This is a genomic window from Pseudomonas sp. H1_D04 (genome assembly GCF_054683855.1).
Map to the genome: position 1 here is coordinate 4561942 of NZ_CP162826.1, position 57151 is coordinate 4619092.

The window sequence follows — 57151 nt, forward strand, 5'->3', positions numbered from 1 at the left end:
CTATGACGTTTCGATTAAACTTTCAAAATTTACATACCATCAGGTCGGCGTCGGCGGTCTCGCCAGTACCAATAAGATTTATATCTTTAAACCGTCTGCCAATACGCCGCTGGCCATCACCTCGATTCCCCATGAAATCGGTCATGCGTTGTTCAGGTTGGCGGATGAATATGCGTCCTATGACGCTGGCGAGACGTGCTTCGATGTCGAGCCTGCGGCGCCGAATATCACCCGTCAGACTGACAGGGAAAAAATCAAGTGGGGCGATCTGATCAGTCCGCAAACGCCTTTGCCAACCGAAGAAAATGCGGTTGAAGCTGGCACGTTAGGCCTTTACACCATCCACAAAGACTGTACGTACGGCCCCGCACCCCAAGGGATCATGGGCGGTGGACGTTATGGTGTGAAGGGGCACGAGGCTGGTTGGGGGGCGGTCAACGAGCGGCAGATTCGCGGATTGCTGCATGCGTACCTGGGTAACGACGTGCCGCTTGTTTTTGCCCCGTCAGTTGTCATGAAGATAAAAACCGGGGAGAAACGTGAGCCCATAGCGTCTTCTTACCGCAACAGTCGCGCTCCCCTGATGGTGGAGGCGGGATCGACGAGTGTGCCCAATGCAGGCGCAGCGCCGTTTACGTATCGTTGGAAGATCCCTGTTGAACTCAATCCGCAGGTCAACGGGCGTTACGCGATGATTGAGGCCCCATCGGCGCCGCAATTCATGGAGTACCCGGTCGAGGTGCAGATTACTGACGGCAAGATGGCGAACACCCGGAGTGAGACGCTGAAAGTCCTTCCCTCCGTGCGGATCAAAGGGGAAATCATTGGCGCCTCTTCCGCTAACGGAGGGACCTGGGTGGAATTGACGGCCGACATCTCCCACGAAGGCGCAGAGAATCCCGAATTTCAATATCGCTGGGCCGTGCCGGACGGATGGACCCAGCCCATCGGCGTGACGCAGAAGAGTTTGCGCATCGTTGCCCCCACGCCCTCTGTCAGTACGCCCTTTACGTTCAGTGTCAGTGTCACGCCGCTGATGAAGTTACCGGGCACCGAGAACGATCCTTATCCTGAAAAAATCAGCCTTCCGGCCGATACCGTGACACTGGAAACCTCCGTTGTCGTCAGGCGCAGGCAACCCGTAGACACTGACCCCTATGCCAAAATCCAGGGGCCTTCGTCGATAAAAAGCGCTCAAACCTTTCAGTTGGATGGGTCCAGTTCAGAGATCCCTCATTCGTCGGCCAAGATGACATATCGGTGGAATGCCGCTGATTTTGAGCCGTCCAGTTCATCCGCAGTGGCACCTGATTTCAAAGCGCCTGAGAAAGCGGGCAGTTTCCCGGTATCGCTGACGGTGACCAACAGCGAGAACCGCAGTAATACCGTCACGCGCAGCATTCAGGTCGAGTCCGATGAGCCCACGCCCGAACCCGACAGGGTAGAGGGGCCGCAGACGCTGATGTCCGGTGAGGTGGCTGTCTTTACCGCCGTCGTCAGTGATCTGCGGGATGTTCGCGGCTATAGCTGGGCGTTTTCGCCGGCGTTTGCTTACCAGAATGTGAGCGCCCCGAATATCGTGGCGAAGGCGCCCGAGGTCACTCAAAGTACGACCGGCAGGGTTACGGTGCTGGTTTACCGCACCGGTTCCCCCAATCCGACTTCGCTGTCCAAGGACGTCCTGATAGAGCCCAAGCCAGTGGACAGCCCTGCACCGCAGGCGATAATCAGCGGTCCGATTTCCGTGGAGGCAGGCAAGACGCTGACTCTGTCGGGCGCGGGGTCGAGCGGCGGCAACCTGCGTTATGCATGGATGGCAAATGAGTTTTCGCCGGCGTCTTCCTCCGGGATCGGTCCGATCCTTACCGCGCCTGCCACGGCTGGCCCACGCACCATCAACCTCATGGTGACCGATGCCGACAATCGCAGCGCCAGTGCAAGTCATACGGTTAACGTCACAGCCCCACAAGCCGGTAACTGCGCGCCGGTCTGGGTGGCGAGCAAGGCCTACGCGACGCCCAACGAGAAGGTGTCCTATGACGGTTACAACTACGAGGTCGCCCACTGGACGCAGAATAATCGGCCTGACCTGAACTTTGTATTGAGCGGTTCAGCCAAGCCGTGGCGGCGCTTGAGTCCTTGCACGCCCTGAGGCGGGCGGACCTTCAATCACTGTTGGAGCGAAGTTTGCTCGCGAAAACCTGAGTGCGCCACGATTCAGCATGAAGTGCTGCGTTATCGTTGACGAGCTTCGCGAGCTAGCGCTGATAAAGTGCCGGAGCTACGGTGTTTTATCGGCGCGGCGGCTGCTGACTTCGGCCGGCACGTCATCACCGGCCATGCGCTTGCGAAACAGTGCCGTACGGGCCAGCAGCAACGTGGTCACCGGCACGGTGATCGACAGCAAAATCGGAATCAACCACCCGTGCAGCACCGGCCCGGACTTGAGTACCGAAAAATACACGATCGACGCCAACGCTACACACCAGGCTCCCAACGTCGAGGCCAGGGCAGGCGGGTGCATGCGCTGGAAGAAGTCCTTCATGCGCAGCAAACCGATCGCGCCGATCAGCGCAAACACGCTGCTCAACACCAGCAGCACCGCGACCACGATTTCCATCCAGAACGGCATCATTCAATCACCTCCCCGCGCAGCAGGAATTTCGCCAGGGCAAACGAGCCCACAAAGCCAAACAACGCAATCAACAGCGCCGCTTCAAAGTAGGTGTCACTGGCATAACGAATACCGAGCACCAGCATCATCAGCATCGCCAGGATGTACAGATAGTCCAGCGCCAGTACCCGGTCTTGAGCTGAAGGGCCTTTGAACAGGCGGATCAGCGTCAGCACCATGGCCAGGGAGAACAGGAACAGGCTGAACAGGATTGCATTGGAGAGCAGGGCGCTCATTCGAAGATCTCCATCAATGGCCGCTCGTACGCGCTTTTGAAATGTTCGATGAAGGCCACTTCGTCCTCCAGATCGAAGACGTGCAGCAGCAGGATGCTGCGATCCAGCGCCAGTTCCGACCAGATGGTGCCGGGCACCACGGTGGTGATCATCGACAGGGCGGCAAGGCCGTTGGCGTCACGCAAGTCCAGGGGGATCTTGATGAAGCGCGAACGCGGTGGGCGCGAGCCGCATGTCAGCACAGCCCAGGCCACTTGCAGGTTGGAGACGATCACATCGCGGCCCACCAGGAAGAATAGGCGGATGATTACGCCAGGTCGGCGGATACGGATCGGCAGCGGGCGCAACGGCGCCATCAGCAGTGGGGCGAGCACCCCCAGCGCAGCACCCAGCAGCAGATGGCCAGGGCTGACGGAGAGGTTCAGCACCAGCCACAGCACCCACAATGCCAGGGACAACCACGGGGCAGGGAGCAAGCGCTTCATGGTTGCACCTCCAGAGCGGCCGTCTTGGCTTCAGGGCTGAGCACTGGTCGCGTGGCCATGACCGCCATCACGTAGCTTTCCGGGTTGTTCAGGCTCTGGGCGGTGGCTTGGGTGTAGCGCATCAGCGGCTCGGCCTTGAAGGTCAGCAGGATGCTCAGGCCCAGCAGGAAGAAAATCGGCACGCATTCGTAGCGGCGCAGCAAGGGCGATGGACGCTCCTCCGGGGTCCAGAAACGCTGGACACCCAGACGGGCGAAGGCGATCAGCGAGGCCAGTCCGGACAGGATCAGCAATGCCATCAGGCCCCAGGCCGCAGGGCGAATCGGGCCTTCCTGGCCGCTGCCCAGGCCCAGTGGATTGACCAGCGCACTCAGCAAGCTGAGCTTGCCGATAAACCCGGACAGCGGCGGCATGCCGATGATCAGCAGTGCGCAGGCGACAAAACTCAAGCCCAGGAACGCCATGGTCCAGGGGATTACCTGGCCGACTACGGCTTTCTGCTCGTCATCCAGGTTGACCCCTGGACGCGGGTGCAACGACTCCATGGCCTTGGGCAATGCATCGATTTCTTCATCCAACGGCAGGTCATTGGCCGAGCGCGAACGCTCGATCAATTCGGCCAGCAGGAACAGCGCACTCAACGCCAGGGTCGAGCTGACCAGATAGAACAGCGCCCCAGCGGTCAGGCTCGGCTGGGCGAAACCCACCGACGACAGCAGGATGCCGGCCGACACCAGGATGCTCAGGCTCGCCATGCGTTCCAGACGTTGCGCCGCCACCATTGCTAGCCCAGCGAAGACGATGGTTGCCATGCCGCCGTACACCAGCCAGTCGCCACCAAACAACGCCGAAGCGCCGGCCTGGCCGGAGAACAGCAGCGTCCACAGGCGCAGCACGGTGTACACGCCGACTTTGGTCATGATCGCGAACATCGCCGCCACCGGCGCGCTGGCCGAGGAGTAAGCGGGCGCGAGCCAGAAGTTCAGCGGCCACATGCCGGCCTTGGCCAAAAACGCGGTGGCGAGGATCGCCGCACCGGCATGCAACAGGCCGCGATCGGCCTCCGGTACCAGCGGGATTTTCAGTGCCAGATCAGCAAAATTCAGCGTACCGGTAACGCCGTAGATCATCGCCGCGCCAATCAGGAACAGCGACGACGCCAGCAGGTTGATCGCAATGTAATGCAGGCCCGACGACACCCGCGCGCGGCCCGAGCCGTGCAGCATCAAGCCGTAGGACGCGGCCAGCAGCACCTCGAAGAACACGAACAGGTTGAACAGGTCCGCCGTGAGGAACGCGCCGTAAAGGCCCATCATCTGGATCTGGAACAGCGCATGGAAGCTGGTACCGGCACGGTCCCAGCGGGCCATGGCGAACAACAGCGCGCTCACGCCGATAATCCCAGTAAGCACCAGCATCAATGCCGAGAGTTGATCCACCACCAGCACGATGCCGAATGGCACCTGCCAGTTGCCCGGCAGGTAGACGCCAATCGAGCCGGGCCCACCTTTTTGCGTCCAGTACAACAGCAGGATTGCGATGCCGAGGCCGATGACGCTGGAGAACAGATTGATCTTGGCTTTGAGCGGGCGGCGTTTTTCGCCGAGCATCAGCATCAGCGCTGCGGTGAGCAACGGCAGCAGGATGGGGGCGACGATCAGTTGGTTGACCCAGTTCATTCCTTGGGCTCCCGGCCGTCTACATGGTCCGTGCCGGTCAGGCCCCGTGACGCCAGCAGCACCACCAGGAACAGTGCGGTCATGGCGAAGCTGATCACGATGGCCGTCAGCACCAGTGCCTGGGGCAGGGGATCGGTGTAGTTGAGCAGGTCTTGCGGCACGCCGTCCTTGATGATCGGCTCTTTACCGATAAACAGGCTGCCCATGCTGAAAATGAACAGGTTGACCCCGTACGACAACAAGCACAGGCCCATCACCACCTGAAACGTCCGTGGCCGCAGGATCAACCAGACGCCGGAGGCCGCCAGGACCCCAATGGCAATTGCGATGACTTCTTCCATCAGGCGGCTCCTTCTGTTGCGGCGACTACTTTGGCCTGGTTGCTCGGTTTGTGCGCGCGCACTGACTGGTGACCGAGGGCGGTGAGCATCAGCAAGGTCGAGCCGACGACCATGGCGTATACGCCGACGTCGAAGAACAGCGCGCTGGCGACATGAATATCGCCCAGCAGCGGCAGGCTGAAATGCCAGGTGTGGGTGGTGAGGAACGGGTAGCCGACAAACAACGCGCCGATCCCGGTCAGCGTTGCCGAGAACAGGCCGAAGCCCATCCAGCGCATTGGCCGCAGGCTCATTTGTGCCTCGACCCACTGCGTACCGGCCACCATGTATTGCAGGATAAACGCCACCGACATCACCAAGCCGGCGACAAAACCGCCGCCCGGTTGATTGTGGCCGCGCATAAACAGGTAGAACGACACTACGAGGGCAATCGGCAGCAGCAGGCGTACCAGCACTGCCGGCACCATCATAAAGCCCAGGGCGGTATCGCTGGCCTGGCGCGGGTTGACCAGGTCGGTCGCCACGTCCGGCGCCAGTTGGCGCTGTTGTGCAGGCAGTTGCATGCTTTCCTTGGACGGGCGGAAGCGCCGCAGCAGGGCGTACACCGTCAGCGCCACGGCGCCTAGCACGGTGATTTCGCCGAGGGTGTCGAAGCCACGGAAGTCCACCAACATCACGTTTACCACGTTGCTGCCGCCGCCTTCGGGAAGGGCGCGGCTCAGGTAGAACGAGGAAATATCGTTGGGCGTCTGGCGCGTCAGCATCGCGTAGGACAGCAGCGCCATGCCGCCACCGACAACGGTAGACAGCAGGAAGTCACGCAGGCGGCGAATGCGCGCCTTGCGTAGCGAGCTGGGCAGTGGCGAGACTTCTTCGATCCGCCGTGGCAGCCAGCGCAGGCCGAGCAGGATCAGCACGGTGGTGACCACTTCGACCACCAGTTGAGTCAATGCCAGGTCGGGCGCGGAGAACCATACGAAGGTGATGCACGTCATCAGGCCGCACACGCTGACCATGGTCAGTGCCGCCAGCCGGTGGTATTTGGCTTGCCAGGCGGCGCCCAGGGCGCAGGCAATTGCCAGCAGCCACAGGGTCACGAACACGATGGAGCCGGGGATCTTCGGCCGGTCGCCCCAACTGAGGCCGCTGTTGAACATCGGGATCATGGCGCCGATCACCGCGACGATCACCAGCAGGAACAACTGGGTCTGCAGGCGCTTGGTGCTGATGCGTTTTTCGATTTTGCGCACGCCGCGCATCATCACCACCAGGCTGCGCTCAAAGCCGCGCTTGCCGTTGAAGTAGCTGATGACCGGCGGGTACTTGAAACGGCCGAGCTTGAGCTGCTTGCGCAGCATCAGGTAGAGCACCACGCCACCGGTCATGGCCACCAGGCTCATGATCATCGGCGCGTTCCAGCCGTGCCAAATGGCGAGGCTGTACTCCGGCAGTACACCACCGACCACCGGCAGTGCCGCAGTGGCGAGGATCGAGCCGACCACCTGGGCCGGGAAAATGCCCACCAGCAGGCAGGTGAATACCAGCAACTCGACGGGGGCACGCATCCAGCGTGGTGGCTCGTGGGGTGTGTGGGGCAGGTCTTTGGCAGGCGGACCGAAGAACACATCGACCGTAAAACGCAGCGCATAGGCCACGCTGAAGGTGCCGGCGATGGTTGCGATCATCGGCAGGGCGATTTCCACCCACTGAGTGGCCGAGATAAACACGGTTTCGGCGAAGAACATCTCTTTGGACAGGAATCCATTGAGCAATGGCACGCCGGCCATGGATGCGCTCGCCACCATCGCCAGGGTCGCGGTGAACGGGATCAGGCGTACCAGGCCGCTGAGCTTGCGGATGTCGCGGGTGCCGCTTTCGTGGTCGATGATGCCCGCCGCCATGAACAGCGAGGCTTTGAAGGTGGCGTGGTTGAGGATGTGGAACACCGCCGCGACGGCCGCCAGCGGGCTGTTGAGGCCCAGCAATAAGGTGATCAGCCCGAGGTGGCTGATGGTGGAGTAGGCCAGCAGGCCTTTGAGATCATTCTGGAACATGGCGCAGTAAGCGCCGAGGAGGAGGGTGAGGGCGCCGGCACCGCCGACGATCCAGAACCATTCTTCGCTGCCCGACAGCGAGGGCCACAGGCGGGCCAGCAGGAACACGCCGGCCTTCACCATCGTCGCCGAGTGCAGATAGGCAGACACCGGGGTCGGTGCCGCCATGGCGTGGGGCAGCCAGAAGTGGAACGGGAACTGCGCGCTTTTGCTCAAGGCGCCGATCAGCACCAGGGCCAGCATGACCGGGTACAGCGCGTGCGCGCGAATCTGATCGCCCGCCGCCAGCACCAGGTCCAGGTCATAGCTGCCGACGATATGCCCCAGCAACATCACGCCTGCCAACAGGCACAGGCCGCCTGCACCGGTGACCATCAACGCCATGTAGGCGCCGCGTCGCGCATCGGCGCGATGGTGCCAATAACCGATCAACAGGAACGAGAACAGACTGGTCAGTTCCCAGAAAAACACGATTTGAATCAAGTTGCCGGAGATCACCAGCCCGAGCATCGCGCCCATAAAAGCCAGGAAAAATGCGAAGAAACGTGGCACCGGATCGTCCGGCGACATGTAGTAGCGCGCATACAGCGCCACCAGCGCGCCGATGCCGAGCACCAGCATCGAGAACAGCCAGGCAAACCCATCCATGCGCAACACGAAGTTCAGCCCAAGGCTGGGTAACCACATGAATTCTTCGCGGATCACGCCACCGTGGGCGATCTGGGGGTAGAGCAGGGCGACTTGAATGGTGCCGACCAGGGCCACAAGGCCGGCCAACAGGGATTCGGTGTTACGTGCATTGTGCGGCAGCAAGGCCGCTAGACAGCTGCCAATGAATGGCAGAAGCAGTAGAACTATCAGGGACATAGGCTTCTAATCTGCGGGAGTTTGGGATGCATCATACGTGCCGCTTTGATGATCACCAAACGGCAAGATGTGGCAGGATCCTACAAGGTAGGCTGAAACTTCCCATTTGGCATTGTTTCATTAGGCTGGAATTACCCCTGTGGCGAGGGCGTATGCTCTTGCCGGGCTGCGAGGCAACTCCAAAACACGAACCTCAATTCTGACGCTCTTGCTCCAGCTCTTCAGCCAACGCGAGCGCTTTCTGCCCCTTCGTCTTTAATTCGCTGACAATCACTGCCACCACGATCAACACCGCCCCCAGCATCGCAATCGGCGGGAACCGCTCGCCGGCAATCCGCCCCACCACACCGGCCCACACCGGCTCGCCGGCGTAGATCAACGTGGCTCGTGTCGGTGAAACGCTCTGTTGCGCCCAGTTCATCGCGACTTGGATTACCGCGCTGGTCAAGCCCAAGCCCACGGCGCTGAACAGCAGCAACCACGAAAACCCCGGCAGCGCCTCGCCCATCGGCACCACCATCAAAAACGATAGGAGTGAGGCTGTGGCCAATTGCACCACCGTCACCCGGCGCACATCCACCTGACCGGCAAATGCGCTGATCAAGATGATTTCCGCCGCAATCGCAATGGCACCGATCAAGGTCGCGATTTCACCTGGGCTGAAATTCAGCGAAGCCCCCGCAGGCCCGGTCAACAGCATCAACCCGGCAAACGCGAGCATGATGCCGATGCTCGGCATTAACCCAGGGCGACGGCCGAGTACCAGCCATTGCAACAACGGCACGAACGGCACGTAGAGCGCGGTGATAAACGCCGACTGGCTGCTCAGGATCGTCTGTAGGCCGATGGTCTGCAAGCCGTAGCCAAACATGATCGCCACACCGATAAACACCCCGGCCTTCAATTCAAACAAGGTCAGGTCGCGCAGCGTGCGCAACGAGAAGAAACCCACCACGATGGCCGCAGCCGCAAAGCGCAGACCCACGAAAAACATCGGACCGCTCACCGTCATAGCGTGCTGCACCAATAAAAAGGTGCCGCCCCAGATCATGGTGATAAACACCAGAATGCATTCGGCTTTGCTGAAGCGGTTGAAACGCGAAGGGGTTTTGGTGGTGGTCATGGCGGCTCGGTCTTGCACAGGGAAAGGTACGGACCGCACAATGCGCCGCACGCTGGGCAGTATACTGCGCACACCCACCTATTGAGCAATATAGTGCACAAAGAAAATCCACAACGGGCTTCGGTCCTGCAGCACGTCAGCCAAAACGTTCGTCGCCTGCGCCACGCCGCCGACCTGAGCCAGACCGCGCTCTCGGAAAAGTCCGGGGTCAGCCGGCGCATGCTGGTGGCCATTGAAGCAGGCGAGAAAAACGTCAGTTTGTCCACTTTGGACCGCGTGGCCGAAGCATTGGACGTAGCCTTCAGCGACCTAATCCAGGCTCCGGACGTACGCGATCACAGCCGCATCAACGAACTGGCCTGGGCCGGTGAAATTGCCGGGAGCAAGGCGGTATTGCTGGCCAAGGCCACCGCGCGGCGCGAGGTTGAATTGTGGGAGTGGCGCCTCGAACCCGGTGACCGCTATTGCCCGGACCCCGACCTGGAAGGCTGGAGCGAGCAGCTGTTTGTGTTCGATGGCAGCTTGACGCTGGTCGTGGGCGATCAGGAAAACACCATCGGCGCCGGCGAATTCTTCATGTTCGCCAGCCACCAGCCCCACGCCTATCGCAACGATGGCGAGGTCGCCGTGCGCTTTGTGCGCAACGTGGTGATTTAGCGGCCTTGTCTACAAGGATGCTGATGAGCACCTGTCAAGTTTCACAGCTTGTTTGTCTCATGTGCCGGGCATAGGTTTATGGCATCACTGCCCGGAAGTGGTTGGTTGGCCGTGATTTAATCAATCACTGGAGGATGGACCATGAAAGACGAACAAACCCCCGTGCTGGTGAACCCTGCACCATCCCTGGAGCCATCACAGGGCGGTGTCGTCCAATATGCTGATGTGGAGGCTGAAGAGCTCAAATTGGTTATCCAACCGTTCGTTGGCATGAAAATAGGTCAAACAATCATTGGGAAGATTGAGGGGAATGGCACCAGTTACTTCAGGGTTGAAGTTAAATCGGTAGAAACCTTGGAAATTCCCGTGTGGACTGCAAAACCGGTTTTTTTCACGCCCCTCGTTTATGTCAGTTTTAACGTGGAAGGGCTTTCGCCGCCTTATAAATCGGACCTTGATAAGTACATTGTCGAAGGGGCTCCTCGCACCCCTGCATAGAGCGTGTTCCATACGTTACTGTTTGCAGGTGAACAGTGACTAGACAGTTTGCTGTATGACAGCGCTCCCGTTCTTTGCGAGCTTTTAATTTAACTCATTGTTTTTAAAGTTATTTTTCATGTGGCACGACTCCTGCTGTAGCTCCTGCATATCCCTGGAGCCTGGAGTCGGCCCATGTCAGCCCATCCTCAACACCCTGCCCATATCATCCGCTCGGACGCGGAGGCCATCGAGGTCGCCACGCGCCTGGCCGAACGCTTCGCCGTCGATGCCAGCGTGCGCGACCGCGACCGTCGCTTACCGGTAGACGAACTCGACGAGTTCTCCGCCAGCGGCCTGTGGGGCATCACTGTTCCCAAGGCCTACGGTGGCGCCGGTGTGTCTTATGTCACCGTGGCCGAAGTGATCAAATTGATCTCCGCCGCAGACCCGTCCTTGGGGCAAATCCCACAGAACCATCTGGGTGTCGTCGACATCCTCCTGCAAACCGCCACCGAGGAGCAGAAGCGCTATTACTTCGGCAAGGTGTTGGCGGGCTACCGCTTCGGCAATGCTTTCTCCGAGGCCAAGAGCAAAAACGCCGGCACCTTTGACACCCAAATCCGGTTTCACGGTGATACCGCGCAAATCAACGGTGAAAAGTTCTACTGCACTGGCGCACTGTTCGCCCATATCGTGCCCACGGTGGGCAATAACGAAAAGGGCCAGGCGTTCATTGGTTTTGTCGAGCGCAACGCGCCAGGCCTGACCGTGATCGACAACTGGGACGGCTTCGGCCAGCGCACCACCGCCAGCGGCGGCGTGACCCTCGACGGCGTGACTGTGCCCTTGAGCGCGGTGATTCCCGCCCACCTGGCGTTTGACCAACCAACGGCCGATGGGCCGATTTCGCAAATCATCCAGGCAGCGGTGGATACCGGCATTGCCCTCGGCGCCCTTGAACAGGCAAAAATTTTCGCGCGCCAGGCCCGTCCCTGGATCGACAGCCAGCAGGATCATGGCTGGCAGGACCCGTTCACCATCGCCGCCATCGGCGATCTGGAATGGCGCGTGCACGGCACCGAAGCGATCCTCGCCAAGGCCGGCATCGCGGTTGACCAAGCCTTGGCGCAACCGAACGAAGACACCGTGGCCAACGCCTCGCTGATCGTCGCACAAGCCAAGGTGCTGTCCGCTGAAACCGCCTTGCTCGCCAGCAGCAAACTCTTCGAACTGGCCGGCACCCGTTCGGTCACGGCCAAGCACAACCTCGACCGCTTCTGGCGCAACGCGCGCACCCACACCCTGCACGACCCGGCCCGCTGGAAATACCACCTGATCGGCAACTTCGTGCTCAACGGCGTGAAACCTGCGCGCCACGCCTGGAACTGAGGAACCTGACCCATGACTGCCTTGAATCTCGCGCGCCAACTGCTGGACAGCACCCGCCGCCATGTCGAAAAAAGCGCTGACCCCTATGTGATCAGCCGCTTCGGCGACTTGCAGATCCGTGTGGATGTGGCCGCTGCCTTGCTCGAACGCGCCGAAACCCACCCGAGCCCGGTGGCCGCCACCGAGGCGCAGATCGCCGCCGCCGAAGCCCTCATCGCCGCCAGTAACGCGGAATTTGAACTGACCGGGCAACGCACCGCGCTGCCGTCGACCCTGGATGATCCGTTGCGCAACAAATACCAGATTGTCGGCAACTACCACCTCAACGGAGTGCTGTGATGTCCCGTGAAATCCGCTTGAACGCTTTCGACATGAACTGCGTCGGCCATCAATCTCCCGGCCTGTGGGCGCACCCCCGTGACCGTTCGTGGCAGTACAAGGACCTGGAATACTGGACCGATCTGGCGAAAATTCTGGAGCGTGGCAAGTTCGACGGTCTGTTTATAGCCGACGTGCTGGGCATCTACGATGTGTACAACGGCAACGGTGATGCGGCGATTCGCCAGGCCACCCAAGTGCCGGTCAACGACCCGTTGTCGCTGATCGCGCCGATGGCGTTGGTCACCGAGCACCTGGGCTTTGGTCTCACCGCTTCGTTGTCGTTTGAGCATCCGTATCCATTCGCGCGTCGGCTGTCGACCCTGGACCATCTGACCAAGGGCCGTATCGGCTGGAATATCGTCACTTCCTACCTGGAAAGCGGCGCCAAGAACCTCGGCCAGAAAGCCCAGACCGAACACGACGCACGCTACGACTACGCCGAGGAATATCTGGAGGTTTGCTACAAGCTTTGGGAAGGCAGTTGGGAGGAGGGCGCGGTACTGCGCGACCGCGAGCGGCGGATTTTCAGTGATCCGAGCAAAATCCACGAGATCCGACACGTCGGCAAACACTTCCAGGTGCCCGGCATTCACCTGTGCGAGCCGTCGCCGCAGCGCACGCCTGTGCTGTACCAGGCCGGCGCGTCCAGCCGTGGCAAGCAGTTTGCCGCCGAGCAGGCCGAATGCGTGTTCGTCGCCGCGCCGTCCAAGGTGCTGCTGAAAAAAACCGTTGCCGACATCCGCCGTCGTGCGGCCGAGGCCGGGCGTGATCCGAAGAAAATCCTGATCTTCAATTTGCAGACGGTGATCGTCGACGAAACGGACGCCAAGGCTAAAGCCAAGTTTGACGACTACAAATCCTATGTGAGCTACGAAGGCGCGATGGCGCTGATCTCCGGCTGGACCGGCATCGACTTCAGCCAGTTCAAACCGGATGAGCCGCTCAAGCATGTGCACACCAACGCCATTCAATCGGCGGTGGAAGCCTTCTCCACGGCCGATCCGAATAAAGTCTGGACGCCGAATGAACTGGCGGACTGGGTCGGCATCGGTGGCTTCGGTCCGCTGTTTGTCGGCGGTCCGGAGACGGTGGCAGACCTGTTGCAGGAATGGGTCGAAGAGACCGACGTCGACGGCTTCAACCTGGCCTATGCGCTGACCCACGAAACCTTTATCGACGCTGTGGAATGGCTGGTGCCGGAGTTGCAGAAGCGTGGGGTGTACAAGACCGAATACGCCGAAGGCACGTTGCGCGAGAAGTTGTTTGGCGACGGTGCGCGACTGGGAGCCAACCACCCGGGCGCCAGCTATCGCGATCTTTCCAATGCACATAAATCCAATGTGGGAGGGGGCTTGCCGCGGATAGCGGTGGCTCAGTCAAAAGTGGTCTAACTGACCCACCGCCATCGGGAGCAAGTCGAATCGTCGCACCGCCCCTCCCACAGTTGTCCCGTGTCGATCCAAATAATCAAGCCAGCGGACCACCGCACGCACACCCTCCACTAGGAGCAAACACCTATGAGCGTGCTCGAACCCAAGGCCCTCCTGGAACACCTGCAACACTGGGCACAACTCACGCCGTTGCACATCGCCCTGCGCCACAAGCGCCAGGGCCAGTGGTATGCCTGGCGCTGGATTGACACCCTGCGCGACGTCGAGCGCCTGGCCGATGGTTTGCGCCAGCAAGGTTTAAGTGAACAGTCTCGCTTGGTGCTCAGCGGCGCCTTTGAGCCGAACCTGCTGTTGCTGGCGTTGGCGGCCCATTCCGTCGGCGCGCAAGTGCTGACGCTGGCCGATGACCTTGAGCCGCAGGCCCTGGAGCAACACCTGTGGCGTATGCATCCCAGCCACGCCTACGCTCAAGGTCGTCAGCGCGATTGGACGTTCACCCAGCGGTTGGATTTCGCCCAATTGCTCGGCCCGGTCGAGCCTGCGCAGCATTTGCAGCGCTGGTGGCAACCCTCCGGCGAAACCGCACTGTGGAGCGAGGAGGGCACCCATTGGCAAGGCGGTCTGGCGGTGCTGCTGGAGCAATGGCTGAGCAGCGGCCACGGCCTGGCCTTCCCGGAAAGCCTGGCCTCGGCGCAGCGCGATCGCAGTGAAGTGGCGCCCACCGGCTTGCTGCTGTCGCCGGAGCGTTTGCGGCACTTGGCCGATGAAATCGAAAGCCGCCTTGCACCCCGCGGCACCTGGCGCCGACGCCTGTGCGACTGGGCCATCGCCCATCCTCAAAGCGGACTGCGCCGTTTACTGAAGAACCGTGTACGCAAACTGCTGGGTTTTCAGCGCCTGGCCTCTATCTGGCAGCCTCTCAAATCCACTGCCGAGCCCGTGTGGCTGGCTGAACTCAAACGGGATATCGCATGAGCGACGCTATTCTTCAGGTGCGCGATATCTCGCTGTCATTCAAAGGGGTCAAGGCCATCAATGCCTTGTCTTTTGACGTGCAGCGCGGCGAGATCTGCGCGTTGATCGGCCCTAACGGCGCCGGTAAAAGTTCGTTGCTCAATGTGCTCAATGGCGTGTATCGCTTTGACGCCGGCGAGATCGTCTTCGAACAGCAACATTTCCACCGCATCGACCCCTTGGTCGCCGCGCGCCGAGGCATTGGCCGCACCTTCCAGAACAACGCGCTGTTCAAAAAAATGAGCGTGCTCGACAACCTTCTCACCGGCCTGTCGCGGCACATGCGCAGCAGCTTTATCGAGCAGGCCCTCGGCTTGCCACGCGCGCGCCGCGAGGCCGCTGCCTTTCGCCAGCGGGGCCAAGGCATTCTTGAGTTCCTTGAGCTGCAAGCACACCGCGATGTGCTGGTGGGCAACCTGTCCTACGGCCTGCAAAAGCGTGTGGAGTTGGGCCGTGCACTGATCGCCGGACCTAGCCTGTTGCTGCTCGACGAACCCATGGCCGGGATGAACGCAGAAGAGAAACAGGACATGGCGCGCTTCGTCGCTGACGTGAACCGCGACCTCGGCACCACCGTGGTGTTGATCGAACACGACATGGGCGTGGTGATGGGACTGTCCGACCACGTGGTGGTGCTTGACTACGGGCGCAAGGTCGGCGACGGCACGCCGGCGCAAGTACAGGCGAATCCCGAGGTGATCGCCGCCTACTTGGGAGCCGTACACTGATGACCTTCTTCTTCGAAACCCTGCTTGGCGGCCTGCTCGCCGGCACGATGTATTCACTCGTCGCCATCGGCTTCGTGCTGATTTACAAAGCCAGCGGTGTGTTCAATTTTGCTCAGGGCGCGATGCTGCTGTTTGCGGCGTTGACCTTTGTCAGCCTGCATGACCAGGGTGTGCCGTTTGCCCTCGCGTTGCTGCTGACGGTGATCGTGATGATCGTCGGCGCGTTGCTCATCGAGCGCCTGGTGCTGCGCCCGCTGGTGAACCGCTCTCAGATCACCCTGTTCATGGCCACCCTCGGCTTGTCATTCATTATCGAAGGCCTCGCCCAGGGCTTGATGGGCGCGCAAGTGCGCGCCCTGGACTTGGGCATCGACGACGTGCCGCTGTTTGTCGGTCCGCTGATGCTCAGCCAGTTCGACCTGATCGCCGCAGCGGCTGCCGTGGTGCTGGTGACGGTGCTCGCGCTGCTGTTCAACAAGACCCGCATCGGTGTGTCGTTGCGCGCAGTGGCGGATGACACCACAGCGGCGCTGTCCATCGGCATCAACCTCAACCGCATCTGGCAGATTGTCTGGGCGGTGGCCGGCATTGTCGGGCTGGTGGCCGGGCTGTTATGGGGCGCGCGCCAGGGGGTGCAGTTTTCGCTGTCGCTGGTGGTGCTCAAGGCGTTGCCGGTGTTGATCATCGGCGGCTTTACCTCGATTGGCGGCGCGATTGTCGGCGGGTTGATTGTCGGCGCGGCGGAAAACCTGGCTGAGGTGTATATCGGCCCGCTGATCGGCGGCGGCATCACGCCGTGGTTCGCCTACGTCTTGGCCCTGGCCTTCCTGTATATCCGTCCCGCCGGCCTGTTCGGCGAGCGCGCTATTGAGCGAGTCTGAAACCATGTCGATCCCTGTTGCTCAAGAAACCGCGCCGTTGTTGCTGGTCCCGCGACGTGTGCCCTGGGGCCTGCTCGGCCTGCTGGCGTTGGCGTTGGCGTTTATCGTGGTGCCGCTGTGGGGCAATGACTATTGGCTCAATGCGATCCTGATCCCGTTTCTGGTGCTGTCGCTGGCCGGGTTGGGCTTGAACCTGCTGACCGGCTACACCGGGCAAACCTCGGTGGGCGCGGCCGGCTTCATGGCGGTCGGCGCCTTCGCGACCTACGGATTTCTGCTGCGCTTGCCGGAGCTGGGATTGCCGCTGGCATTGCTGGGCGGCGGGATTATCAGCGCCTTGGTCGGCCTGTTGTTCGGGTTGCCCAGCTCGCGGATCAAAGGCTTCTACCTGATGGTCACCACATTGGCCGCGCAGTTTTTCCTGGAATGGCTGTTCGTCAAATTCCCGTGGTTCTACAACTACGGATCGTCCGGGACTATCTCGGCGCCGAAACTTGCACTGTTCGGCCATGACCTCAATACGCCGCTGGGCCGCTACTGGCTGACGCTGGTCACGGTGCTGCTGTTGACCTGGACCGCCGTCAACCTGGTGCGCAGCCAAGTGGGGCGCAACTGGATGGCGATCCGCGACATGGACACCGCCGCCGCCGTGGTCGGCATCCCGGTGGTGCGCTACAAGCGCCTGGCGTTTGCGGTCAGCTCGTTTTACCTCGGCATCGCCGGCGCGCTGTGGGCGTTTGCCTACCTGGGCACGGCCAGCGCCAGCAGCTTCGATATCAATCGCTCCTTCCAGATCCTGTTCATCATCATTATCGGTGGCATGGGCAGCATCGCCGGCAACTTCGTGGGGGCTGCGTTTATCAGCTTGCTGCCGATCTTTCTCAGCCACGCGGGGCAAGCGCTGTTCGGCGGCGCGGTGGACGCGGGGCAGTTGCAAAATCTGCAGAAAATCATTTTTGGCGTGTTGATCATCGTGTTCCTGATCAAGGAACCCGAGGGCTTGATTCGCCTGTTGCACAACCTTCGCGATCGGCTGCGTCAGTGGCCCCTACGTTTCTGACCTATAGAAGAGAGTTTCCATGCGTGCATCCTTAAAACGATCCCTGGTCAGTGCGGCCTTTGCGTTGGCGGCGTTGTCCGCTGCCGTACCCCAGGCGATGGCCTCGGCCGACCAGCAGTTCTTTCCTCTGGCGACTTACCGGGTGGGCGCCTACGCGTCCAGCGGCGTGCAGGTGTGGGCCGGGATGATCGACTACCTGCGCTATATCAACGAGGTCGAAGGCGGCATTAATGGCGTGAAACTGGTGTGGCAGGAATGCGAGACCGAGTGGACGGCAGAGAAGGGCATTGAGTGCTACGAGCGCTTCAAGAATGGCCTGGATGGCGCGCCGGTCGCGTTGTATCAGCCCAACGGCGCGCCGGCGGCGTATGCCTTGAGCGAGCGGGCCGAGGTGGACAAGATCCCGCTGATCACCCTCGGGTACGGTCGCACCGAAGCCACCGACGGCACGGTGTTCCCTTACAACTTCCCGGTGATGCTGACCTTCTACAGCGAAGCCTCGACCCTGGTGAACTACATTGCCGAGCGCGAAGGCGGCTTCGACAAACTCAAGGGCAAGAAGATCGCCACGGTCTACCACGACTCGGCCTATGGGCGCGAAACCCTCGGCCCGCTGAAATTGCTGGCCGAGAAATACGGCTTTGAAAATATCCAGATTCCGGTGGCGGACCCCGGCAATGAACAGTCCGCGCAATGGCGTCAGGTACGCCAGGCCAACCCGGACTGGGTGTTCCTGCGCACCTGGGGCGTGTCGACGCCGGTGGCGGTGAAGACCGCCGCGCGCTTCGGCTTCCCGGTTGACCATATCATCGGCGACATCTGGGCCAGTTCCAGCGAAGACGTATTGCCCGCTGGCGCTGCCGCCAAGGGCTACCTGGCGCTGACGCCATACCCGGCCGGCGCCGATTTTGAGATCCACAAACGCCTCAAGCAATACATCCTCGACAAGGGCCACAGCGACCTCAAGGACCTGAAAAACTTCGGCAGCGTGTACTACAACTCCGGCCTGGTGAACGCGGCCGTGGCCGTAGAGGCGATCCGCACCGGTCAGGCCAAGTTCGGCAAGCGTCCACTCAATGGTGAAGAAGGCCGCTGGGGCCTGGAACACCTGAATATCGACGACGCACGCCTCAAGGCCATGGGTTACCTGGGCCTGATGCAGAACCTCAAGCTGTCATGCCGCGACCATGAAGGCGGCGGTTCTGCGCGCGTGCAGCAATGGGACGGCGCCAACTGGACGCTGGTCAGCGAATGGATCGCTGCCGACCGTGCGCTGCTGCGCCCGTTGATCGATGAAAAGTCCGCCGCGTTCGCCAAGGAAAAAGGCCTCACGCCACGCACCTGCACCGGGGATAAATAAGCCATGAGTCAGCCAGCCACTGAAGCCGAAAGCGTATCACTGCTGACGGTCAATGACATTGAAGTGATCTACGACGGCGCAATCCTGGCGGTGGCCGGGGTCTCGCTGAGCGTGCCCAAGGGCGCCATTGTCGCTTTGCTCGGTGCCAATGGTGCCGGCAAGAGCACCACCCTCAAGGCCATCTCTGGTCTGGTGCGGGCCGAGCGCGCCGAGGTCAGCCGAGGTGTTATCGAGTACGCAGGCAAGGACCTGGCGGATGTCGACCCCAGCCAGCGCGTGCGCCAGGGCATGGTGCATGTGCTGGAGGGGCGCCATGTGTTCGGCCAACTGACGGTGGAAGACAACCTGCGCAGCGGCGGTTTTGTGCGACGCCTGAGCCGCAAGGAAATGGAGCACGACCTGGAGCGCATCTACGCCTGGTTCCCCCGGCTCAAGACCAAGCGCCACACCCGCGCCGGGCTCACCTCGGGCGGCGAGCAGCAGATGGTCGCCATCGGCCGTGCGTTGATGACTCGTCCTACTTTGGTACTGCTCGACGAGCCATCCATGGGTTTGGCGCCTATGATCGTGCAGGAGATTTTCGAGATCATCGCGCAGCTCAACCGCGAGCAGCAGGTGAGCTTCCTGATCGCCGAGCAGAACATCAACGTCGCGCTGACCTATGCGTCCCAGGGTTACGTGCTGGATACTGGGCGCGTGGCCTTGAGCGGCAGCGCCGCTGAATTGCTGGCGCGGGGTGACTTGCATGATATTTACCTGGGTAAACAGTAAGGGCGAACCTGCATGAGTGAATCCATCCGCAACGCTGATGTACTGATCGTCGGCGGCGGCCTGAGTGGGACGATGCTGGCCGTGCAACTGCTGCGTCTAGGTGGTCAGCGTCGGATCCTGGTGATCGAGCCGCGCGCCGAGCTTGGGCGTGGCGAGGCCTACAGCGCTGTGGAGTTGGGCCACACCCTGAACGGCAACGCGGCACGCATGAGTGTCGATCCGGACAATGCCGATGACCTGACTCAATGGCTCACTGACTACATCGGCGCTGGCGGCTGGCCGGAGTCGGACCAGCAGCACGTGCCCATCAGCGAACTGTTCCCGCCGCGCGGGATTTTTGGCCTGTATGCGCAGCAACGGTTGGCTGAGGCCAAGGTGTTGTCGGCTTCCACGGTGGAGCATGTCAGGGCGCAAGTGGTCGACCTGCAAGTGGACGCGGATTCAACCCTGCTGACCCTCGACAACGGCCAGCAACTGCGCGGTGCGTTTGCCGTACTGGCCACCGGCATGTTCCCGGCGGCACGCACGCCACAAACCGAATCCAGCGGCTTGAACGCCGCGGCGGTGGACCCGTGGGATGTGCAGGCCATGACCCAACTCGACCCGCAGTCTAGGGTGCTGATCATCGGTTCCGGGCTGACCATGGTCGACGCGGTGGTGTCCCTGGAACAGGCCGGGCATCGCGGACCTATCGAGGTTTTCTCACGCCACGGTTTGTTGCCCCATGTGCGCCGGCAACCGCCGGCTTGGGAGGATTTTGTTGCCGCTGACCACGGCCTTCGCAGCCCTCGGCAGTTGCTGCGCGAAGTGCGTCGGCAATGCCGGATCGCGCTGGAGCAGAGCATCGATTGGCAGTCGCCGCTGGACACCGTGCGCGCCCATATCGGCCGGTTGTGGAGCCAGGCCAGCGAGCGGGAGAAACGTCAGTTCGTGCGGCATGTGCGGCCCTGGTGGGAAAGCCATCACCACCGCTCGCCGCCATTGAGCGCAGAGTTGGTAGCGCGGCTGCATGAGGAAGGGCGCTTGCGGATTCAAGCGGCGTCTTTCAAAGGGCTGGAGCCTTCGGGCGAGGGCGTAACCATTCGCTTGCGTTATCGAGGCGAACAGGCGATCACCCAAGTGTCGGGGGCAGCGCTGATCAACTCCAGCGGCATCGAATACGATTGGCGCCGCGTGGCCCGGCCGTTGCCGCAGCAGTTGCTCAAACGCGGGTTGATCAGGCCTGGACCGTTGGCGTTGGGGATTGCGGCGGATGTGTCCGGCGCAGTGCTGGATGCCCAGGGGCAGGTCAGTGAACGCCTGTTTGCCATGGGCCCTCCATTGCGCGGGATGTGGTGGGAAAGCACGGCGGTGACGGATGTGGCGCTTCAGGCCAAGGCGCTGGCTTCGAGATTGGTGAAGGCCTGAATGGGGTAGGGCTTGCTTCAGATCTGCGGTTTTTTGGGGTACATATCCGTTATTTGAGTAACGGCGGCTAGTGGTTCCGTTCTTACAACGGGTCACTTTTGTAAAGGCCGGAATGCCGGCCATCGTGGTTGACGGGGTGATTTCAGATCAAAAGCAAGAGCGTGGCGGCCTGAGAGCCGACCGGGTTCTCAGGTCCAACTCCGCCCAAATGTGGGAGGGGGGGCTTGCTCCCGATGGCGGTGTGTCAGTCACAGCTGCATAAACTGACACACCGCCATCGGGAGCAAGCCCCCTCCCACAGTTTGATCTCCATAGATCAGATAGGCCTCACCTTGTCTTGGATCTGTTTTTGATTTGGCTCTTACATCCTTTTCGCAGACGAATTCAGCGGTCTTTTGATCTGCGCTTTTGATTGTGATCTTAGGCGCCCCGTCAAACACGCTGGCCGAACGCAGGCTTGAATCCGTGGGCACACCGAGCCTAGGCGGCTAGTGGTTCCGCTCTTACAACGGGTCACTTTTGTAAAGGCCGGAATGCCGACCATCGTGGTTGACGGGGCGATTTCAGATCAAAAGCAAGAGCGTGGCGGCCTGAGAACCGACCGGGTTCTCAGGTCAAACTCCGCCCAAATGTGGGAGGGGGCTTGCTCCCGATGGCGGTGTGTCAGTTTATGCAGCTGTGACTGACCCACCGCCATCGGGAGCGAGCCCCCTCCCACAGTTTGATCTCCATAGATCAGATAGGCCTCACCTTGTCTTGGATCTGCTTTTGATTTGGCTCTTACATCCTTTTCGCTGACGAATTCAGCGGTCTTTTGATCCGCGCTTTTTGATTGTGATCTTAGGCGCCCCGTCAAAAACGCTGGCCGCAAACCGAGCCTAGGCGAGGTGCCGAGTGTTGGGGCAAGAGCCTTTTGGTGACTTTTGGTTGAGCCGGCGTTCCGGCTCTTTTCCAAAGTGACCCGCCGTAAGGGCGGAACCAATACTCGCCATTACCGCAGAAACGGATATATACCCGGTCCAATCCAAAGAAATGGTCGGCCCAGAGGCCGCCATCGGGAGCAAGTCGAACCGTCGCACCGCCATCCCACAGGGGATCTCCATTTATCTTGAGGTCTTCACAAAGCCAGGCTTGAGGCCAAACACCTCAACCCCCTGCGCCGTCGATTGCCCGGTGGTCACTTTCACTCGCTCCACCGGCTTATCCATCGCTTCTCGATACTCCACCGTCATATCCGCCTGGATCGCCTCGCTCGGAATCACAATCGCCTGCGCATTGTTGTAGGTGATGATGGTCAACCGCGCACTCATCCCCAACCGCACCCGCTGCAACTGCTGGGGCGTCAGCTTGGGGATCGATAGCGTCACCGGAAACTGCGCACTGCCCTGGCTGTCACTGGCCATTGCCAACCCGCTGACCACACTGACTGAGCCAGTCAGCCGCTCGCCATCAAACCCATCGCCCATGACCTCCACCGCTTGGCCCTGATGCAATTGGTTGATGTCCAACTCCGAGACCTTGGCGACGATTTTCAGCCGTTCTATGTTCGCCAACCCGAACAACACCTGGCCTTGGCTGATCTTGCTCCCAACTTGGATGGGGGCGTTGGTAATGCCGCCGCCTTGAGGTGTGTTATTGCCAGGCGCGGGTACCACGATGCCGGAAAACGGCGCCTTGACCTCCTGGCCTTCGAGCAACGTGCGCAGGGCCTCGTATTTCACCTTAGCGTTGGTCAGTTCCATGTCGGCAATCTGGCGGTATTCGCCTTTGCCCTGATCGAGCGCCTGTTGCAGTTCGCTGCGTGCGGAGGCGAGGTCAAGCTGTTGCTGCTGGGCTTGCTGCTTGAGTTCGTCCAGTTCGTTGCGCGGGATGATGCCGCGCTTGAACAGGTTGTCGCTTTCGGTGAGTTTGCGCTGGGTGTTGCCGGCATTCATCTCGGTGGTGCGCAGGCTGCGGCGGGCACGGCTGACTGTCGGGCTGCTCTCCCAGTCTTGCATCTCCTGCACGGTACGCCGGGCCTTGAGCTGGGCGGAAAGTGCGTCGCGCAGTTGCACTTGGAGGGTGGCCGGGTCCATGCGCAGCAGCACCTGACCGGCCTCGACCCGTTGGCCTTGCTCCACCAGGTTGGCCTGCACGTTGCCGTCGAACGGGGCGGTGAGGATGAGGGTGGTGTCGGGCTCGATCTTGCCCACCAGACCTATCTGGTGCACCAGCGGGTCGGGTTTTATGGCCTGCCATTGCTCGGCGGTACTGGCGGGACTGGAAGCAGGACTGCGCAACGCCAGCCCCGCTCCGACCAGCAGCAGGATCACTACAGCGCCCAGCAGGCGTTTTCGATTAGTAGTCATTGAGGGTGATTTCCCAACTTTCCAGCGTCATGCCCAGGGTCAAGTCGAGCTGGGTCTGGGCGTTCAAATAAGCGATCAGTGCATTGAGCTGCGCGTTTTCGGCGTTGCGCAGGTCGGTCTCGAAACTCAGCACCTGGAAGTTGGTGGAACGTCCGGCACTGAGCTTTTCCCGCTCGATCTCGATCTTGCGCCGTGACAGCTCCACCGCACGCTGGGAGATTTCATATTGGCGCCAACGGGTGCCGAGGTCGCGCACCACATCGTTGACGCTGCGCTCCAGTTCCTGACGGGCGTCGGTGATGCGGATTTCCTGATCCTCCACATTCACCCGCGCACGCACTTCGGCCTGGCGTGTGCTGATGTCACCGATGGGGATCTGCACCTGCACCCCGGCGTAGCTGTCCCAGGTGCGGTTATTGCTGCTGCCGGCGTCGTTATTGTAGTTGTCGCGAATCTGGTTCGCGCCGGCCACCAAATCCACCTGCCAGCGCCCGGAGTCTTTGGCGATCACCAGGTCGAGGTCGGCCTGCTGGCTGCCGAGCAGGGCGGCGAGGTACTCCGGTTGCTGGGTTTGCGCCAGGGTGAAGGCCTGGCGCTTGTCGATCTGCATGGGCTTGGCCTCCAGGGCTTCGGTGGCGCGAATCGGCGTGGACAGGTCCAGGGCCAGCAGACGCAGGAGCGCCATGCGATTGGTATCGAGTTGGTTTTGCGCTTCTTCCACGCCCAACTGCTGGGTGGCGATATCGGCTTCGGTCTGCACGATTTCGAACTCGGCCATGCGCCCGGCGCTGATCAGCGCCTTGTTCACGTTCAGCAAGGTGTCGGAGCGTTTGAGGGCTTCCTGCACGATCAGCAGTTGTTCCTGGGCGCGCAGCAGTTCGCGGTAGGTGGCGATGATCTGGCTGATGGTCTGCGCCACGGTGGCCTTGAGGTTCAGGCGATTGGCCTGTTCCGACAGGCGCGACAGGCGCAGCGGCGCGGTGGTGGCGTCCCAGCCGGCACCGCGCAGCAGCGGTTGGATGATCGCCAGGTCCAGGCCGTCGCTGCGGTAACGGCCGGCGCGGTCGGCGTTGTTCAGTTGCTGGGTCCAGCCCATGCTCAGTCGGGTGCCGTACTCACTGAGCAAACTGGTGGCCGGCGCCACGTTGGTGTTGCGTGCGCTGTCCTGGGAACCGCGGGTGGCGCGGTAATAGCTGTTGAGGGTGAGCTTGGGGTTGAACACGTCTTCAGCGACCCGCAGGTCGAACTTCTGCGCCACCCGTTGCAGGTAGGCGCTGCGGATTGCCGGGTTGTTGCGCAGGCCCAGGTACACCGCGTCGCCAAGGGTCAGCGCGGTGACCTGGGCGTTCAACGACACGCTGCGGGGGCTGCTGGGGGCCGAGGGACGGATGACCACATCGGCCGCCACGCCGGGCAGGCTGATCAGCGCGAGCAACCAGAGCCATTTACTCATCACGCAGGGCCTCCACCGGTTGCAATCGCGAGGCCGAAACTGCCGGGTAGAGGCCGAAGAACAAACCCACCAGCAATGTACTGCCCACGCCGAGGGGCAGGGCAGCAGCCGCCAGCGCGAACTCCCAGCCCGACAGCCAGGCGTAGAGCCAGGCAGCGCTCATGCCCAGCACCGCGCCGCACAGCGCGCCGACGGCGGTGAGGGTCACGGCTTCGAGCAGGAACAGGTTGCGGATATCCCGCTGGCGAGCGCCCAAGGCCATGCGAATGCCGATCTCGCGGCGGCGCTCCGAGACGTTCATCAGCATCACGTTCATCACCCCCACGCCACCGCCCACCAGGGAAATCGCGCCGAGGGCCAGTAGCAGGTAGGCGAAGGTGCGGCTTTGCCGGGTCATGCCGTCGATCATTTGCTGGGGCACCTGAATGTCGACAGTGTGTTCGGTGAGCTGGGTCTGCAACGCGTCGGCGGCTGCCCGGGCGATGTGCTCCATGTCCTGGCCGGGCGCGGCGCGGATGATCACATTGCTGATCTGCGGCGTGGCGTAGATACGGCGCATGCCTTCGGCGGGGATGAACAATGACTCGTTGGCCTGCACCGGCATCAGCATCGCCCGCGGTTGGTTGTGCAGAATGCCGACGATCAGGAACAGGTAGTCGTTGATGCGCACCCGGTCGCCCAGTTGCACGGGATCGCCCGGCGCCCCGAGTGCCTGGGCGACCTGGTCGCCAATCACGCCATAGGTTTCGTTGGCGTCGTAGCTCGACAGAAAACGCCCTTGTCGCAGTTCCAGGCGCATCGTTTGGGGAATCTCCGCTGTGCCGCCGACGAAGTTGGCGTTGGCTGTGCGGCCATGGAACACGATGGGCCCGCTGAACAGGCTGAGTGCGCCGATGTGCGCGATGCCTGGCACGGCCTCGCGCACCGCTTGCAGGTTGAGTGGGGTACGCATCGGCACGTTGTTGTTGCCTTTGGGCGGGAACTGCACCACCAGGGTGTCGGTGCCCATGTCCTTGAAAATCATCGCGGCATCCACTGCCGCGTTATGGCCGATATTGATCAGTGCTACCACCGACGAACTGCCAATGACGATGCCCAAGAGGGCCAGAACCGAGCGCTTGCCAAGGGTGCGCAGGCTGATGAAGGCTTCATGCAGCAATTGGCTGAGGCTCTGTTCGACCCGCAGGCTCATAGGCGACCGACCTCGTGCACCACGCCGTTGCGCACCAGAATCTTGCGTTCCAGTCGCTCGGCGATAGTCGCGTCGTGGGTGACGATGATCAGCGTGACCTGTTGCTCGCGGTTCAGCGCCAGCAGCAGGTCCATGATGTCCTGAGCGGTGCTGCTGTCGAGGTTGCCGGTGGGTTCGTCGGCCAGGATCACCGAAGGTTTGCCCACCAGCGCGCGGGCGATAGCAACGCGTTGGCGCTGACCGCCGGAAAGGTCGGCGGGGCGATGGTGAGCGCGGTCGGCCAAACCCACTTGTTCGAGCATGCGCAGGGCCTGCTCCACCGATTCGTGGCGCGACACACCGCGATAGCTCAGCGGCAAGGCGACGTTGTCCAAGGCGCTGAGGCGCGGCAGCAGGTTGAAGCTCTGGAACACAAAACCGATCTGCTGGTTGCGGATCGCCGCCAGTTCATCCGGGGTGGCGCTGAAAATATCGTGGCCCGCAAAGTGGTACTGGCCGCAGTTGGGCAAGTCCAACAGGCCAAGAATATTGAGTAGGGTGCTTTTACCGGAGCCGGACGCGCCGAGAATGCCGCAGCTGTCACCGCGGGTGATGGACAGGCACACGTCATTGAGAATGGACAGCTCTTGCCCGGCCAACTGATAGCGTTTGCCGATGCCTTGCAGGGAGATCAAGCCTGGGTGCGCGGGGGTATTTGTCATCATGACTACGCCTGCAGTCTCGACGCTGCCGTCATGTCCCCCGGTAAATCCTTGTAACAAGTTCGGGAGTTGTCAGGTACGCGTCACGGACTGGTTTTATTTCTTGTTTTTAAAATATTGTTTGAATACTAACCGTGTTCCCAGCGCTTCGCCAGCCATGGATGTAGAGCGGTTTTACCCTTTGAAACGATTACATAACGCGGTGTGAGGGGCCGTCAAAATTGCCCGAATCACCCTCAAAATGCCCGCTGGCCAAGGCTTTGAATCGTATGGCGGTGCATCCCCACTTGCTTTCGACCGGCCGCCCCGGTATAAAAAATCAAATTATTTTTTAAAACAATATTTCCGCCGTGGAACCCTTTATGGTCGCGAAGAAACTCAGCGCTCCAAACATTACCAAGACTCGATTGCTGGATGCGACAGAGGCGCTCTTTATTAAGTACGGTTATGACGCAGTGTTGTTACGGCAGATTACCGAGCGAGCCCAAGTGAACCTGGCCGCTGTGAACTACCACTTCGGGGACAAGGATTCCCTGATGAAAACCCTACTGATGCAGCGCCTTGAGCCGCTCAATGAGCAGCGCCTGGAACTGCTGGCGCGTTGTGAAGCCGAGTCTGATGGCCCACTCGATTGCGATACCCTCCTAGGCGTGCTGTTCGCCCCGGCCATGGGCCTGGAGCGCAGCGATCCGGCCAGTGCGAGTGGGGAAGGGCGTTCGTTCATCCGTTTCCTGGGTCGTGTGTACAGCGACACCTCACCGTTCATCCAGGAATACCTCAAGGTGCATTACCAGCCGGTGTTCCAGCGCTTCTTCGAAGCGTTCGCCCTGGCCTTGCCGGATCTGCCGCGCAATGAGCTGGGCGTGCGCCTGCAATTTGCCCTCAAGGCGATTTCCGGGGTGATGGCCGGCACCGAACTGCGCCTGCTGATGAATTCCATGAGCCTGGGCCGCCCGGCGACGGATGCCGAAGTGATGGCCAAATTGATCACCTTGGTCTCGGCGGCGATTCGTGTGCCGCAGCAAAGCCCGGAAGCGGAAACCGCGTTGGCGAAGGTGCTGGATACCCAGCGTGCCATTCGTGAACAAGCGGCCGCGCCCGCTGCCAAGGCCTCGCGCTAAGTCAAATCCCAGGCAAAAAAAAGCCCGCTGGGGCGGCGGGCTTGATGTGCAACGTTTGTAACGGATGAGGCTTCACCCTACGTCCCGGGATGTGAATAAAACGTGAAAAATATGTAGGAGAAAGTGTGAATGTGTAGATGCTGGGTACACGTCAACGGACCAGCTTTCTAGATCTTCCAGCGCCCGGCGCTCTTAGCCAGCCGCTGGCGCATCCCATCCACATTCGCCGCCAATTGCACCGTCAGCAACCGATAACCGTCCAACGCGCTGTAGACCGGCGTATCCAGCGCCGGCTCGCTCACGCCGGCATGGCTTGGCCGCTCCAACCGCTCTGTCACCCCCGACTTCAGCGCCCGCGCCATCCCCACCAACTGCACACGAATCTGCCGGTGCTCGGCCTTCAACATCATCTGCATGCGCGCAGTGGCCTGTTCATCACGCGGGTCCGGCCGCGTGTTGCCGAGAATTTCCAGGGTGCTGATGCACATGCGCAGGTGCCGCTGGATCGCGTCCAGTTCGGTCATGGAGATGCGCACTTCCTTGGACACCGACGGCATCAGCGAGCGCAGTTGCACCATCGCGGCATTCAAGCGGTTCAACAATTTGAGGTGTTCATCATCGGTCACCGATTGGCCGTTGATGATCCTGCTGTAAATCGCCGCACAGTCGCGCAAAGCACTGGCCAGGTTGTAGCGCCACGAGTACACGGCATACAGCGGTAGGGCGAAGGAAAACGCCAGGGCCAGCACGATGCCAATCAGGATATCGACCGTGCGCCACAAACCATCCGAGATCGGATTGTCTCCGTGGCCGGCGACGATAAACACCGTGATCGCCGACAGCAGGGCGATGTATCCGCCCTTGCCGATGGCGTGATAGGAAAAGAACCCGCACACCACCGACATCAGCAAATAGGTCAACAGCGGCAGACCGAAGTAGGCCTGTTGCACCACCAGCAGCAAGCCGACGCTGGCGCCGATCAAAGTACCGTAGGCGCGCTCCACGGCTTTCTTGCCGATATTGCCGTGGTGCTGCAAACCGCCGATCACGATCAGCATGGTCACCGACGCCCACTCACCGTGGGGCAGGTTGATGCCGGTGGTCAGCAGGATCGTCGCCAGCAAGCCAATGGACACGCGCACGGCGTGGATCAGCTTGGCATGGCGATAGCGACGGTACGGGTCGAGCAACGGGCGCAGCAGGCGCCGGGCAAACATAGGCAAATGCAGGTTAATCAACTGCTCGCGTTCCTCTAGAAAATGTAATCGGTGGTCAGGAAGCTCGAATCGCGGTTGCGCAGGATGTCGCTGACCAGCGCCTTGTTGCTCTCCTGGAACTTGGTGGCCACCAGGGTGCGGATCGAGAACACCCGCAAGGCGTCATGTACCGACAACGTGCCTTCGGCCGAGTTCTTGCGCCCGTTGAATGGGAACGTGTCCGGCCCGCGTTGGCATTGGGCGTTGATATTGATCCGGCCAACCTGATTGGCAAAGGTGTCCACCAGACGCCCAACTGCCACGGCGTTGGTGCCGAAGATGCTCAATTGCTGCCCGAAGTCCGAGTCTAGTACGTACTCGATCACCGTCTCCAGATCGCGGTAAGGCACGACCGGCACCACCGGGCCGAACTGTTCTTCGTGGTACACGCGCATCTGCGGGTTCACCGGGTACAGCACGGCCGGGTAGAAAAACGAACCACGGCTGGTGCCACCGTTGGCATTCACCACCTGGGCACCGTGTTGTTGAGCATCGGCCACCAGATCATTGAGGTAATCCACCTTGCCCACTTCCGGCAGCGGCGTCAGCGACACGCCGTCTTCCCATGGCATGCCGGGCTTGAGTGTCGCCAGCTTGGCGTTGAATTTCTCGATAAAGCTGTCGACCACATCCTCATGCACAAACAGGATTTTCAACGCGGTGCAGCGCTGGCCGTTGAACGACAACGAACCGGTGACGGCCTCGCTGACGGCATTGTCCAGGTCCACCTCGGGCAACACGATGCCGGGGTTTTTCGCGTCCAGGCCCAGTGCAGCACGCAAGCGGTGCGGCTTGGGGTGCAGTTTTTTAAGGTCGCTGGCGGCCTTGTTGGTGCCGATAAACGCAAAGATATCGATCTTGCCGCTGGCCATCAGCGCGCTGACGGTTTCACGGCCACTGCCGTAGATCACGTTGATCACTCCGGCCGGGAAGCTGTCGCGGAACGCCTCCAGCAGCGGGCGGATCAGCAGCACGCCGAGCTTGGCCGGTTTGAACACGACGGTGTTGCCCATGATCAACGCCGGGATCAGCGTGGTGAAGGTCTCATTGAGCGGGTAGTTGTAGGGGCCCATGCACAGCGCTACACCCAGCGGTACGCGGCGGATTTGCCCGAGGGTGTCCTGTTCCAGTTCGAAGCGGCTGCTGCGACGGTCCAGTTCCTTGAGGGCATTGATGGTGTCGGTGATGTAGTCGCAGGTGCGGTCGAACTCTTTTTGCGAGTCCTTGAGGTTCTTGCCGATTTCCCACATCAGCAGCGTGACCACGGCATCGCGCTGTTCGCGCATACGGCGCAAAAACGCTTCGACATGCTGGATACGGTCCGCCACACGCATGGTTGGCCATTCGCCCTGGCCCCGGTCGTAGGCGCGCACGGCGGCATCGAGGGCGGTGAGGGCGGTGTCGGCGTCCAGCAGCGGCGTGCTGCCGATTACCACACGGCTGTCGCCCAACTGCACCGGGCTCTGCACCTGGGCCAGCGGGCCGTTCCACACCTGCAACTGGCCATCGACCAGGTAATCACGCTGTTCAATGGGCGCTTCAAGCCGGAATTGCTCGGGAATATCGGCCACGGACGTTGGAAACAGCTGGGCGAGCAGGTTGCTGGTGGTCATGTCGCTACCCCTGGAATAGTTTCAAAACATGACTAGAGAGTCACCCAACAGAGGGCTCTATGGCAAGGCTTGCGCGCTTTCTCCTACGCACGATGACGTACGGCGGGTAAACTGCGCGCCTTTCTTGAAGGAGTTCACATGAGTCACTACCAGCCGGGCATTCTTGCCGCACCGGTGCCTTTGCAGGCACGCCATCTGTTTTTTGCCGTGCAAACCCTTGAAGCCGTACCGGCCGCGTTGGACGCGCTGGTGCAACTGGTGGATTCGGCGGCAGTGGTCGGTTTTGGTGAACCGCTGGTAAATGCACTGGGCACGCACATCGATGGTCTGCGCCCATTCCCGGCGGTCAGCGGCCCGGGTGCGAATAATCCCTCCACCCAGCAGGCACTGTGGGTGTGGCTGCACGGTGTGGATCGCGGTGAACTGCTGTTGCGCAGCCGTGCCTATGAAAAGGCCCTGGCCCCGGCGTTTGGCCTGGTGCAGTCAACCGAAGGCTTTCGCTACAAGACCGGGTTTGACCTCACCGATTATGAAGACGGCACCGAAAACCCCCACGACGACGCCGCCGTTGACGCCGCGCTGACCGACAGCGGCGCCAGCTTCGCTGCGATCCAGCAATGGCAGCACGATCTCGACGGCTTCGCCGCCTTGCCCGCCCAGGAGCGCGACCACATCATCGGCCGCCGCCATGGCGACAACGAAGAGCTGGACGACGCCCCCGAATCCGCCCACACCAAACGCACCGCTCAGGAAAGCTTTACCCCGGAAGCCTTCGTGGTACGCCGCTCGATGCCGTGGGCCGAGAACGGTCAGGCGGGTTTGATGTTCCTCGCGTTCGGCCACTCGTTCGATGCTTTTGAAGCACAACTGCGCCGCATGAGCGGGTTGGAAGACGGGATTGTCGACGGGTTGTACCGCATCAGCACGCCGTTGACCGGTGGTTACTACTGGTGCCCGCCGGTTATAGGCGGGCATTTGGACCTGAGCGCGCTGGCGAACATGAAATTGTCGACAGGCAACTGATCCGCGGCTGAAAAAAATCAGCGCTGCCCTTAATCTGGCAGCCTTATCACCCGCGTGGATCGTTCATGTCTTCTGCCGCCGATGGCCTGCCTCTCAACAAACGCCTGCCTGCCGTGATCGCGATCTCCCTGGGGATCGGCATGGCGACGTTGGACACGGCCATCGTGAACACCGCACTGCCGACACTGGCCGAAGGGATTGGTACCGATTCCGCCTCGGTGATCTGGGTGGTCAACGCCTACCAGTTGGCGATTATTGCCACGGTGCTGCCGTTTGCGTCGCTGAGTGACGTGCTGGGGCATCGCCGTGTGTACCTTGGCGGGTTGCTGCTGTTTATCGTCTCGTCGCTGTTTTGCGGGTTGGCAGGTTCGCTGGAGACCCTGACGGCTGCGCGGGTGGTGCAGGGGCTGGGCGCGGCGGCGATCATGAGTGTGAACACGGCGTTGCTGCGGCATATCTACCCGTCAAAAATGCTTGGGCGCGGCCTTGGTTATAACTCGTTGGTGGTGGGGTTGGCCTTTACCTTGGGGCCGACCGCCGCGTCGGCGATCCTGTCAGTGGCGACCTGGCACTGGCTGTACCTGATCAATGTGCCGCTGGGGCTGTTGGCCCTGGCACTCGGCGTGCGTTCACTGCCCATCCTCCCCATCACCGGGCACGCGTTTGACCGGCTGGCGGCATTGTTATGTGCCGGTTTGTTCGCCTTGTTGGTCTTGGGCCTTGGCACCGCGGTGCACGGCGCTCAAGGCGCACTGACCCTGGGCTTGATTGCCGTGGCGCTGCTGTGCGGCACCTTGTTGCTGCGTCGCCAGGCCGGTCATCCGGCGCCGATGCTCGCCTTGGACCTGTTCAAGCGGCCGGTGTTTGCCTTGTCTTCTCTCACTGCGATCTGCGCCTTCAGTGCCCAGGGCCTGGCCTTCGTGTCGCTGCCATTTCTGCTGCAAGCAGTGCTCGGCCATAGCCAGGTGGAAACCGGCTTCCTGATGACGCCGTGGCCTGCCGTGGTGGCGGTGATGGCACTGGTCGCCGGGCGCCTGGCCGACCGTGTGTCCCTGGGCCTGCTGTGCGGCATCGGCCTGCTGATGTTGAGCCTGGGCATGGCCGCATTGGCGACCTTGGACACCGGCGCGTCGGCCTTCGATATCGGTTGGCGCATGGCCTTGTGCGGCGCCGGTTTTGGTTTTTTCCAGTCGCCCAATCTCAAGGCGTTGATGACCAGTGCACCGCTGGCGCGCAGCGGCGGGGCCAGTGGCATCGTGGCGATTTCGCGCTTGTTGGGGCAGACGCTGGGCGCCTCGCTGGTGGCGTTGTGTTTCCACCTGTTCATGGCCAGCGGCCCGCACTCTGCGTTGTGGCTGGGCTGTGCGTTTGCGCTGGTGGGCAGCGTGGCCAGCGGTTTGCGTTTGCTGCCCTATGGGAAAAAGACGTGACGGGGCGTTGTAAAGCGCGGTTCGCTAAGGCTACCGTGGCGACCTGAATATTTCGGGATGTTTCAGATTTATGTCCAGTCAGGCCCAACGCACTGCCGACACCACCTCCCGCCGCGCCGCGCTGACCCTGGCGTTGTGCCTGCCCAGCGACGTGCTGCTCTACCTGCTGCTGCCCATGGAATCCCAGGCCTTTGGCATTACCCTGGCCCAGGCCGGTGTGTTGCTGGCGGCCAACCGCCTGGTGCGGATTTTCGGTTACCGGCATGTGTTGAATTTCTATGCGCGCAACGGCGATCGTCTGACCTGCATGATCGCCGCCGGTGCCGCTGCGCTGTGTGCCCTGGGCAATTCGGTGCTGTCCGGCTTCGCCGCGTTGCTCGGGTTGCGGCTGGTGTGGGGCCTGTGTTTCGCCGCGTTGAACCTGTCGACCCAGGTATTGGCCACCGCTGAGCCAGAGGGCGCCGCGCGCCGGGCCGGGCGTTCGCGGGCCTTGATCGCCTGGGGACCGATGCTGGCGTTGCCGTTCGGTGGTTGGCTGACGCTGTGGGCCGGGCCGCGTCCGATCTTTGTGATTCTCGCCGGTTGCTGCCTGATAGGCCTTTGGATGGCGCGCGGCTTGCCCAGCGCCGGACATGATTTGCACAGCACACCAGGGCGTCGCTTCAAGTGGCCGGACAGCGTTGCACTGTGGTCGTTTATCGAAGGCGTGGCGCTGGACGGGCTGTTTATCTTTGGGCTGTCGATCCAGGCCCAGAAAATTCTCGGCGGCGATGCGGTGCTGATTGCTGGTGGCTTAATGGCCCTGCGCTACGTCTCGGAAATGCTTCTGAGCCCCCTGGGCGGTCGCGCGGCGCAGCGATTTGGCGCCACCGCCATGCTGCTGCTGTTTTCGTTCTTGAGTGCCCTGGCCTTGAGCGCATTCGGCAGCTATTGGGTGATCGTCGGCGCGGCGGCGGTGCTGGTGCTGCGCGCATTGCAACTGCCGCTGGTGACTACCTTGGTCGCCGAGCGCAACCCCGGTTCGATGCGAGTGTCGGCGCTGGCGTCCAATGCCGTCTGGCGCGACATCGGCGCTGGCCTGGGGCCGCTACTGGCGGGTCTGCTGCTGCCGGTGGCGTCGGCGCCGCTGGTGTTTGGCGTGGCGGGGGCGGCGATTGCGGTGAGTGCGTTGTTCTGCTGGCGAGGCAGATGATTTAAACGCTTTTCAAACCGTCCAGCCACGCGGGGTCGAAACGGGTCTGTTCGGTGTCGATTCCCAGCGTCTGCATCCTGGCTTTATGCGCGTCCATTTCGCCGACCAGTTGCGCCTGGGCGCTGGAGTTGGCGTCCAGTGCATGCATCTGCGTCAGCCCCAGGTGATAGAAACGCAGCACTTTCATGGCCGCCGGATCATTGGCCTGCACACGTTCGGTGACGGTGTGCATCACATTGGTCACGCGCATCAGCGTGCGCTTGAGCTGCCAGCCGTACACCGCAGCGGCCAGCCACGACTTGGACCAGAACGGGCCGCGCACCAGGGCGACGGTAATCAGCACCCCCGCGAACACACCGCCGACATTGAAGCGAAAGTTATCACCGCCGGGTTCGCCGAACAGCATCACCGCCAGGGTCGACAGCAGCATGGCCAAGGCCATGAACAGCACGGCCACGATCAACGTGCTGCGGCGGGTCTGTTGGCGGTAGGTGACGGGGTCGCAGGGTTTGAGCTCGAACATCCGGTCCAGGTCTCCAGGGCGGGTAGGGGGTGGCATCTTCTCATGGTCAGCGGTCAGCGGTGGGGCAATCAAGTTGAACCATGATCTGTGGCAGTTTCTCTAAACGAATGTAGTCCCTTTGAGGTGAACCACCATGCCCGAATACAAGCAACCACCGCCCGGTACACCCGACCCTGATCGCACACCCGGTGAAGAAGAGCGCGACAACGATGCCTTGCGCCCCAATGACCCGAAAGAGCGTGACGACCATGATGATGTGGAGCGCGTCGAAGAAGACTTGGAAAACCTCCACGACAAAGCTCGCCCGCTCTAACAGGAGACCATGATGAACAAGCGCTCGGATGGGCCCCCCTCTAACGAACACGCCAGCGGCAAGGATGAGCTGGGATTTGACCCCGACTCGCCGGATGTGGCTGATCCGCAGGTTGATCCGGTAGGTCCGGCGATTGCCCCGCTGGATAAAAAGGACAAGGACGAGGCGAAAAAAAAGCCGCCCTACGATCCGTTGGGCGACTTAAAGAAATAACAGCGTAATAGGTAATCAGGCCCCGCCATTGAGCGGGGCCTTCGTTTATTTGGGCGGCGTCCAGGAAACGTCGGTAATCCCGAACTTCTCCGCCCAGGGCCGGGTGGTTTTTTTCACTTGCTCGTGGCCGACGCGGCCGATACGGCTGACATGAGCAATGTCGGCATCGACCGCTGCCCAGTGCCAGGCCTCGGCGTTATTCATCACTTCGGCACGCACCACAAAGGACTTCGGTTGACCGTGCAGTTGGTAGTGGATGGTGTAGATTTTTGCGGTACTCATGTTGCCTCCCTGTCTTGTTATAGATGGAGGCTGAAGCGTTCAAAAAGGTTCATTCAAAATGACAGTTTGCATGTGAACGCGGCATAGTGACGCACTCTTCCTGCGCCCAAGGACCGTGCCATGACCCGCCTCAACCATAGCCATCTGTACCTGCAGCGCCTGGGATACGATTCGCCGCCACCGCCCACCCTGGCAACCCTGCGGGATCTGCAACTGCGCCATGTGTGCACCTTCGCCTTTGAAAGCCTGTCGACCCTGTTGCGCCTGCCGGTGCCGATCGACCTGCCCAGCGTCGAGCAAAAGGTGTTGTTCGATGGCCGCGGCGGCTACTGCTATGAGTTGAACCAGATGTTCCTTGCGCTGCTGCAGGAACTGGGTTTCGAGGCCCGTGGCATTACCGGTCGGGTGGTGATGGGCGGACCGCCGGACGCGCGCACGGCACGCACCCATCGTTTGAGCCTGGTGACCCTGGACGGGGTTCGTTACATCACCGATGTAGGCTTTGGCGGCATGGTGCCCAGCAGTCCGTTGCAGTTGGACACTGAGGCCGTGCAGGCCACCGCCCATGAGCCCTATCGCCTGACGTTCAATGCGGGAGAGAACAGTTACACCTTGTGGGCCGAAGTGGCGGGGGAGTGGCGTGGTTTGTATGTGTTCGACTTGCAGGTGCAGGCCGCCATCGATTACGAAATCGGTAATTGGTATGTCTCGACCCACCCGAACTCGCCGTTCTTGGGCCAATTGAAAGTCGCACTGCTGGCGCCCGGCAAACGCCATACCTTGAACAACGCGCATTACGCGATCCATTCCCTGGATCAGCCCAGCGAAAAACGGCTGCTGAACAACGCGCAAGAGCTAACGGCCTTGCTGAGGGACACCTTCGGTATTCGCGTGCCGGTGCAGCCGTCACTGGCTCAAGCAATGGCCGGCGGGTGGCCGAGCTAAAGCCAGGCGACGCCATTTATGAGTGCGCGTTCTCTGTTCACAAGCGCTGCATTCGCAGCTTAATCCTACGCCCCGCAATGACACTGCCTGCATTCTCGTGTGGTCCCATCGCTATATAAATCCGCCCACGCTGAATATTTTCGGCAGTAGGCGTAGCGCGGGGGCTCCAACAGGCTCAGTTTTCTGAACCGTTGGATTCGACGTCCCGACTCGCGGCTCTACTGCCAGAGCCATTTGCCCGAGGGACACATGATGGGGTCGCCCACCGAAGCTCAACCACTGGATTTCACCCTGTTGTGCTTGCCCCTGAGCGAGGCCGATGGCGGTGGCCAGAACTTTGAATATTCGGCGCAATTCTTAGAACTTGAAGAAGAGGCACTGGGTAAACCCGAGGTTCAGTACGGCGACACCGTCACCGAGGCCATCGAGCCGAACTGGAAGCGCGTCATGGCCCTCGCATTGCCGATGTTGGAGCGCAGCCGCGATTTACGCCTGGCCATCTGGGCCACCCGCGCCGAACTCAACGTGCACGGCATCGCCGGACTGTCGGCTGGTCTGGGGCTGGTGCAGGGGTTGTTGGAAAATTGCTGGGACGGGCTGTACCCCAGGCTCGACCCGGAGGATGGCCATGACCCGCTGTTGCGCATCAATATCCTGGCGTTCCTATGTGCCCCCAACGGCCTGGTACGCGACGTGTTGGATGCGCCGTTGATCAACGCGCGAGGCATTGGCGCGGTCAGCTTGAGAATGATCGATCTGGCGATTGTCGAGCACGGCGGCGAGGGCAATCACCCGAGCCTGGCAATGATCGAAGGGGCGCTTGTCGATGCCAATTCGCAACAGCTACAGGCCATTCACCTTGCGCTGACCCAGGCGTTAGCGCACAGCCTGCAGATTGAGCAGTGGCTGACGGAAAAAGTCGGCGTAGGTCGCGCCATCGACCTCAATGGACTGGTCGCTCCGCTGCGTCGCGCCGCTGAAATAGTCCGCCGGTTCTTGCTTGAACCTGCGCCAGTCGAGGCGGCTGCCGCCACTGTTGCTACCTCAGAGGTGGCCGCACCGCAGGCACTGTTCGGCGAGATCCGCAGCCGCGAAGAGGCGCGCCAGGTCATCGATCGGCTGTGCAGCTATTTTCATACCCATGAGCCCGCGAGCCCGGTGCCGTTCCTGCTGCAACGGGCAAAAACACTGATCGACAAGAATTTCATGGAGTTGCTGCAAGACCTGGCGCCCGATGGACTTGCGCAACTGGCGCAGGTCAGCGGCATCCGCACCAACGACAACTGAACGTTCATCTATCCACTCCACTCACCGGAGCCAGTTCCGTGGCCAAAGAAAGTAGCCAGAAGTTTATCGCCCGCAATCGTGCGCCGCGCGTCCAGATCGAATACGACGTGGAGATCTACGGCGCGGAAAAAACCGTGCAGTTACCCTTCGTGATGGGCGTGTTTTCAGACCTTTCCGGCAAACCGGCCGAGCCTTTGCCGCCGGTAGCCGAGCGCAAGTTTCTGGAAGTCGATGTGGACAACTTTGACGAACGCCTCAAGTCCATGAAGCCCCGTGTGGCATTCCAGGTGCCCAATACCCTGACGGGCGAGGGCAACCTGCCGGTGGAGATCACCTTTGAGAGCATGGACGACTTCTCCCCAGGTGCAATCGCCAACAAGGTGCCCAGCCTTAATCAGTTGTTGGCCGCGCGCCGCCAGCTGTCGAATCTGCTGACCTATATGGACGGCAAGGTAGGTGCCGAAGAATTGCTGGCCAAAGTGCTCAGCGATCCGAGTGTGATGCAGGCCCTGTGCGCGGCCCCCCAACAACCCGACTAACTGAATGACCGTGGTCTCTGCCGGCGCCTCGTTTGCCCCGGTATGGGGACGCTGTTGCCCATAATTCAAGGATACCGTCATGTCCACTACGCAATCGGAACAACCCGAACAGGGAGCTCCGGCCACGGCATTCGACGCCGGTGACTTCGCCAGCCTGCTGCAAAAAGAATTCAAGCCCAAGACCGACAAAGCCAGGGACGCCGTGGAATCCGCCGTGCGCACCCTGGCGGAACAGGCGCTGCAAGGCACGCAGGTGATGTCCCATGACGTGCTCGGCACGATTGAAGGCCTGATCGCCAGCCTCGACCAAAAGCTCACCGAACAGGTCAACCATATCCTCCATCATGAGGAGTTCCAGGCCGTGGAAAGCGCCTGGCGCGGCTTGCATTACCTGGTCAGTAACACCGAGACCGACGAGTCCCTGAAGATTCGGGTGATGAACATTTCCAAGCACGAAGTGCATAAGACTCTGCGCAAGTTCAAAGGAGTGGCCTGGGACCAGAGCCCGATTTTCAAGAAGCTGTATGAAGAGGAATACGGCCAGTTCGGTGGCGAGCCCTATGGCGCCTTTGTCGCTGACTACTACTTCAACAACAGTGCGCCGGACGTCGAGCTGTTGACCCAGATCGCGCGTGTCAGTGCCGCCGCGCACTGCCCGCTGATCACCGCCGCTGACCCCAGCGTGATGCTCATGGAGTCCTGGCAGGAACTGGCCAACCCACGTGACCTGACCAAAATCTTCCAGACCCCGGAGCACGCGGCGTGGCGCAGCTTGCGTGCCAGTGAAGACTCACGCTACGTGGGCCTGGCCATGCCGCGTTTCCTGGCTCGTGCCCCTTACGGTGCCAAGTCCAATCCGGTGGAAGACTTCGATTTTGAAGAAACCACCGACGCCGCCGACGCCAAGGATTTCACTTGGGCCAACGCGGCTTACGCCATGGCCGTGAATATCAACCGTTCGTTCAAACACTATGGCTGGTGTTCGCAGATTCGCGGCATCGAATCCGGCGGCGTCGTGGAGGGCTTGCCGGTGCATACCTTCCCGACTGACGACGGCGGTGTGGACATGACCTGCCCGACCGAGATCGCCATCAGCGACCGACGCGAAGCCGAGCTGGCCAAGAACGGCTTCATGCCCCTGGTGCACAAAAAAAACAGCGATCTCGCGGCCTTCATTGGCGCCCAGTCCCTGCACAAACCGGCGGAGTACGACGACCCGGATGCCAGCGCCAACGCCAACTTGGCAGCGCGTCTGCCGTACCTGTTTGCCACGTGCCGTTTTGCTCACTACTTGAAGTGCATCGTGCGCGACAAGATCGGCTCATTCAAAGAGCGCGACGATATGCAGACCTGGCTCAACAACTGGGTTGGCCGCTACGTGGAGCACAACCCGGCCACCGCGACCGATGCCGACAAAGCGCGTAAGCCGCTGGCGGGGGCCGAGGTCGTGGTGGAAGAAATCGAAGGCAACCCCGGTTACTACAGCGCCAAGTTTTTCCTGCGTCCGCACTACCAGCTTGAAGGCTTGACCGTGTCCTTGCGGTTGGTCTCCAGGCTGCCTTCAACCCAAGCGTCATAACCCCGTTGTTCAACCTGAAAGGTACTCACCATGATCCTGCTGAACTTTAAAGGCACCCCAATCAAAGGCACTTCCACCGTCGACGGTCACAAAGACTGGATCACCCTCGACGCTATCCAAATGGGGGTTTTCCGAGCGATTTCCTCCAGTGGCGGCGGTGCTGACCGTGACACCAGCAACCCTTCGTTCTCGGAAATTTCCGTGACCAAACTGGCCGACGTGGCCTCGGCCGATCTGTTTATGCAGGCAGTGTGCGGCAAGAGCCTGGGCGATGCCGAGATCCACTTTGTCCATACGGGCGGCGCGGACAAAAAACAGCAAGTGTTTCTTAAGATCATCCTGGGCGGCGCGATTATCAGTGCTTACTCCGCCAGCAGCACTGGCGATCGGCCGGCCGAAACCCTTTCGATCAACTTCACCACCATCAGCTATGCCTATGACGCCTTCAACGGTGACACGGTAATCACCGGTACGCCGAAGAAGTGGGACTTGGAAAAGAATCAGAAGATCTGATTCGGATGCCCGACGGTGGGTAGGTTCGCCCGCCCGCCGTCCTGTCGATGGAGGCCTCAGCGCATGGCTGAACTAACCAGTCTCGAACGTTTGCAACCGTCCTTGCTCGATCGCTTGAGTGATGACGACACCGAGCAGGTTTTCGAGCCTCGCGACAAGCGCGTGCTGTCCATGCGCCGCTTGCGCAAGGCGGTATTACGCGACTTGGGGTGGCTGCTCAACAGCACCAGTCTGGGCAGCTTTCGCGACCTGAGGAAGTGCCCGTTGGCGGGACAATCAGTGCTCAATTTCGGGCTGCCCGATCTCGCGGGAAAGACGGCTGCCGGCCTGGACCGCGAAGCGTTGGGACGCCGCATTCGCCAGGCGATCTGGGATTTCGAACCGCGGATTTTGCGCGAAAGCCTGCGTGTCGTGCCGGTTGCCTCCTCGGGTGCAACCATCAGTCCCAACCAGATGACCTTTGAAATTCATGGCGAACTCTGGGGCCAACCGTTGCCCGAGCGCCTGTACCTGAAGACCGAACTCGACCTGGAAGCAGGCGAGGCGCGGATCTTCGATATTGAGACAAGGGACGTGCGTTGAACGCAAAACTGCTGCGCTATTACGAGCGTGAGCTGGCGCATCTGCGGGAAGTTGGCGGTGAATTCGCCCGCGACTACCCCAAGGTTGCCGGCCGCCTGGGGCTGGAAACCTACGCCTGTGCCGACCCCTATGTTGAACGGCTGTTGGAAGGTTTCAGCTTTCTCGCCGCACGGGTGCAACTGAAGATTGACGCCCAATTCCCACAATTTACCCATCACCTGCTGGAACTGATCTACCCACATTACTTGGCGCCAACGCCATCGATGGCGGTGGTGCAACTGCACCCGGACATGGGCGAGGGCAGCCTGGCCGCCGGCTTCAAGGTGCCACGCCACACGGCATTGCACAGCCAGTTGGGCAAGGGGGACCAGACCGCCTGCGAGTTTCGCACTGCCCATGAGGTAACCCTGTGGCCGGTGGAGTTGGTCGAGGCGCGCTATTTCGCCTGCAGCACGCAGGTGGCCGGGGTTGACCTGTCACGTCTCGGCGCAGTCAAGGCCGCGTTGCGCCTGCGCCTGAGCGTCGGGGCTGGCCTGGCTTTCAGCGACCTGGCCCTCGACACCCTGCGGCTGCACATCCGTGGCGGGGACGGCACGCCCGCGCGGGTTCTTGAGCAGCTGTTGGCCCAAGTGGCGGGTGTGCTGGTCATGCCCATGCAAGCGTCTGGGGACTGGCATCAGCTGCTGCCCAGCAGTGCGATTCGCAGTGTGGGCTATAGCGACAGCGAAGCCTTGCTGCCCATCGGGCCGCGTTCGTTCCAGGGTTATCGCTTGTTGCAGGAATACTTCGCCTTGCCGCAACGCTTCATGTTCGTCGACGTGGTGGGGTTGGCGAGCAGTGTCAGCCGCTGCACCGCCGAGCAACTGGAGCTGATCGTGTTGTTCAAGAAGGCAGACCCGTTACTTGAGCAAAACCTCAGTGCCGCCAATTTTGCGCTGTATTGCACGCCGGCGATCAACCTGTTCCCGATGCGCACCGAGCGTGTGCACCTGGATGAACAGCGCTCTGAATACCACGTGAGCCCCGACCGCACACGGTCAATGGATTACGAGATCTACGAAATTGAAGGGGTGACCGGGTACGGCAGTGGCGCCGAGGCCAGTCAGACATTCGAACCCTTCTACCGCGCCAACGACCTGCAGGGACGCACGCCGCCGCGTGCGTACTACCAGGTACGGCGCGACACGCGGGTTTTGTCCGAACAGCAGCGCAGCCGAGGCCCGCGCTCCAGTTATGGGGGCAGCGAGGTATTCGTGTCGCTGGTGGACGGCGAGCAGGCTCCTCACCGCAGCGACCTGCGCCAATTGGGCATCGACGCCCTGTGCAGCAACCGCGACCTGGTGCTGAGCATGCCGGTGGGCAGTGGCAGCACCGACTTCAGCGTCCAATCCGCTGCGCCGGTGCAGTCGGTACGTTGCGTGGCAGGGCCCACGGTGCCCGCGCCGTCGTATGCCGAAGGCGATACAGCATGGCGTCTGGTCAGCCATTTGTCCCTTAACTACCTGTCACTGCTGGACCAGGACACGGAGCAGGGCGCTGTAGCCTTGCGTGACATGTTGCGCCTGTATTGCCGCGTCGACGATGCCGTTGCACATAAACAGATCGAAGGCGTGCGTTCGGTGACTGCGCAGAGCATCGTGCGGCGCCTGCCATTGTCTGGACCCGTCACCTATGGGCGAGGTTTGCAGATCAGTGTGAGCGTGGATGAGTCTGCGTTCGAGGGTGCAGGCGTCTGTGTATTGGGCTCGGTGCTGGAACAGTTTTTCGCCAAGTACGTGTCGCTCAACTCATTCACCGAGACGCGGATCGTGAGCGCGTCACGGGGCGTGATCATGCAGTGGCCTGCGCGGGTGGGCAGATGCGAGATCCTCTGAGCCTGCTCAGCGAGCTTGAAGCGCATCCGGGTCGGTTTGATTTCTACGCGGCATTGCGCCAGTTGGAATGCGCCTTTGCGCACCTGCCGCGCATCGGCGAGGCCACGCGCCCGGCGGACGAGGCGGTGCGTTTCGGCCAGCATTCCTCGCTGGCGTTTGAGCCGGCAATGATTGCGGGCCTCATACCCGGCGACACGCCTAAACTGCTGCTCAATTTCTTCGGCCTGATGGGCGCCAATGGCCCGTTGCCGATTCACCTCACCGAATACATTCGCGACCGTCAACGCAACCTCAACGACCCTACGCTGGCGGCATTTTGCGACGTGTTTCATCACCGCATGATCAGCCTGTTCTATCGCGCCTGGGCCAGTGCCCAGCCAACGGTGAGTCTGGACCGTCCGGGGGCGGACCGGTTTGCCAACTACCTGGGATCATTGCTCGGTATTGGCCTACCGTCGCTGCAGGCGCGCGACGGCGTGGTGGACCTCGCCAAGCTGCATTTCGCCGGCCGCCTGGGACCGCAAACACGCAATGCCGAAGGCCTGGCCGCCTTGCTTGGCGACTACCTTGGCGTTCCCGTAGAGGTCGAGCAATTTGTCGGCCACTGGATGACCCTGCCCCGTGACGGGCTGTGCACCTTGCGCAGCGGTCCGGACGCGGTGGTACTCGGCCAGGCCACGGTCATGGGCCGGAAAGTCTGGAATGCCCAACACAAGTTTCGCCTGCTGATTGGCCCTCTGGACCTGACACAAACCCGCCGTTTGCTGCCCGGTGGCGACAGCCTGCAACGGGTGCAGGATTGGGTGCGTCAGTACGTCGGCATGGCGATGGACTGGGACGTCAACCTGATCGTCAAGAAAGAACACCGGCCTCGCTTGCGCCTGGGGTCCACGTCATTGGGCTGGACCAGTTGGCTGAGCAGCAGAGCGCCCCAGCGGGATGATCGGCAGTTGCTGATCAAGCCTCGACCCTCATTTTCTTCTCAAGGAACTGCCCATGGCTGATATCAGTCGCGTCGCGCTTTTCGGCAAGCTCAACAGCCTGTGCTACCGGGCGATTGAAAGCAGCACTGTGTTCTGCAAACTGCGCGGCAATCCCTATGTCGAGCTGGTGCACTGGTTGCAGCAGTTGTTGCAATTGACCGATTCGGACCTGTTGCGCCTGGTCCGCCATTACGGCATTGATCCGGTGGTGTTGGACCGGGACCTCACTGCCGCCCTAGATCGTTTGCCTAGGGGCTCGACCTCGGTGACGGACCTGTCCTCGCAGGTCGAGGAAACCGTGGAGCGTGCTTGGGTCTACGCGACCCTGATGCTGGGTGAGTCCCAGGTGCGTTCTGGCCATTTGCTGCTGGCGATGCTGAAAACTCCGGCATTGCGTAATGGTTTGTATGGTGTGTCCCGGGAGTTCAACAACGTCAGGACCGACGACCTCAGTGAGCAGTTTGGCGCGTTGCTCAAGGATTCGCCCGAGGCCCGTATGACGGCCAGCGATGGGTACCAGGTGCCGGGTGAGGCTGTCGGTGCACTGGCGCCCGACCGTCAGGAAGGCCTGAAGCGCTTCACTGTCGACCTGACCGAGCAGGCGCGGCGAAACACGATGGACCCTATCGTCGGACGCGATGAAGAGATCCGGCAGGTCATCGATATCCTGATGCGCCGTCGCCAGAACAACCCGCTGCTGGTGGGCGAGGCAGGCGTGGGCAAAACTGCTGTGGCGGAAGGATTCGCCCAGCGCATCGCCCGTGGCGACGTGCCGCCTAGCCTGCGGGACGTACAATTGCTGGCCCTTGATGTCGGCCTGTTGCAGGCCGGTGCGAGCATGAAAGGTGAGTTTGAACAGCGCCTGCGCTCGGTCATCGATGAGGTTCAAGCCAGCGTCAAACCGGTGGTGCTGTTTATCGATGAAACCCACACCCTGGTCGGCGCAGGTGGCGCCGCGGGTACCGGCGATGCGGCTAATCTGCTCAAGCCAGCCCTGGCCCGTGGCACCTTGCGCACCTTGGGCGCAACCACGTTTGCCGAGTACAAAAAACACATCGAAAAAGATCCGGCCCTGAGCCGACGCTTTCAGACGGTGCAGGTCGATGAGCCGGATGAAAGCCGTGCGCTGCTGATGCTGCGCGGTCTTGCCTTCAGCCTGCAGGAGCACCATCAGGTGCAGATCCTCGATTCGGCGCTGGAAGCGGCTGTGCGTTTGTCCAATCGCTATATCCCGGCGCGCCAGTTACCGGACAAAGCGGTGAGCCTGATTGACACCGCGTGCGCCCGCGTCGCCATCAGCCTGCACGCCACCCCGGCGGAAGTCGATGACAGCCGCCGGCGTATCGAATGCCTGGAAACCGAGCAGGCGATCATCCAGCGTGAACGCGCCATGGGGGCGCAAACCTCAAGTCGTTGTGCATCGGTCGATGCGTTGCTGGCGACCGAGCGCGAGCGCCTGAAGGTCCTTGGCAGCCGCTGGCACAGCGAGCTGGCGCTGGTCATGCAGATCTTGCGTCTGCGTAGCCGGTTGGTCGATGTGGATGCCGATGAACCTGAAGCGGGCCGGTTGGAACTGCGTCAATTACAGGAGCAATTGGCGCTGCTGCAAGGCGAGACTCCGTTGGTTCTGGTCAACGTCGACGAACAGGCCGTCGCGGCGGTAGTACAGGACTGGACCGGCATCCCCGTGGGTCGCATGGTCAAGAATGAAATCGAGAACGTGTTGCACCTGGCAGACCGTTTGGGCCAGCGCATTATCGGTCAGGATCATGGGCTGGAGATGATCTCGCGACGTATCCAGACCTCCCGCGCGGGCCTCGACAATCCAGGCAAACCGGTGGGGGTGTTCATGCTCGCCGGCACCTCCGGGGTGGGGAAGACCGAGACAGCCCTGGCCCTGGCCGAGGCGTTGTACGGCGGCGAGCAGAACGTCATTACCCTCAATATGAGCGAATACCAGGAAGCCCACAGCGTCTCTACCCTCAAGGGCGCGCCGCCTGGTTACGTGGGCTACGGCGAAGGCGGCGTGCTCACCGAAGCAGTACGGCGCAAGCCTTACAGCGTGGTGCTGCTGGACGAAGTGGAGAAGGCGCACTCGGATGTGCACGAACTGTTTTTTCAGGTGTTCGACAAGGGCTGGATGGAAGACGGTGAGGGGCGAGTCATCGACTTCAAGCACACCCTGATCCTCCTGACCACCAACGTCGGCACCGACCTGATCAGCCGCCAGCGCCGTGACCCGCTGGCAATGCCAGAACCGCAAGCCCTCGCAAAAGCCTTGCGTGAGCCGTTGCTGGAGGTCTTCCCGCCGGCTTTGCTCGGACGCCTCGTGGTGATCCCGTATTACCCCCTCAGCGACGCCATGCTCGACCGCATCATCCGCCTGCAACTGGAGCGGATCAGGCAGCGCATCGCTGACAGCCACAAGATTCCCTTCACGTACAGCGATGACGTGGTGCAGTTGATTGCCAGCCGCTGCACCGAGCTGGAAAGTGGTGGGCGGATGATTGACTCAATCCTGACCAACTGCTTGCTGCCAGCAATCAGCCGCGAGTTCCTCGATCGTCTGTTACAGGGCATCCCGGCCAGCCAGGTTGGGGTCCGCGTGGAAAGCGGCGAGTTTGCCTATGTCTTTTCCGAGTCCGCGAGGTAGTCCCTATGGCAACCAGTCAAATGCATCGTGACATTCAGGTCAGCAGTGTGCTCGGCGACGATGTGCTGCTGTTTCGCAGCATGCAGGCATTCGAGGGGCTGTCTCGTCTCAGTGAATACGAGGTGGAGCTGTACAGCGAACGCGCCGACCTGGACATCAACGACTTGCTCGCTACGTCGATGAGCATTTCGGTGGACTTGCCCAAGGGCGGTAGCCGTTACTTCAGCGGGCATGTGAGCCACTTCTCCATAACCGGTCGTCAAGGGCGCTATACCACGTGCAAAGCGGTGTTGAGGCCGTGGTTGTGGTTCCTGACACTGGCCAGCGACTGCCGTATTTTCCAGGGCCTGAGCGTGCCGCAGATCCTCAACCAGGTGTTCGCGCCTTACAGCATTGCCGATGTCGACACCTCGGGCTTGAGTGCGGACTACGCGGCACTTAACTATTGCGTGCAATACCGCGAGAGCGATTTCAACTTTGTCAGCCGGCTGATGGAGCAGGAAGGTATCTACTACTTCTTCAAAAGCGCTGCTGGCCGTCATACCTTGGTACTTGCCGATTCCTGCGGCGCGCATTCGCCGGCGCCGGGCTATGCCCAACTGCGCTACATGCCGTCCCAGGATCACGCCCTGCGCGAAAGCGAGGTGATCTACGCCTGGCACATGAGCGGCGAGGTGGCGCCGGGCGGCTATACCCTGAAGGACTTCGACTTCGAAAAGCCCAGCGTCAATCTGATGGTCAAGTCGGCCATGCCTGGTGACTACCCGCAGTCTCGTCACGAACGTTACGACTATCCGGGTCGATACACCGAGCGCAAACAGGGCGAAACCTATGCCCGCACCTTGATTGAATCGCTGCAGACCGGCGCCAGTCGGATCAGCGGTGCTACCCGTGCCCGGGGGCTGTTTCCGGGAGCATTGATGACCTTGGCCGAGCACCCGCGCAGTGAACAGAACGCGCAATGTTTGCTGCTGGAAGCGCGTTACACGTTGTCGTTAGACACCTATGAGCCGACGCCACCGACCGAGCCCGCGCCCGTGCTGACTTGCGAGTTCGTGGCCATGCCGCACCAGCAGCCATTTCGAGCACCTTGCGTATCGCCCAAGCCACGGATGCACGGTCCGCAGACTGCCAAGGTGGTGGGCAAACAGGGCGAAGACATCTGGACCGACAAATACGGACGGATCAAGGTGCAGTTCCACTGGGACCGCGAGGGCAAGGGCGACGAAAACAGCTCATGTTGGGTCCGAGTAGCCCAGGGCTGGGCCGGCAAGCGTTGGGGCAGCCTGCATATCCCGCGTATCGGCCAGGAAGTGGTGGTCAGCTTTCTCGACGGCGACCCCGACCAGCCGTTGGTCACCGGCAGCGTCTATAACGCGGAATCGCTGCCGCCCTATGCACTGCCAGAAAATGCCACCCGCTCGACCCTCAAGACCCATTCTTCAAAGGGCGGTGGTGGCTACAACGAACTGCGCTTCGAGGACAAGAAGGGTTCGGAGCAGGTGTTCCTGCACGCCCAGAAAAACTTCGACCAGCGAGTGCTCAAGGACGCCCTGGACTGGGTAGGCGGCGACCGCCATTCCAGAATCGACCAGGACCTGCGCGAGAAGGTCGGCGGTGATCGTCATTCCTCTGTGGACGGCAACCGCAATGAAAAAACCAGCGGTGCGGTGTCGATGAGCGCCGGCAGCGAGATGATTATCGAGGGCGCCATGAAGACGGGTATTACCGCCGGTACCGATGTGCATATCAAGGGCGGGGCGAACGTGGTGATCGAAGCCGGCGCGAGCATCACCTTGAAGGTCGGTGGGGCCTTTATGACCTTTTCTCCAGGTTCGATTCTCGCATCGGCCATGCCTGTGCCCTTGCCTCAGGCCGCAACCGCTGCCACCGCCGCAGCATTGGCGGCGGCCACCGGGCCTGCGGGTGTGCCGCTGCCGCCCAAGGAGGCCGACGATGGCAAGTAAGCCGTTGTCGAGTCTGTCTGCTTCTACCGTTGCCCATATTGGAAGAACTTAATGTCCTGGAAACACAAAGTGGTTTGGTCCGAAGGTATGTTGTTGCAGCCTCAGCATCTGCAACAACATGACCGTTTCCTGCAAACCCAGCTGGAGGCACGGGTCACGGCGTTGCGTGCGTATGGCTGGGGCTTTTCGGCGTTGGACATTGACCCGCAGCAACTGGCTCTGGGCAAGGTATCGTTGCTTTCATACAGCGGTATATTCCCGGATGGAACGCCTGTCGGCCTGCCATTCGATGATGAAATGCCGCCGCCCCTGACCATCCCCGATGATGCGCGCGACCTGACAGTGGTGTTGGCGTTACCAAGCTTACGTCCCGGGATCCCGGAGGTTGACGACAACCCCAGTATCGAAAATTTCGCCCGTCTTCGCAGCGCAGAATACGAAGTCTGGGACAGTAATGGACTGGACAGCAGTGCGCTGATGAGTGTCGGCAAGTTGCGCGTGCGTCTGGCCTTTGAGGGCGACGTGGCCGATGCCTACACCTCACTGGGTATCGCCCACGTGGTGGAAAAGCGCGCCGACAACTGTGTGGTGCTTGATCGCGGCTACTGCCCGCCCTGTCTGGATATCCGGGCGGCCGAATGCCTCAAGGCAATGGTCGATGAGGTCGCAGGGCTGGTGCAGCAGCGGGGTGAAGCCACGGCCTCACGCGTGGCCCGGCTCGATGGCAGTGGTGCAGCGGACATTGCCGATATCCTGCAGCTGCAGGTGCTCAATCGCAGCCTGCCGCTGATGCGCCATTTATCGACCATGAGCGGCCTGCATCCCGAGCAACTGTATCGCGACCTCTCGGCCCTGGCCGGTGAGCTGGCAACGTTTAGCCGCGACGATAAGCGCACGCCTGCGTACCCGGTGTATCGCCATACGGCCCTGGCAGAGACGTTTGCTCCGGTGATGCTTGAACTCCGTCGGATGCTCTCGACCGTGATGGATACGCGGGCCATCGCTATTCCCTTGGAAGAGCGCCAATACGGCATCCGTGTGGCCGTACTGCCGGACCGGGCGTTACTGGCCTCGGCCACCTTCATCCTGGTGGTTCAGGCTCAAATGGCGGCCGACAGCGTGCGCAGCAGTTTCCCCTCCCAGGTCAAGATCGGCTCAATGGAGAAAATCCGCGACCTGGTCAACCTGCAACTGCCGGGTGTTGGCCTGCGGCCTTTGCCGGCAGCCCCACGGCAATTGCCGTTCTATGCGGGCTGCACGTATTTCGAACTTGATCGCAGCAGCGAGTATTGGCAACTGTTGAGCCAGTCGAGCGGTTTTGCGATCCATGTACCCGCCGGGTTTCCTGGGTTGGATATGCAATTTTGGGCTATTCGCGATTTGGCCCAGAACGAGTGAGGTGAACGCCCTGTTGCAGGGCATCCAGAAACGCAAAACGGCGCCCGAAGGCGCCGTTTTGTTTACTGCATCCCGCTAAGCGATCAAACGCCCAGTACCGCGTGCTGCACCAGGGTGAGCAACGGTTGTGGGTACACGCCCAGGAAGAACGCCAGCAGGGCGATGGCCAGCAGCATCACGCCGCCTGCCTTCTGTTCCCAATGCAGCTCGGCATCCACACGGCGCAGGTTTGGCTCGATCAGGTACAGGGTGACCATCACGCGTAGGTAGTAGAACACGCCGATAGCGCTGCCCAGTACCAGGGACGCAACCAGCCACCACTCGTGGGCTTCGACACCGGTAGCGACGATGTAGAACTTGCCGATGAAACCCGCGGTCAGCGGGATACCGGCCAGGGACAGCATCATCACGGTCAGTACGGCGGTCAGGTACGGGCGGCGCCAGAACAGGCCGCGATACTCGTACAGGGCGTCAGCGTCACGGCCTTTGTACGGCGAGGACATCAGCGTAATTACACCGAAGGCGCCGAGGCTGGTGATCACGTAGGTGACCAGGTAAACGCCGATGGCTTCCACGGCCAGGCCTTTGCTCGCCACCAGGGCGATCAGCAGGTAGCCGAAGTGAGCGATGGACGAGTAACCCAGCAGACGCTTGAGGTTGTTCTGGGTCAGGGCCAGCAGGTTACCAAACAGGATCGACGCGATGGCGATCACGGTCAGCACGTTGCTCAGCACGCCGGTATTGGCAGCAGGCGAGATCTGGAACAGACGCACCATCACGGCAAACACAGCAACCTTGGACGCGGTAGCCAGGAACGCAGCCACCGGCGCCGGGGCGCCTTCGTACACGTCTGGGGTCCACAGGTGGAACGGCACCAGCGACAGCTTGAATGCCAAGCCGATCAGCATCATCGCCAGGCCCAGTTGGGCAATCGGCGCCGGGCTGTTGGTGGCAGCCAGTGCGTGGCCGATACCGGTGAAGCTCAGGCTGCCGGCTTCGGCGTAGAGCAGGGCCATACCGAACAACAGGAACGCGGAACCGGCCGCCGACAGCACCATGTACTTGATGCCGGCTTCCAGGGAGCGCTTGTTGAAGAAGGCGTATGCCACCAGGCCGTAGGTCGGGATCGACAGCAGTTCCAGGCCGATGAACAAGCCGGCCAGGTGCTGTGCGCTGACCAACACGATACCGCCGGCCGCAGCCAGCAGGATCAGCAGGTACAGCTCTTCGCGGTTGCCTGGGTAGCCGGTGCCGCCTTCGCCGAGGTAGGCGTGGGCGAGGGTGACGCAGGCGAGGGTGGCGACGAGGATCAGCGCGATATACAGCAGCGCGAAGTCATCGACCATCATCAGCGGGGTCACCGCCAGTGGCGCGACCTTGAGTGCCGGGATAATCGACAGCAAAGCCAGGTTCAAGCCGGCACAGGACAGCAGGAACGTTTGTGAGTGATTGCGGCGCCAGGCGATTGCCAGCATCACCACCACGATGGTGAGGCTGGTAATCAGCAGCGGCGCAAGCGCGATAAAGTGTTGGATCGTGAATTCCATAGCGCTCTTACCGGGCCGAAGCGAGTTGAGAGAAGGCGGTGCCGAACCACTGCTGCACGCCATGCATCGTTGCGGCAGAAGTGTCCAGGAACGGTTGCGGGTACACGCCGATGTAGATCAGCAGCACCGCAAGGCCGAGCACCATGATCAGTTCGCGAGCATCCATCCCTTTCAGGACGGTGTCGGACTTGGCCGGGCCGAAGTAGGCGCGGTGGATCATGATCAACGAGTAGACCGAACCGAATACCAGGCCGGAAGTAGCAATGGCGCTGATCCAAGGCGTTTGCACGAAGGCACCCATCAGGATCAGGAACTCGCCGATGAAGTTGCCGGTACCCGGCAAGCCCAACGAGGCAGCGGCAAAGAACAGGCTGATCGCCGGCAGGTACGCGATGCGCGACCACACGCCGCCCATCTCACGCATGTCACGGGTGTGCAGGCGCTCGTACAACTGGCCACTCAGGATAAAGAGTGCAGCGGCGGAAACACCGTGCGCCAACATCTGGATCACTGCGCCTTGCAACGCCAGCTGGCTGCCGGAGTAGATGCCGATCAGTACGAAGCCCATGTGGGAAACGGACGAGAAGGCAATCAGACGCTTGATGTCGGTTTGCGCGAACGCCAGGAACGCACCGTAGAAGATCCCGATCAGACCCAGGGTCATGGCAATCGGCGCGAACTCCGCCGAGGCGTTCGGGAACAGCGGCAGCGCGAAACGCAGCAGGCCATAGGCAGCGGTTTTCAGCAGGATGCCGGCGAGGTCAACGGAACCGGCGGTCGGTGCCTGGGCGTGAGCGTCAGGCAGCCAGGAGTGAAACGGCACCACCGGCAGCTTCACCGCGAACGCGATGAAGAAGCCCAGCATCAGGATGTACTCGGTGGTCAGGGACATCTTGGTTTTCAACAGGTCGGCGTAGTTGAACGTAATCACGCCTGTGCTGTTGAAGTTGACCAGTACCAGACCCAGGATCGCCACCAACATGATCAGGCCGGAAGCCTGGGTGAAGATGAAGAACTTAGTCGCCGCGTAGATCCGGGTTTTCTTGCCGTCCGAAGAACTGTGACCCCAGAGCGCGATGAGGAAGTACATCGGCACCAGCATCATTTCCCAGAAGAAGAAGAACATGAACAGGTCGAGGGCGAGGAACACGCCGACAACGCCGCCCAGGATCCACATCAGGTTCAGGTGGAAGAAGCCCACGTGACGCTGGATCTCTTTCCAGGAGCAGAGTACCGAGAGGATACCCAGCAGGCCGGTCAGCAGGATCATCAACAGCGACAGGCCATCGAGGGCCAGGTGCACGTTGATGCCGAAGCGCTGGATCCAGACGTGCTTGAATTCAAGCGCGAAAGTCGGATCGACACCCGGTGCCGGAGCGAATGAATAGTCACCGTGGGCCCACAGCCAGAGGCCGAGTGCGAGTTCCAGGGACATGGTCAGCAACGCAATCCAGCGGGGGAGGGTGGCGCCGAAGCGTTCACCCATCCAGCAGAGCAGGCCGCCGATGAAGGGGATCAGGATTAGCCAGGGCAGAATCATGACAGGCTCGTTTCCTTTCGCAAGTTTGCAAAGTTCGCAATGTACATAGACATGGTCAGACCGCCACGACAACGATGGCGCCGATCACCAGCACGGCACCAACCGCCATGGACGCTGCATACCAACGCAGTTGGCCGGTCTCGCTGCGGCTCAGGGCGGTGTGACCGGCCTTGGCGGCGCGCGGGATCAAACCGATGGTCTGGTCGAGCGGGTCTTTGCGCAGTACATGGCTGATAGCCAGGTAAGGCTTGACGAACAGTTTGTCGTAGATCCAGTCGAAGCCCCAGGCGGCGAACCACCAGGCCGACAGGAAGCGGCCAATGCTACTGTTGGCCACGGCCGTCACGAAGCGACGCTTGCCGAGGAACAACAGCGCGGCCAGCAGGATACCCGCGATGGCAATGGCACCCGAGGCGATTTCCAGGCTGTGCTTGGCGGCGCCACCGGCATGGCCGGCGCTTTCCGGCAGTACACCGGCCAGGGGCGGGGTGATCAGGGCGCCGACGAAGGTCGACAGCACGATCAGCACCGACAGTGGCAACCAGTGGGAGATGCCGTGACCTGCGTGCGCTTCGGTCTTGGCTTCACCGTGGAACGTGATGAAGATCAGGCGGAAGGTGTACAGCGAGGTCATGAACGCACCCACCAGGCCTGCGTAGAGCAGGTTCTGGTTACCGCTGGCAAAGGCTTCCCAGAGGATTTCGTCTTTCGAGTAGAAACCGGCGGTCACCAGTGGCAGTGCGGCCAGGGCTGCACCACCGACGATGAAGCTGGCGTAGGCCAGCGGCAGTTTCTTCCACAGGCCGCCCATCTTGAAGATGTTCTGCTCGTGGTGGCAGGCAACGATCACCGCACCAGAGGCAAGGAACAGCAGGGCCTTGAAGAAAGCGTGAGTCATCAGGTGGAAGATCGCCGCGTCCCAGGCGCCAACGCCCAGGGCCAGGAACATGTAGCCGATCTGGCTCATGGTCGAGTAGGCGAGGATACGCTTGATGTCGGTCTGCACCAGCGCGGCAAAGCCGGCCAGCACCAGGGTCACGCCGCCGACGATGCCCACCAGGTGCAGGATGTCCGGCGCGAGGGTGAACAGGCCGTGGGTACGGGCGATCAGGTAGACACCCGCAGTTACCATCGTAGCGGCGTGGATCAGTGCCGACACTGGGGTAGGACCGGCCATCGCATCCGCCAGCCAGGTTTGCAGCGGCAGTTGCGCGGATTTACCCACGGCGCCACCCAGCAGCATCAGGGTCGCCAGAGTGATCCAGAAGTCGCCGACCTGGAATTTCTGTGGTGCCAGCACCAGCAGTTCCTGGATGTTCAGCGTGCCCACCTGTTGGAACAGGATGAACAGGCCGATGGCCATGAACACGTCGCCGATGCGGGTAACGATAAATGCCTTGAGTGCCGCGTTACCGTTGTTGCGGTTGCTGTAGTAGAAACCGATCAACAGGTACGAGCACAGGCCCACGCCTTCCCAGCCGAAGTACAGGAACAACAGGTTATCGCCGAGCACCAGGAACAGCATGCTGGCGATAAACAGGTTGGTGTACGAGAAGAAGCGCGAGTAGCCCGCTTCACCGCGCATGTACCAGGACGCGAACAGGTGGATCAGGAAGCCCACGCCGACGACCACGCCGAGCATGGTGATCGACAGGCCGTCGACGTAGAGGGCGAAGTTAGGCTTGAAGCCTTCCACCGACATCCACTGCCACAGCACCAGGGTGTAGTGACCACCTTCCGGCGGCGCTACGTTGAATTGCCAGATGACGTAGGCGGCCACGATGGCCGACAGGCCAATGGAACCCACGCCGATCAGGGCCGAGAGGTTTTCCGACCAGCGTCCACGGGAGAACGACAGCAGCAGGAAACCGATCAGGGGAAATACGAAAGTCAGAAAGATCATGTTCATCCGCGCATCTCACTGGCAGCGTCGATATCAAGCGTGTGGAAGCGACGATACAGTTGCAGCAGGATCGCCAGGCCGATACTGGCCTCGGCGGCTGCCAGGCTGATCACCAGGATGAACATGACTTGTCCATCGGGCTGGCCCCAACGTGCACCTGCAACGATGAACGCCAGTGCCGCAGCGTTCATCATGATTTCCAGGCTCATCAACACGAACAGAATGTTACGGCGAACCATCAGGCCGACCAGGCCAAGGCAGAACAGGATGCCGGCGACCGCCAGACCATGCTCCAAAGGGATAGCAGGCATCGTCATTGCTCCTTGGCTTCGTTGCGGCCCAAGTGGAAGGCGGTGATGGCTGCCGCGAGCAGCAGCATCGAAGCCAGTTCGACCACCAGCAGGTACGGGCCGAACAGGCTGATGCCCACGGCTTTCGCGTCTACGGTGGTGTGGCCGATGGCCTGGCCGCTCTGGTGAGCGAACAGCACATACAGCAGCTCACCCAGCAGCAGCGCTGCGAGGACAACCGGGCCGAGCCAGATGCCGGGCTTGAGCCAGACGCGTTCCTGGGCGACCGAAGCCGGCCCCAGGTTGAGCATCATCACCACAAACACGAACAGCACCATGATGGCGCCGGCGTAGGCGATCACTTCGAGCACACCGGCGAACGGTGCGCCGAGGCTGAAGAACGTCATGGCCACGGCGATCAGCGAAATGATCAGGTAGAGCAGGGCGTGCACAGGGTTAGTGTTGGTGATCACACGAAGCGTGGACACCACTGCAATACCCGATGCGAAATAGAAAGCGAATTCCATCTTTCTTCCTTAAGGCAGCAAGCTCTTCACGTTGATCGGCTCGGCTTCGTTTTGTGCGGCGCCTTTCGGCTTACCGGCAACGGCCATACCTGCAACACGATAGAAGTTGTAATCAGGGTTTTTACCGGGACCAGAGATCAGCAGATCTTCTTTCTCGTACACCAGGTCCTGACGTTTGAACTCGGCCATCTCGAAATCCGGTGTCAGCTGGATTGCGGTGGTCGGGCAAGCTTCCTCGCAGAGGCCGCAGAAAATGCAGCGCGAGAAGTTGATACGGAAGAAGTCCGGGTACCAGCGACCGTCTTCGGTTTCAGCTTTCTGCAGGGAGATGCAACCCACCGGGCACGCTACGGCGCACAGGTTGCAGGCTACGCAACGCTCTTCGCCATCGGGGTCGCGGGTCAGCACGATACGGCCGCGATAGCGCGGCGGCAGGTACACCGCTTCTTCCGGGTATTGCAGGGTGTCGCGTTTGCGGAAACCGTGACCGAATACCATCACCAGGCTTCGCAACTGGGTACCGGTACCCTTAACGATGTCGCCAATATATTTGAACATGGGTCAAATCCTCACTGAACCGCGGCCGCTGGCGTGTTCAACAACACAACGGCAGCAGTCACCAGCAAATTGATCAGGGTCAGTGGCAGGCAGAAGCGCCAGCTGAAATCCATCACCTGGTCGTATCGTGGACGCGGAATGGAAGCGCGCAGCAGGATAAACAACATGATGAAGAACGCGGTCTTCAGGAAGAACCAGAAGAACGCCAACTGCGGCAGGATGCCGAACGGACCGTGCCAGCCGCCGAAGAACAGCGTCACCAGCAGGGCAGAGATCAAGATGATGCCGATGTACTCACCGACGAAGAACATGCCCCATTTCATGCCGGCATATTCAATGTGGTAACCGTCGGCCAGTTCCTGTTCTGCTTCAGGCTGGTCGAACGGGTGACGGTGAGTCACGGCAACGCCAGCGATGAAGAAAGTACAGAAGCCGAAGAACTGCGGAATGATGAACCACAGGTTCTGCGCCTGGTACTCGACGATGTCGCGCATGTTGAACGAGCCGACCTGCACCACGATGCCCATCAGCGCCAGGCCCATGAACACTTCGTAGGACACGGTCTGCGCCGAGGCACGCAAGCTGCCCAGCAGGGCGAACTTGTTGTTACTCGACCAACCGGCGAACAACACCGCGTAGACCGACAGACCGGCCATGGCGAAGAAGAACAGCAAGCCGATGTTCAGGTCCGCCACGCCCCAGGTCGGGGTGATCGGGATGATCGCGAAGGCAATCAGCAAGGCGCTCATGGCCACGACCGGTGCCAGGGTGAAGATCACCTTGTCGGCAAACGGTGGGGTCCAGTCTTCCTTGAAGAACATTTTCAGC

At 61.2% G+C, this 57151-nt stretch carries 52 protein-coding genes (2 of these 52 running past the window's edge); 30 read left to right on the plus strand and 22 right to left on the minus strand.

Annotation, left to right across the window (positions count from 1 at the left end; translation table 11 throughout):
- Positions 1-2152, plus strand: the 3' portion of a protein-coding gene (locus AB4N82_RS21180; protein WP_122765489.1) for a M64 family metallopeptidase. 782 nt of this gene lie to the left of the window's left edge; only the last 2152 of its 2934 coding nucleotides appear in the window; its start codon lies off the left edge, out of view; the stop codon is at positions 2150-2152.
- A gap of 129 nt (positions 2153-2281) precedes the next feature.
- Here the strand turns inward: AB4N82_RS21180 and AB4N82_RS21185 are convergent, their stop codons facing one another.
- The 7 genes from AB4N82_RS21185 to AB4N82_RS21215 form a co-directional block, all read right to left on the minus strand.
- Entirely contained in the window at positions 2282-2635 is a 354-nt protein-coding gene (locus tag AB4N82_RS21185; protein WP_032889780.1) for a Na+/H+ antiporter subunit G, read from the minus strand.
- Positions 2632-2910 carry a K+/H+ antiporter subunit F gene (locus tag AB4N82_RS21190; protein WP_005789171.1) on the minus strand — a complete coding sequence of 93 codons (279 nt, stop codon included), beginning with the start codon at positions 2908-2910 and terminating at the stop codon, positions 2632-2634. The genes AB4N82_RS21185 and AB4N82_RS21190 overlap by 4 nt, the downstream gene beginning before the upstream one ends.
- Complete coding sequence (locus tag AB4N82_RS21195; RefSeq protein WP_032889779.1) at positions 2907-3395, minus strand: Na+/H+ antiporter subunit E; 489 nt, start codon at positions 3393-3395, stop codon at positions 2907-2909. The genes AB4N82_RS21190 and AB4N82_RS21195 overlap by 4 nt, the downstream gene beginning before the upstream one ends.
- Entirely contained in the window at positions 3392-5074 is a 1683-nt protein-coding gene (locus AB4N82_RS21200; protein ID WP_032889777.1) for a monovalent cation/H+ antiporter subunit D, read from the minus strand. Before AB4N82_RS21200 ends, AB4N82_RS21195 begins: the two co-directional genes overlap by 4 nt.
- Entirely contained in the window at positions 5071-5415 is a 345-nt protein-coding gene (locus tag AB4N82_RS21205) for a Na+/H+ antiporter subunit C (protein WP_003192163.1), read from the minus strand. Before AB4N82_RS21205 ends, AB4N82_RS21200 begins: the two co-directional genes overlap by 4 nt.
- On the minus strand, positions 5415-8336 hold the full coding sequence (locus AB4N82_RS21210) for a monovalent cation/H+ antiporter subunit A (RefSeq protein ID WP_122765488.1): 2922 nt from the start codon (positions 8334-8336) through the stop codon (positions 5415-5417). The genes AB4N82_RS21205 and AB4N82_RS21210 overlap by 1 nt, the downstream gene beginning before the upstream one ends.
- A 193-nt stretch (positions 8337-8529) precedes the next feature.
- Entirely contained in the window at positions 8530-9459 is a 930-nt protein-coding gene (locus AB4N82_RS21215; protein WP_095184419.1) for a DMT family transporter, read from the minus strand.
- Between the two features lie 93 nt (positions 9460-9552).
- Here AB4N82_RS21215 and AB4N82_RS21220 point away from each other — a divergent pair, with 93 nt between their 5' ends.
- The 12 genes from AB4N82_RS21220 to AB4N82_RS21275 all read left to right on the plus strand — a co-directional run bounded on the left by AB4N82_RS21220 (position 9553) and on the right by AB4N82_RS21275 (position 20978).
- Complete coding sequence (locus AB4N82_RS21220) at positions 9553-10116, plus strand: helix-turn-helix domain-containing protein (protein ID WP_122765487.1); 564 nt, start codon at positions 9553-9555, stop codon at positions 10114-10116.
- 141 nt (positions 10117-10257) lie between these two features.
- Positions 10258-10614, plus strand: a complete 357-nt coding sequence (locus AB4N82_RS21225; RefSeq protein WP_122765486.1) for a hypothetical protein — start codon at positions 10258-10260, stop codon at positions 10612-10614.
- 174 nt (positions 10615-10788) lie between these two features.
- Positions 10789-11985, plus strand: a complete 1197-nt coding sequence (locus tag AB4N82_RS21230; RefSeq protein ID WP_032889769.1) for an SfnB family sulfur acquisition oxidoreductase — start codon at positions 10789-10791, stop codon at positions 11983-11985.
- 12 nt (positions 11986-11997) lie between these two features.
- A complete protein-coding gene (locus AB4N82_RS21235) occupies positions 11998-12324 on the plus strand; it encodes an acyl-CoA dehydrogenase (protein ID WP_032889767.1) in 327 nt (108 codons plus the stop codon).
- A complete protein-coding gene (locus tag AB4N82_RS21240) occupies positions 12324-13757 on the plus strand; it encodes an LLM class flavin-dependent oxidoreductase (RefSeq protein ID WP_032889765.1) in 1434 nt (477 codons plus the stop codon). Before AB4N82_RS21235 ends, AB4N82_RS21240 begins: the two co-directional genes overlap by 1 nt.
- 126 nt (positions 13758-13883) lie before the next feature.
- Entirely contained in the window at positions 13884-14732 is an 849-nt protein-coding gene (locus tag AB4N82_RS21245; protein ID WP_122753653.1) for an acyl-CoA synthetase family protein, read from the plus strand.
- Positions 14729-15499, plus strand: coding sequence for an ABC transporter ATP-binding protein (locus tag AB4N82_RS21250; RefSeq protein ID WP_122765485.1), 771 nt, complete (start codon positions 14729-14731; stop codon positions 15497-15499). The genes AB4N82_RS21245 and AB4N82_RS21250 overlap by 4 nt, the downstream gene beginning before the upstream one ends.
- Complete coding sequence (locus AB4N82_RS21255; protein WP_032889760.1) at positions 15499-16380, plus strand: branched-chain amino acid ABC transporter permease; 882 nt, start codon at positions 15499-15501, stop codon at positions 16378-16380. The genes AB4N82_RS21250 and AB4N82_RS21255 overlap by 1 nt, the downstream gene beginning before the upstream one ends.
- A gap of 4 nt (positions 16381-16384) precedes the next feature.
- Entirely contained in the window at positions 16385-17440 is a 1056-nt protein-coding gene (locus AB4N82_RS21260) for a branched-chain amino acid ABC transporter permease (RefSeq protein ID WP_122765484.1), read from the plus strand.
- Positions 17441-17459: 19 nt separating this feature from the next.
- The gene (locus AB4N82_RS21265) at positions 17460-18800 is read left to right on the plus strand and encodes an ABC transporter substrate-binding protein (RefSeq protein ID WP_460102895.1); all 1341 of its coding nucleotides are present in this window, start codon (positions 17460-17462) and stop codon (positions 18798-18800) included.
- Between the two features lie 3 nt (positions 18801-18803).
- Entirely contained in the window at positions 18804-19571 is a 768-nt protein-coding gene (locus AB4N82_RS21270; protein WP_122765482.1) for an ABC transporter ATP-binding protein, read from the plus strand.
- 12 nt (positions 19572-19583) lie between these two features.
- Positions 19584-20978, plus strand: coding sequence for an FAD/NAD(P)-binding protein (locus tag AB4N82_RS21275; protein WP_122765481.1), 1395 nt, complete (start codon positions 19584-19586; stop codon positions 20976-20978).
- A 1103-nt stretch (positions 20979-22081) separates the two neighbouring features.
- On the opposite strand, the gene AB4N82_RS21280 is transcribed toward AB4N82_RS21275, so the two are convergent.
- From AB4N82_RS21280 to AB4N82_RS21295, 4 genes are read right to left on the minus strand one after another with little or no spacing between them, the layout of a single operon-like run.
- Positions 22082-23326: an efflux RND transporter periplasmic adaptor subunit gene (locus AB4N82_RS21280; RefSeq protein ID WP_122765480.1), complete on the minus strand. Its 1245-nt coding sequence runs from the start codon at positions 23324-23326 to the stop codon at positions 22082-22084.
- Positions 23316-24779 (minus strand): TolC family protein, encoded by a 1464-nt coding sequence (locus tag AB4N82_RS21285; protein WP_032889747.1) that lies wholly within the window; start codon positions 24777-24779, stop codon positions 23316-23318. The genes AB4N82_RS21280 and AB4N82_RS21285 overlap by 11 nt, the downstream gene beginning before the upstream one ends.
- On the minus strand, positions 24772-25971 hold the full coding sequence (locus tag AB4N82_RS21290) for an ABC transporter permease (protein ID WP_032889744.1): 1200 nt from the start codon (positions 25969-25971) through the stop codon (positions 24772-24774). Before AB4N82_RS21290 ends, AB4N82_RS21285 begins: the two co-directional genes overlap by 8 nt.
- The gene (locus AB4N82_RS21295) at positions 25968-26675 is read right to left on the minus strand and encodes an ABC transporter ATP-binding protein (RefSeq protein WP_122765479.1); all 708 of its coding nucleotides are present in this window, start codon (positions 26673-26675) and stop codon (positions 25968-25970) included. Before AB4N82_RS21295 ends, AB4N82_RS21290 begins: the two co-directional genes overlap by 4 nt.
- 359 nt (positions 26676-27034) lie before the next feature.
- Here AB4N82_RS21295 and AB4N82_RS21300 point away from each other — a divergent pair, with 359 nt between their 5' ends.
- Positions 27035-27793: a TetR/AcrR family transcriptional regulator gene (locus tag AB4N82_RS21300; RefSeq protein WP_032889739.1), complete on the plus strand. Its 759-nt coding sequence runs from the start codon at positions 27035-27037 to the stop codon at positions 27791-27793.
- Positions 27794-27960: 167 nt separating this feature from the next.
- On the opposite strand, the gene AB4N82_RS21305 is transcribed toward AB4N82_RS21300, so the two are convergent.
- Both AB4N82_RS21305 and AB4N82_RS21310 read right to left on the minus strand, forming a co-directional pair.
- The gene (locus AB4N82_RS21305; protein WP_032890043.1) at positions 27961-29022 is read right to left on the minus strand and encodes an FUSC family protein; all 1062 of its coding nucleotides are present in this window, start codon (positions 29020-29022) and stop codon (positions 27961-27963) included.
- Between the two features lie 23 nt (positions 29023-29045).
- On the minus strand, positions 29046-30662 hold the full coding sequence (locus AB4N82_RS21310; RefSeq protein WP_122765478.1) for an NADP-dependent glyceraldehyde-3-phosphate dehydrogenase: 1617 nt from the start codon (positions 30660-30662) through the stop codon (positions 29046-29048).
- A gap of 138 nt (positions 30663-30800) precedes the next feature.
- On the opposite strand from AB4N82_RS21310, the gene AB4N82_RS21315 reads away from it, so the two are divergent.
- From AB4N82_RS21315 to AB4N82_RS21325, 3 genes are all read left to right on the plus strand, one after another.
- Positions 30801-31685 (plus strand): Dyp-type peroxidase, encoded by an 885-nt coding sequence (locus AB4N82_RS21315; protein WP_095184427.1) that lies wholly within the window; start codon positions 30801-30803, stop codon positions 31683-31685.
- A 65-nt stretch (positions 31686-31750) separates the two neighbouring features.
- On the plus strand, positions 31751-33115 hold the full coding sequence (locus AB4N82_RS21320) for an MFS transporter (protein WP_032889731.1): 1365 nt from the start codon (positions 31751-31753) through the stop codon (positions 33113-33115).
- A 70-nt stretch (positions 33116-33185) separates the two neighbouring features.
- Positions 33186-34307 carry an MFS transporter gene (locus AB4N82_RS21325; RefSeq protein WP_032889729.1) on the plus strand — a complete coding sequence of 374 codons (1122 nt, stop codon included), beginning with the start codon at positions 33186-33188 and terminating at the stop codon, positions 34305-34307.
- Between the two features lies 1 nt (position 34308).
- On the opposite strand, the gene AB4N82_RS21330 is transcribed toward AB4N82_RS21325, so the two are convergent.
- A complete protein-coding gene (locus AB4N82_RS21330) occupies positions 34309-34830 on the minus strand; it encodes a DUF3087 family protein (protein ID WP_122756426.1) in 522 nt (173 codons plus the stop codon).
- A 133-nt stretch (positions 34831-34963) separates the two neighbouring features.
- On the opposite strand from AB4N82_RS21330, the gene AB4N82_RS21335 reads away from it, so the two are divergent.
- Positions 34964-35143, plus strand: a complete 180-nt coding sequence (locus AB4N82_RS21335; protein ID WP_032889724.1) for a hypothetical protein — start codon at positions 34964-34966, stop codon at positions 35141-35143.
- Between the two features lie 12 nt (positions 35144-35155).
- Positions 35156-35356 (plus strand): DUF6021 family protein, encoded by a 201-nt coding sequence (locus AB4N82_RS21340; protein ID WP_032889722.1) that lies wholly within the window; start codon positions 35156-35158, stop codon positions 35354-35356.
- Positions 35357-35401: 45 nt separating this feature from the next.
- On the opposite strand, the gene AB4N82_RS21345 is transcribed toward AB4N82_RS21340, so the two are convergent.
- A complete protein-coding gene (locus AB4N82_RS21345; RefSeq protein ID WP_032889720.1) occupies positions 35402-35638 on the minus strand; it encodes a DUF6555 family protein in 237 nt (78 codons plus the stop codon).
- A gap of 120 nt (positions 35639-35758) precedes the next feature.
- Between AB4N82_RS21345 and AB4N82_RS21350 the strand changes: the two genes are divergently transcribed.
- The 11 genes from AB4N82_RS21350 (at position 35759) to tssK (ending at position 49958) form a co-directional block, all read left to right on the plus strand.
- Positions 35759-36583: an arylamine N-acetyltransferase family protein gene (locus tag AB4N82_RS21350; RefSeq protein WP_122753659.1), complete on the plus strand. Its 825-nt coding sequence runs from the start codon at positions 35759-35761 to the stop codon at positions 36581-36583.
- A 249-nt stretch (positions 36584-36832) separates the two neighbouring features.
- On the plus strand, positions 36833-37870 hold the full coding sequence (gene tssA, locus AB4N82_RS21355) for a type VI secretion system protein TssA (RefSeq protein WP_242460996.1): 1038 nt from the start codon (positions 36833-36835) through the stop codon (positions 37868-37870).
- Positions 37871-37908: 38 nt separating this feature from the next.
- Positions 37909-38409, plus strand: a complete 501-nt coding sequence (gene tssB / locus AB4N82_RS21360; protein ID WP_032889715.1) for a type VI secretion system contractile sheath small subunit — start codon at positions 37909-37911, stop codon at positions 38407-38409.
- Positions 38410-38488: 79 nt separating this feature from the next.
- The gene (tssC, locus tag AB4N82_RS21365; RefSeq protein ID WP_032889713.1) at positions 38489-39988 is read left to right on the plus strand and encodes a type VI secretion system contractile sheath large subunit; all 1500 of its coding nucleotides are present in this window, start codon (positions 38489-38491) and stop codon (positions 39986-39988) included.
- Between the two features lie 30 nt (positions 39989-40018).
- Positions 40019-40501: an Hcp family type VI secretion system effector gene (locus tag AB4N82_RS21370; RefSeq protein WP_032889711.1), complete on the plus strand. Its 483-nt coding sequence runs from the start codon at positions 40019-40021 to the stop codon at positions 40499-40501.
- Between the two features lie 63 nt (positions 40502-40564).
- Positions 40565-41083, plus strand: a complete 519-nt coding sequence (gene tssE / locus AB4N82_RS21375; RefSeq protein ID WP_122756429.1) for a type VI secretion system baseplate subunit TssE — start codon at positions 40565-40567, stop codon at positions 41081-41083.
- Entirely contained in the window at positions 41080-42957 is a 1878-nt protein-coding gene (gene tssF / locus AB4N82_RS21380; protein ID WP_122765476.1) for a type VI secretion system baseplate subunit TssF, read from the plus strand. Before tssE ends, tssF begins: the two co-directional genes overlap by 4 nt.
- Positions 42942-43961: a type VI secretion system baseplate subunit TssG gene (gene tssG / locus AB4N82_RS21385; RefSeq protein ID WP_032889704.1), complete on the plus strand. Its 1020-nt coding sequence runs from the start codon at positions 42942-42944 to the stop codon at positions 43959-43961. Before tssF ends, tssG begins: the two co-directional genes overlap by 16 nt.
- Positions 43954-46593, plus strand: coding sequence for a type VI secretion system ATPase TssH (tssH, locus tag AB4N82_RS21390; RefSeq protein WP_122765475.1), 2640 nt, complete (start codon positions 43954-43956; stop codon positions 46591-46593). The genes tssG and tssH overlap by 8 nt, the downstream gene beginning before the upstream one ends.
- 5 nt (positions 46594-46598) lie before the next feature.
- Positions 46599-48560 carry a type VI secretion system Vgr family protein gene (locus AB4N82_RS21395; protein ID WP_122765474.1) on the plus strand — a complete coding sequence of 654 codons (1962 nt, stop codon included), beginning with the start codon at positions 46599-46601 and terminating at the stop codon, positions 48558-48560.
- 51 nt (positions 48561-48611) lie between these two features.
- A complete protein-coding gene (gene tssK / locus AB4N82_RS21400) occupies positions 48612-49958 on the plus strand; it encodes a type VI secretion system baseplate subunit TssK (protein WP_032889699.1) in 1347 nt (448 codons plus the stop codon).
- Positions 49959-50041: 83 nt separating this feature from the next.
- Here the strand turns inward: tssK and nuoN are convergent, their stop codons facing one another.
- The 7 genes in view from nuoN to nuoH are tightly spaced (at most 55 nt apart) and all read right to left on the minus strand, a layout consistent with a single transcriptional unit that may run on beyond the window.
- Positions 50042-51505, minus strand: a complete 1464-nt coding sequence (nuoN, locus tag AB4N82_RS21405) for an NADH-quinone oxidoreductase subunit NuoN (protein ID WP_003174731.1) — start codon at positions 51503-51505, stop codon at positions 50042-50044.
- Positions 51506-51512: 7 nt separating this feature from the next.
- Positions 51513-53045, minus strand: coding sequence for an NADH-quinone oxidoreductase subunit M (gene nuoM, locus AB4N82_RS21410; protein WP_017527174.1), 1533 nt, complete (start codon positions 53043-53045; stop codon positions 51513-51515).
- A gap of 55 nt (positions 53046-53100) precedes the next feature.
- Positions 53101-54954: an NADH-quinone oxidoreductase subunit L gene (gene nuoL, locus AB4N82_RS21415; protein WP_122765473.1), complete on the minus strand. Its 1854-nt coding sequence runs from the start codon at positions 54952-54954 to the stop codon at positions 53101-53103.
- Positions 54951-55259: an NADH-quinone oxidoreductase subunit NuoK gene (gene nuoK, locus AB4N82_RS21420; protein WP_003174727.1), complete on the minus strand. Its 309-nt coding sequence runs from the start codon at positions 55257-55259 to the stop codon at positions 54951-54953. Before nuoK ends, nuoL begins: the two co-directional genes overlap by 4 nt.
- Positions 55260-55261: 2 nt before the next feature.
- Positions 55262-55765 carry an NADH-quinone oxidoreductase subunit J gene (gene nuoJ / locus AB4N82_RS21425; RefSeq protein ID WP_003174726.1) on the minus strand — a complete coding sequence of 168 codons (504 nt, stop codon included), beginning with the start codon at positions 55763-55765 and terminating at the stop codon, positions 55262-55264.
- A gap of 9 nt (positions 55766-55774) precedes the next feature.
- Complete coding sequence (nuoI, locus tag AB4N82_RS21430; protein ID WP_003174725.1) at positions 55775-56323, minus strand: NADH-quinone oxidoreductase subunit NuoI; 549 nt, start codon at positions 56321-56323, stop codon at positions 55775-55777.
- Between the two features lie 11 nt (positions 56324-56334).
- Positions 56335-57151: the 3' portion of an NADH-quinone oxidoreductase subunit NuoH gene (nuoH, locus tag AB4N82_RS21435; protein ID WP_003174724.1), read on the minus strand. It continues 191 nt past the right edge of the window; 817 of the gene's 1008 nt are visible here — the last part of the coding sequence; its start codon lies off the right edge, out of view; its stop codon occupies positions 56335-56337.

Excerpts from the sequence above, each read along its gene's own strand:
- AB4N82_RS21185 (WP_032889780.1), bottom strand. The coding sequence starts at position 2,635 with ATGATGCCGTTCTGGATGGAAATCGTGGTCGCGGTGCTGCTGGTGTTG.
- AB4N82_RS21190 (WP_005789171.1), bottom strand. The coding sequence starts at position 2,910 with ATGAGCGCCCTGCTCTCCAATGCAATCCTGTTCAGCCTGTTCCTGTTC.
- AB4N82_RS21195 (WP_032889779.1), bottom strand. The coding sequence starts at position 3,395 with ATGAAGCGCTTGCTCCCTGCCCCGTGGTTGTCCCTGGCATTGTGGGTG.
- AB4N82_RS21200 (WP_032889777.1), bottom strand. The coding sequence starts at position 5,074 with ATGAACTGGGTCAACCAACTGATCGTCGCCCCCATCCTGCTGCCGTTG.
- AB4N82_RS21205 (WP_003192163.1), bottom strand. The coding sequence starts at position 5,415 with ATGGAAGAAGTCATCGCAATTGCCATTGGGGTCCTGGCGGCCTCCGGC.
- AB4N82_RS21210 (WP_122765488.1), bottom strand. The coding sequence starts at position 8,336 with ATGTCCCTGATAGTTCTACTGCTTCTGCCATTCATTGGCAGCTGTCTA.
- AB4N82_RS21215 (WP_095184419.1), bottom strand. The coding sequence starts at position 9,459 with ATGACCACCACCAAAACCCCTTCGCGTTTCAACCGCTTCAGCAAAGCC.
- AB4N82_RS21225 (WP_122765486.1), top strand. The coding sequence starts at position 10,258 with ATGAAAGACGAACAAACCCCCGTGCTGGTGAACCCTGCACCATCCCTG.
- AB4N82_RS21230 (WP_032889769.1), top strand. The coding sequence starts at position 10,789 with ATGTCAGCCCATCCTCAACACCCTGCCCATATCATCCGCTCGGACGCG.
- AB4N82_RS21235 (WP_032889767.1), top strand. The coding sequence starts at position 11,998 with ATGACTGCCTTGAATCTCGCGCGCCAACTGCTGGACAGCACCCGCCGC.
- AB4N82_RS21240 (WP_032889765.1), top strand. The coding sequence starts at position 12,324 with ATGTCCCGTGAAATCCGCTTGAACGCTTTCGACATGAACTGCGTCGGC.
- AB4N82_RS21245 (WP_122753653.1), top strand. The coding sequence starts at position 13,884 with ATGAGCGTGCTCGAACCCAAGGCCCTCCTGGAACACCTGCAACACTGG.
- AB4N82_RS21250 (WP_122765485.1), top strand. The coding sequence starts at position 14,729 with ATGAGCGACGCTATTCTTCAGGTGCGCGATATCTCGCTGTCATTCAAA.
- AB4N82_RS21255 (WP_032889760.1), top strand. The coding sequence starts at position 15,499 with ATGACCTTCTTCTTCGAAACCCTGCTTGGCGGCCTGCTCGCCGGCACG.
- AB4N82_RS21260 (WP_122765484.1), top strand. The coding sequence starts at position 16,385 with ATGTCGATCCCTGTTGCTCAAGAAACCGCGCCGTTGTTGCTGGTCCCG.
- AB4N82_RS21265 (WP_460102895.1), top strand. The coding sequence starts at position 17,460 with ATGCGTGCATCCTTAAAACGATCCCTGGTCAGTGCGGCCTTTGCGTTG.
- AB4N82_RS21270 (WP_122765482.1), top strand. The coding sequence starts at position 18,804 with ATGAGTCAGCCAGCCACTGAAGCCGAAAGCGTATCACTGCTGACGGTC.
- AB4N82_RS21275 (WP_122765481.1), top strand. The coding sequence starts at position 19,584 with ATGAGTGAATCCATCCGCAACGCTGATGTACTGATCGTCGGCGGCGGC.
- AB4N82_RS21280 (WP_122765480.1), bottom strand. The coding sequence starts at position 23,326 with ATGACTACTAATCGAAAACGCCTGCTGGGCGCTGTAGTGATCCTGCTG.
- AB4N82_RS21285 (WP_032889747.1), bottom strand. The coding sequence starts at position 24,779 with ATGAGTAAATGGCTCTGGTTGCTCGCGCTGATCAGCCTGCCCGGCGTG.
- AB4N82_RS21290 (WP_032889744.1), bottom strand. The coding sequence starts at position 25,971 with ATGAGCCTGCGGGTCGAACAGAGCCTCAGCCAATTGCTGCATGAAGCC.
- AB4N82_RS21295 (WP_122765479.1), bottom strand. The coding sequence starts at position 26,675 with ATGATGACAAATACCCCCGCGCACCCAGGCTTGATCTCCCTGCAAGGC.
- AB4N82_RS21300 (WP_032889739.1), top strand. The coding sequence starts at position 27,035 with ATGGTCGCGAAGAAACTCAGCGCTCCAAACATTACCAAGACTCGATTG.
- AB4N82_RS21310 (WP_122765478.1), bottom strand. The coding sequence starts at position 30,662 with ATGACCACCAGCAACCTGCTCGCCCAGCTGTTTCCAACGTCCGTGGCC.
- AB4N82_RS21315 (WP_095184427.1), top strand. The coding sequence starts at position 30,801 with ATGAGTCACTACCAGCCGGGCATTCTTGCCGCACCGGTGCCTTTGCAG.
- AB4N82_RS21320 (WP_032889731.1), top strand. The coding sequence starts at position 31,751 with ATGTCTTCTGCCGCCGATGGCCTGCCTCTCAACAAACGCCTGCCTGCC.
- AB4N82_RS21325 (WP_032889729.1), top strand. The coding sequence starts at position 33,186 with ATGTCCAGTCAGGCCCAACGCACTGCCGACACCACCTCCCGCCGCGCC.
- AB4N82_RS21330 (WP_122756426.1), bottom strand. The coding sequence starts at position 34,830 with ATGTTCGAGCTCAAACCCTGCGACCCCGTCACCTACCGCCAACAGACC.
- AB4N82_RS21335 (WP_032889724.1), top strand. The coding sequence starts at position 34,964 with ATGCCCGAATACAAGCAACCACCGCCCGGTACACCCGACCCTGATCGC.
- AB4N82_RS21340 (WP_032889722.1), top strand. The coding sequence starts at position 35,156 with ATGAACAAGCGCTCGGATGGGCCCCCCTCTAACGAACACGCCAGCGGC.
- AB4N82_RS21345 (WP_032889720.1), bottom strand. The coding sequence starts at position 35,638 with ATGAGTACCGCAAAAATCTACACCATCCACTACCAACTGCACGGTCAA.
- AB4N82_RS21350 (WP_122753659.1), top strand. The coding sequence starts at position 35,759 with ATGACCCGCCTCAACCATAGCCATCTGTACCTGCAGCGCCTGGGATAC.
- tssA (WP_242460996.1), top strand. The coding sequence starts at position 36,833 with ATGATGGGGTCGCCCACCGAAGCTCAACCACTGGATTTCACCCTGTTG.
- tssC (WP_032889713.1), top strand. The coding sequence starts at position 38,489 with ATGTCCACTACGCAATCGGAACAACCCGAACAGGGAGCTCCGGCCACG.
- AB4N82_RS21370 (WP_032889711.1), top strand. The coding sequence starts at position 40,019 with ATGATCCTGCTGAACTTTAAAGGCACCCCAATCAAAGGCACTTCCACC.
- tssE (WP_122756429.1), top strand. The coding sequence starts at position 40,565 with ATGGCTGAACTAACCAGTCTCGAACGTTTGCAACCGTCCTTGCTCGAT.
- tssG (WP_032889704.1), top strand. The coding sequence starts at position 42,942 with ATGCGAGATCCTCTGAGCCTGCTCAGCGAGCTTGAAGCGCATCCGGGT.
- tssH (WP_122765475.1), top strand. The coding sequence starts at position 43,954 with ATGGCTGATATCAGTCGCGTCGCGCTTTTCGGCAAGCTCAACAGCCTG.
- AB4N82_RS21395 (WP_122765474.1), top strand. The coding sequence starts at position 46,599 with ATGGCAACCAGTCAAATGCATCGTGACATTCAGGTCAGCAGTGTGCTC.
- tssK (WP_032889699.1), top strand. The coding sequence starts at position 48,612 with ATGTCCTGGAAACACAAAGTGGTTTGGTCCGAAGGTATGTTGTTGCAG.
- nuoN (WP_003174731.1), bottom strand. The coding sequence starts at position 51,505 with ATGGAATTCACGATCCAACACTTTATCGCGCTTGCGCCGCTGCTGATT.
- nuoM (WP_017527174.1), bottom strand. The coding sequence starts at position 53,045 with ATGATTCTGCCCTGGCTAATCCTGATCCCCTTCATCGGCGGCCTGCTC.
- nuoL (WP_122765473.1), bottom strand. The coding sequence starts at position 54,954 with ATGAACATGATCTTTCTGACTTTCGTATTTCCCCTGATCGGTTTCCTG.
- nuoK (WP_003174727.1), bottom strand. The coding sequence starts at position 55,259 with ATGCCTGCTATCCCTTTGGAGCATGGTCTGGCGGTCGCCGGCATCCTG.
- nuoJ (WP_003174726.1), bottom strand. The coding sequence starts at position 55,765 with ATGGAATTCGCTTTCTATTTCGCATCGGGTATTGCAGTGGTGTCCACG.
- nuoI (WP_003174725.1), bottom strand. The coding sequence starts at position 56,323 with ATGTTCAAATATATTGGCGACATCGTTAAGGGTACCGGTACCCAGTTG.